Consider the following 57671-nt stretch of genomic DNA (forward strand, 5'->3'; position numbering starts at 1 on the left):
GCCGGAGCCGTCACGTCCGGACGTCCGGGCACGACGGGGATCTGGGTCGGCCGCAGTTCCCCCGGGGGTGTGGCGACGGTCGGCGGCAGGGTCGGGGCGTCCTGACCGGCCCCGGGCACGACGGCGGCGCCACGGGCCCTGGGCTGGACCCGGGCCCGCCCCTGTACCTCGGCCGTCACCGTCTGCTCTGCCGTCACCTTTGACTGTTCGGTCGCCGGGCCGGGCTCGGCAAGCCTCGCGGCCCCGGCAATCCCTCGCGGTTCGACCGCCGGCCCCTTGTCGGCCGCCTTCGGGTCCGGGGTAACCGGGGCCGTCGTGGGAGGCGGCCCTGTCGTGGGCGCCGGGCCGGCCGTGGGGACCCGGGCTGTTCCGATCGGTGCGGGCGGCTTGACTGCTGGTGCTGGTGCTGGTGCTGGTGCTGGTGCTGGTGCTGGTGCTGGTGCTGGTGCTGGTGCTGGTGCTGCCGCCTGGGCCGGTGCCGTCTGTGCGGGCGCTTGGGCCGCCGGGGACTGGGCGCCAGGGGGGGCTGCCGCAGCTGGTGCGCGAGGCGGGGCCGGTTCGGGGCGCGGGCCCGGGACGACAGGCGGGCTGACCGGGGCGGGCCGGGGCGCGGCGGCCGCCGACTGTGCATCGGCCACCGGCGCGGCCCCGGCGGCGGTTGCCCCGGCGGCTGGTGCCTCAGCGGCGGGTAGCTCAGCGGCGGGTGGCTCGGCGGCGGGTGCCTCAGCGGTGGTTGGCTCGGCGGCGGGTGCCTCGGCGGCGGGTGGCTCGGCGGCGGGTGGCTCGGCGGCGGGTGGCTCGGCGGCGGGTGGCTCGGCGGCACCCGGCGTACCCGGGGCCGGGGTCGGCTTGCGCGCCGGGAAGCCGGGTGTGCCCAGGGCGAGGCCCGGTGGTGCCGGGATCGGGGTCTTCGGCACCCCCGTCGTGGTCTGGATGTCCGCCCCCGCGGAACCGACCTGGACCCGTGCGGTGCCTCGAGCGCGTTCCGGCTGCACCTGAGCGGTACCTCGGGCGACGTCGGGTTTGTCGTTCTCGCCCTCGTCGGTCCGTTCTGCCGAGCGCTGGTCGGCCGCGCGCTGGGCCTCCGCGTCTTCGGGGGACTCGAACTGTTGGATGGACTGCATCACGCCGGTCGGGCGCTCCTTCGCCTGGTCGTTGCCGGGTTCCGGCCCGTCGCCGGGTGCGACGGCATGGTGCGGGGAGGTGCCGCCTTCGGTCGGCGGCTCGGGCGGGCGCGATATCGGCATGCGGTTATCCCCGTGAGGCGTGGACCGGACGGCAAGGTGTCGGGCCGCGGGGCCCGACACCCTATGGTCCACGATCCGGCCGGAAGCACCTCGCCCCGGCCGCGCCCATGAGCTGATGGGAGGCCATTAGCGTCGTATGATTCCGCGCTGCCGGGAATGCCCCTTATCGGGGGAACTTCCCGGCGAACGGAGGAGTCACGCGCTCAGCGGGCCGCCTGCCGGTTCTTCGCCTTGGCCGCGCGGCGACCCCTGAAGTACGCCCGGGGCCCGGCGATCATGCCGCGCCGGTTCGCCTTGAGCAGCTCCCGTGGGAAGTCGTCCTGCAGCGTGGACACCCGCAGGCTGTCGCTGCCGGTGAGGTCGCGCAGTGCGCTCGGCACCAGCTTGAGCAGCGGCCACAGCAGGCCGGGCCGGTGCAGCAGCAGGCTGGTGTACGCGGCGGTGAGCCCCGCGCCGTACCCGACCATCTGCTTCTCCAGGCCCGCGAGGTCCCGCCGGTGGTAGTGGTGGGTGACCGCGGTGGGCTGGTAGACGATCGTGCCGCCGCCGACCAGGACCTGCGTGAAGGCCAGGGTGTCCTCCGAGCCCATCGCCGGGGTGCCCGCGCCCAGCGCGGTGTCGAACCCGCCGATCCGCTCGATGACGCCCGCCCGGAACGTCATGTTCGCACCCGTGCCGAACGGGGGCAGCGGGTACAACGGGCTCTGCCGGTGCGCGGTGGCCGGGCTGAACACGTCCGGCGTGAAGCCACGGCCCTTGCTGTGCCCGCCGAACTGCTCGAACCACAGCTGCGCCTGGGTCTCCAGCTCGGCCGGGACGATCACGCCGGAGACGACGTCCGCGTCGGGGTGATCGGCCAGCGCCCGGGCCACCTCGGCCAGCCAGTTGGGGTCGGCGTACTCGTCGTCGTCGATCCAGGCGAGGATCTCGCCCGGCGCGACGGCGACCGCCGCGTTGCGGGCGAACGACAGCCCGGCCTTCGGCTCGACCAGGTAGTCGACCGGGCCGCGGCGGGCCGCGGAGCGGACCACCTCGGCGGTCGCGTCGGTCTCCGGCGCGTTGTCGACCACGAGCACCCGGAACTGCGGGTAGTTCTGGGCCAGCAGGCTGTCCAGGCAGCGGGCGAGCGCGCCCGGGCGTTCCCGGGTGCAGATCACCACGGTGATCGGCGGGGCCTCGGCCAGCACCTGGCGGCGGCGCGCCAGGAAGGCGGGCTCGGTTTCCGGGGTGATCCCGTCGACCGGCAGTGCCTCCAGGCCGAACTCGGCCAGCCGCGGCCGCAGGCTCGCGCCCAGCTCGGCGTCGATCGCGGCGGCCAGGTCGCCGGGACGCAGGCCCGCTTCGGGTACGTCGAGCAGCAGCGTCCCGATCGGCTCGGTGAACAGCCGGACCAGGAACCACGCCTTGACGGCGCGCCGCCCGTCCTCACCCACGGCGCCCACGGTGGGCAGCGGGTCGGACAGGTCGACGTCGTGGACGGCAGCGGGGAGCACGTCACCAGTGTGCGCGATCACGGGCGGGGCCAGGGCCTCGTCGGCGCGCGCCGCGGGTACCCGTACCTTGCCGTTCAGTCCGGCGGTCACTGGGCCGCCCCGGCGGCGACCGCGGCCGGGCGTCGCGCGGCGCGGCGGCGGGCGACGGTCTCCACCGCACCGCCCCAGCCCGCGGCGGCCACCCCAGCGACCACGCTGCCGGCCTGCATCGCGTGGCCGACGCCCCGGCCCCGAGTGGCGGCGGCGAGGTTACGGACCACCGACTTGGGCAGCGACCACAGGTAGTCACGCTCGGCGCCGAGGCTCTCCGAGCCGTCGAGCAGGCCCGCCATCTGCACCTTGCCGCGTCCCTCGGCGTAGCAGCGGCGCAGGAAGAAGCTGAACGTGGACCGGTCGGCGGGGACCTCGTGCCGGATCACCGCGTCCGGGACGTACATCCAGTGGCCGCCGGCGTGTGCGCTCATCCGCAGGCACAGCTCGGTGTCCTCGGGACGGTTCTCGCCGCCCAGCTTGCCGAAGCCGGTACGGAAGCCGCCGACGGCCATGAACGTCTCGCGGCGGACCACCATGCTGGCCGACCAGACGTTGCGGATGGGCGCCGTGGTGGTCGGCATGCCGGTGTACGAGCCACCGATGGCCCAGAGGAACTCGTCCGGCATCCACCGGGGCCGGTCGATCTCCCAGGCCGGGGTGATCCCGCCGCCCGCGCCGACCACGGCCGGGTCGGTGAAGGGCGCCACGAGGTTACGCAGCCAGTCGGGCTCGGCGACCGTGTCGTCGTCGAGGAACGCGATCAGCTCCGTGTCGGTGTGGAACGCACCGGTGTTCCGGTTGCCCGAAACGCCCTGGGTGTACAGGTTCTCCAGAACGGTCACGCCGGGCAGTTCGCGCTGGGCCCGGCGGAACATCTCCGGGTTGTGGTCGACGACGACGACGACCTCGGCGGACGGGTAGTCCTGCGATCTGGCGGACGCGACGGTCCGGACGAGCATCGACCAGCGCTTTTCGCTGTGGGTCGGGATGACGATGCTGACGGCAGGGCGGAACGTGGGGTTCTCCACGCAGAAGCTCCTCGACAGGTGGCGGGACCGGGGGGCAGGGGCGCGGTGAGGGATCAGTCCTCGAGCGTCGCGCGGGCGCGGCGGGCGTTGATGTCGTCGGTACGGCGGGTGCCGACCTCACGGGTGCCACGGTTGATGCGCGCGACGTGCGGGCGGCTCTCCGACCGGCTGCGGCCCGGGGTCGCAGGCCGGTTCACGATCTGCTCCAGGCTGGTCTGCGCCGGGATGCGGGCGGTCGTGGTCTCGGTCGCAGCCGCGGTGTCGCTCGGCACCGGCTGGGCCGGGACCTGGGCGGCGGTGCCGCGGTGGCGGGCCTTGCGCTGGCCGCGGGCACGGCCGTACTCGCTGAAGATGGTCCGCAGCACCCGGAAACCGTCGCGGAAGGTGTTCAGGTTGGTCTCGCCGTGGATGCGCTCGTGCTCGATGCTGCCGACCTCGCCGACCTTCATGCCGTCCACCGCGGCCCGGATGTTGATCATCGTCTCGATCTCGAAGCCGTCACCCCACAGCTTGCTGCCGTCGGCCGGGCGGGGCAGGGAGACGTCCGGCAGGTCCAGCACCGGGACGACCCGGCGCCAGAAGGCGTTGTAGCCGTAGCACAAGTCGGTAAATTTCGTTCCGAATAGGACATTCACCACGAGGTTGAGGCCGTCGTTGCCCAGCTTGCGCAGCCGGGTGATGTCGTGGCTGTGGCCACCCTTGGAGAAGCGCGAACCCTTCACGAATTCGGCGCCGTTGACCAGCTCGGCCACGAAGAGTGGGATCTCGGCCGGGTCGGTCGAGCCGTCCGCATCGATCATCACGATGATGTCGCCCGTGCAGGCGGCGAAGCCACAGGCGAGCGCGTTGCCCTTGCCGGTACGGGTCTGCTGGACCACCACGACGTCCGAGCGCAGCTCCCGGGCCACCTCGACGGTGCGGTCCACGGATCCGCCATCGACCACGATCACCTCGTCCACGCCCTCCGGCAACTTCCCGAAGACGTGCGGCAGGTTCCGTTCCTCGTTGAGGGTAGGAATGACGACGCTTACCTTCGGTGATGGGTCTCCGTTACGAGGCGTGTTGCCCGAGCTGGAGGAAAGCTGCATGTCGGTCCCTTTCCGGGGCGGCAGATGCGGTCGAATCGGGCGCTTTCGGGTGGTGAAAACGCAGGCGACTTGTCACTGCTGCCAAATCTAGCAACCCGCTACGTAGCGTCAACTAACCAAAGGGACAGCGTGGCCCCATCGGCGCGGGATGCTGCCGCCAACCGGATGAGCAGGGGGTATGCTCTCGGGCAACAATGGTGTCCATAAGCCCTCATCCGTCACATCCAGTAGCGGATTCCGGATACCACGAAGGCATCGCATGGGGCAATTCGGATAAAACCGATATTGCCGCACGGACGCGGCCGTGGAAAGACAAAAAAATAATGTCGGATTCCTCCCTGTGAAACCCATCACGCAGGGCAATCATTACAGAACGTGTTGCTTCGGGTGCAGGTTGGTTGCAGGGGCCGCCGACGCCCGTCACCTACGGAGAGATGGACGGGTTGATCCGGTGACCCATTGGCCCGCCTGGAGTCTGAGAGTGTGCGAACCACCACTGTGGGTAATCCGATGAACCGGCAGGACGCGCTCTGTGTCTGCGGCCATCAGCGCCGCGCTCACGAGCATCACCGCAAGGGAACCGACTGCACCTTCTGTGGGGCCGACCGGTGTCCCCGCTTCCGCATCCCCCGGTGGTGGCGGCGCCGCACCGCATGATCAGGATCACCCCCCGGCGGGCCGCGCGGCGCCGCGCCGGCCGGCTGGCCTAGCGTCGCCCCACACACTCCGGTTCCCGGCGCCCGCCGTCATCCCCGGCCGGGCAACAGCCGCGGTGCCATCCATGGCGGGGTCCGTCCCACGAGGACTGGCTCCGTCATGCCCAGCACGCTCGTCATGCCCGGCACGCCGGATCCGCCGCGCATCGCTCCCCGGCGCTGTCCCGGCGGGACCGGTCTCGCCGGGAAGCCGCATTCGTTGTCCGTCGCCCGTACCCGAATGGGCGGCAGCCTGCGGACTACATCGGCGCCGTTGTACCGTGATCGCACGGGGCAGGTCGCCAGGGCGGAGGTCGCAATGGGCGAGGCCGTGATGACGACACGCCGGCAGGCCGACGGGGCGATCGTCGTCGACGTCCGAGGCTCCGTGGATGCCGCCACAGTCGACGCGTTGCGGGCCACCCTGATCTCCACGCTGCACGGCGAACGCCCGGTCAGCATGATCGTCGACCTGACGTTCGTCACGTTCATGGACTCGATGGGGGTCGGCGCACTGGTCTCCGGCGCGAACGCGGCACGCGAGGTGGGCGCCCGCTTCACGCTGCGCAACCCCAGCGAATTCGTCCACCGCCAGCTGCGGGTCACCGGGCTGGCGGAGATGTTCGGCCTGCCCGGAACGCCTTGGGCGTCGCAGGCTCACCCCGGCTGACGGCGGCGCGCGGACCGGTGTGGACGGTCGCGCCCGAACTCACCGCGGCGCGCCGAACCGGGCCAGGTAGTGCCAGACCTTCTTGAGGTGCTGGGCGTCGTAGCGGCCGGTGCGTGCGGCATCGCCGATCACCCGCGGGGTCAGCCGGCCGGCGACCGCGATCTCGGCGCTCAGCTCGACATACTCCGGGCCCCGGTATCCGGGATGCCGCCGCAGCTGCGCCACGGTGAGCCGGAAGCCGCGATGCCACTCCAGGGGGCAGGGCAGCAGCGCGGCCGCGGCCTCGACGTCGGTACCCCGGTAGCTCGGATCCAGCACCAGCGCCTCGACGTCAGCGTCGAGCCGGACCGGTCCGTGTACCTGTGCCTCGATGTAGTCGTCCAACCGGTCCGGCCGGTCGGCGGTGGCCAGCTCGATCAGCGACATGCGGTCCGCCACCGCGAACGCCGTCGGCTCCTGATGACTGTCGGGGTAGCAGAAGGTGGCCCGCCCCAGTGCCGCCCCGGTCAGGCGCAGGTGCGCCGAGCCGAAGCGGGGTGCGGCGCCCACCGTGCTGCGGCGGAAGTTCAAGGCGCCGTACACGGGCCGCAGGCGCGCGGGGGCGGTGTCGTAGGCGCCGCCGAAGATGCGGCTCTCCCAGCGCCACCGGTCGCCGCCCGGATGCGCCGTCAGACCGCCGTTGCTGGTGCCGGTGACGAACTGGGAGACGTACACGCCGTCGGCGGTGAGCGCCGTGAGCATCGCGGTGCCGCCGACGCCGCGGTCGGGGTGGAAGTTGAGCGTGATCCGCAGCGCCGGATCCACCGGCGAACCGTGGGACCGGGCCGCGACGTGGCGCAGCGCCAAATGCCACGGCTCCTCGGTGCCCGGTCCTGACTCCACCGGGAAAGTCTGTCCTACGACGGCGATCGGTTCCCGGTCACGCCTGGAGTTCGGCTGAACACATCTGTACCGTTGTGAACATGAGTGTTCGCGTGGCGCGGCGGCGCTCCGCCGTACGGCTGGCCACCGCGGCCGCTCTGCTCGACGTCGCCGTCGAGGTCCTCGTCGCCGACCCCGCCGCGTCACTGGCCGAGGTCGCCGAGGCGGCCGGCATCGGCCGCACCACCCTGCACAAGCACTACGCCACCCGCGACGACCTGCTGCGTGCGGTCGGCCACCGGGCCATCGACCTGTGGGAGCAGCGGATCGGTACGGCCGTGCGCGCCACCGACGCGCCCGACGGTGGCATCCGGGCCCTCGCCGAGGCGATGATCGCGGTCGGCCCGCACCTCGCGTTCCTCTGGCGCAACCCGATCTTCGACCATGCCGAGGACATCGGCCGCCGGTGGAAGAGCGTCGAACCGCAGGCCCTCACGGTCCTCCAGCGGGCCCGCGACCGTGGCCTGCTGCGTGCCGAGGTCGCCGACCACTGGCTGCTGCAGACCTTCTACTCCCTCGTGTACGTCGCCGCCGAATCCGTCTACTCCGGACACCTCGCCCCCCGCTCCGCACCCGACCTCGTCGTGGACACCTACACCCGAGGGTTGGGCGCATCCTGACGAAAGGCCCCGCACATGGCCGATCTGCGTCGCACCGCCGCCTTCGCCGCCGCTCTCTACCGCCGCCGCCTCGACTGGGCGTACCACGGGTACGTCCGCCGTGACCCGGTGGCGCTGCTGCACCTGCGCGCCGGGCGGGAGAACCCGTACGCGGTCTACGACGGCATGCGCGCAGCCGGGCCGCTCGCCCCGACCCGGCTGGGCAACTGGGTCACCACCAGCCACCGGGTGTGCAGCGCGGTGCTGCGGGACCGGCGCTTCGGCGTGAATGCCACCGAGCTGACCGTGCCCGTACCCGACGACGAGTTCGACATGTCGTTCCTCGACCGGGACCCGCCCGACCACACCCGGCTGCGCCGCCTCGCCCAGCCCGCGTTCAGCCCCCGGCAGATGGCCGGCTACCGCCCACGCATCGAGGCCCGCGTCGACGAACTGCTCGACCGGGCCGGAGCCGACTTCGACCTGGTGTCCGCGTACGCGGCCCCGCTGCCGATCGCGGTCATCACCGACCTGCTCGGTGTGCCCGACGCGGACGCGGACCGGTTCACCCGGTACGGCGCCGTCATCGGCAGCGCCCTCGAGGGCATCCACTCGCTGCGTCACGCCGCCCGCCTCAAGGCCGCCAACGACGAACTGCGCGAACTGTTCGAGAGCCTGTTCGCGCTGCGCCGCCGGGAGCCCGCCGACGACGTGATCAGCCGGATCGTCGCCGCCGAGGGCGACCAGATCCAGCCCGCCGAGATGCTGCCGATGTGCTCGCTGCTGCTGGTGGCGGGCTTCGAGACCACGGTCAACCTGATCGGCAACGCGGTGCACGCGCTGCTGGCGCACCCCGCGCAGTGGGCCGACCTGTGCGCCGACCCGGCGGGGCTGGCCGCCGCGGCGATCGAGGAGACGCTGCGCTGGGACCCGCCCGTGCAGCGCACGGCCCGGTGCGCCCAGGAGGACGTCGAGCTGGAAGGGCGCACGGTCGCGCGGGGCAAGTTCGTGGTGACGCTGCTCGGCGCCGCGAACCGCGATCCCGAGGTGTGGCCTGACCCGGACCGGTTCGACATCCACCGCCCGCAGACCGTCGAGCACCTCGCGTTCTCCAGCGGCATCCACTACTGCGTGGGCGCGCCGCTGGCGCGGCTGGAGGCGACCATCGCGCTACAGCGGCTCGCCGAACGCCTGCCCGGCCTGCGCCGCAACGGCCCGTTGCGCCGCCGCGCCTCCAGCGTCATCCGCGGCCCCCTGCACCTGCCGGTCCAGGCCCCGGCCCGCGCCCGCGCCGATCACGGGCTCACCGCCTGAACTGCGGTCTCTGGCCCGTCCTGGTCGAGGGCGGGCACGCCGCGAGTTTGGCCCGCGCGTCGGGCGGGGTCAGGACTGTCGGAGGTGGTGCCTAGAGTCGGGGAGTGCTTGTCCGGATCGAGGGGGTCGACCTGCCCGGCCGCGGCGGCGGTGCCGAGGCGGCCGCCCTGCGCCTGGGCAACGTGCACGTCGGCATCCAGCGGCGCGCGGAGGTGGTGGGTCGCATCCGCGCCGACGCTTCCTCGGCGACGTGGGAGCTGGACGTCACCACCCGCGAGGTCGACGGCCTGCTCGACGTCTCCGGGCCGTACGTCCACGGGCGGCCCGGTGCCCGCTTCCTGTATGTGAGCTGGGGTGGGGTCGACGGCGACGAGTTCGCGATGTTCCGCCGCGCCAAGCTGATGTTCGGCGACATCCCTGGCGCGCTGCTGCGTGCCGCGCACGCCGGTGAGGGAGTGCTGACCGGGCGTTTGGGCCTCACCGACCCGGCGGGTGGGCCCCGCTGCGCCCGGGTCCGGCCGCCCGACATCGCCTGGCGGCTGGCCGAGCCGTGACAGATCCGAGAGTGAAGCGCCCGGATCCGGCACCGATCCCGCCGCCGGACTCGGTGCGGGTGGCACACGGCTTCGTCGCCCGCGACGGCAGCCTCGGCGTGTGGACCGAGGCCGACACCGCCGCGCGGCCACCCGCCGACGACCGGCCGCCCCGATCCGGCTCCGTGCCCCCGGGCCAGCGCCGGCAGGCCCGGGGCGCCGCCCGGCCGCACCCGTTCGCCGTGGAGCCGGGCCCGATGCCCGGCGCGGTGGCACGGCCGGCGACCCTGCTGCTGCCCTCGACCGGGGCCGGGCCGCTGCCGTCGCCGCAGCTCGGCCTGCCAGCGCGACGGGGGATCCCGCGGCTGCGCCCCTGGGCCGTGCCCGCCGTGACCGTGCCCGCCGTGCCGGACGACCTCGCGGACGCGCTCGACGCCCGGCCCGCCCCGTCGCTGACCTGGCTTGCCGAGCTGAGTGCGTTCGCCACCGAGCTGGTGACCCGGGGGCGGGTCCTGCCCGCCGTGCTCGCCGACGGCCCCCGCCCGCGCGCCCGCTGGCGGCCGGTGCTGACCGGTGCCGACGCGGCCCGGCACGCCGAACTGCTGCGCCGGATGCCACCCGCCTGCCGCGCCGAGCGCGCCCGGCCCGGCGACGTCGCCGGGCTGCCGGCCGCGGACACGGTGCACGCCGCGCTGGGACGCCTCGTCGACGCCGACGTCCGGCGGCGGCTGGCCGGGCGCGGACCCGCCGGTGCCCCGTGGCTGGCCGCCCTGACCGGTGCCCCCGAGTTCGACGCGCCACCCGACGAACTCGACAAGCTCACCGCGGCCCTGGACGGCTGGCACGTCCAGGCCACCACGGGCGCCGCGGTGCGGGTCTGCTTCCGGCTGTCGCACCTGCCCGACCCGGACACCGCGGGCACGGACCGCTGGCTGCTGGAGTTCCTGCTGCAGGCCCGCGACGAGCCGAGCGCACTCGTCCCCGCCGCCGACGTGTGGCGTGACCGCACCGCACCGCTGCGCCGCTGGACGCACCACCCCCAGGAACGCCTACTCACCGGCCTGGGCCGGGCGGCCCGGCTGCTGCCCGAACTCGACCCGGCCCTCGACGCGGCCCGGCCCGCCGAGCTGATCCTCGACACGCAGGGGGCGTACCGATTCCTCTCCGGTGCGCCCGTGCTGGAGCAGGCCGGGTTCGGGGTGCTCGTGCCCGCCTGGTGGCGGGAACCGCACGGCCTCGGCCTGTCGCTGCAGGTGCGCCCACCCGACCAGATCAGCCCGGTGCTGCGCGACGATGCGGTCGACCTCGCGTCCATCGTCGAGTACCGGTGGGGGCTGGCGCTCGGCGGCCGCACCCTCACGGAGGACGAGCTGGCGGACCTCGCCCGGGCCAAGGTTCCCCTGGTGCGGCTGCGCGGCCGCTGGGTCCACCTCGACGCGCAGCACCTGCGGGCCGGGCTGAGCTTCCTGCGCCGCGGCGGCGGCACCATGACCGCCGGGGACGCGCTGCGCCTGGTGCGGCTGCTGCCGCCCGAGGAACTACCCCTGCCGGTCACCGCCACCGGCGGCACGGGATGGCTGGCCGACCTGCTCGGCGGGGGACTGGAGCGGCGGCTCGAACTCCTCGAGCCGCCCGCCGGACTGGCCGGTGAGCTGCGGCCGTACCAGCGGCGGGGGTTGTCCTGGCTGGCGTTCCTCGACCGGCTGGGTCTGGGCGCCTGCCTCGCCGACGACATGGGCCTCGGCAAGACCGTCCAGCTGCTGGCCCTGCTGCTGCACGCCCAGAGCGGCCCCACCCTGCTGGTCTGCCCGCTGTCCGTGTTGGGCAACTGGCAGCGCGAGGCCGCCCGGTTCGCCCCCGGGCTGGTCGTCCGGGTGCTGCACGGTGCCGACCGGCCCGACCCGGCGCACCTGGCGGACGGGTGTGATGTGGTGCTGACCACGTATTCCACCGCCACCCGCGACGCCGCCGCCCTCGCCGCCGTGGCCTGGGACCGGATCGTGCTGGACGAGGCGCAGCACATCAAGAACAGCGCCAGCGCGGTCGCCCGGTCGGTGCGGCGCATCCCGGCCCGGTCCCGGATCGCGCTCACCGGCACCCCGGTGGAGAACCGGCTGGCCGAACTGTGGTCCATTCTGGACTTCCTCAACCCCGGGATGCTCGGCCCGGCACACACCTTCCGGGCCCGGTACGCGGTGCCGGTCGAGCGGTACGCCGACGACGACGCCGCCGACCGGCTGCGCCAGGCCACCCGGCCGTTCCTGCTGCGCCGGGTCAAGGCCGACCCGGCCGTCCTCACCGACCTGCCCGACAAGCGGCACGTCCGGCACCTGTGCGGGCTCACCGCCGAGCAGGCCACCCTGTACCAGGCCGTCCTGGACGAGCTGCTGGGCCGCCTCGCCGAGGCGCACGACAAGCGCCGCAAGGGCATCGTGCTGGCCGCCATGACCAAGCTCAAGCAGGTCTGCAACCATCCCGCTCACCTGCTGGGCGACGGCTCGCCGCTGCCCGGCCGGTCCGGCAAGCTGGAGCGCCTGGAGGAGATCCTCGACCGGGTGCTCGCCGAGGGCGAACGGGCCCTGTGCTTCACCCAGTACGCCCGCTTCGGTGCCATGCTCGCGCCCCATCTCGCCGCCCGCTTCGGCGTGCCGGTCCGCTACCTGCACGGTGGCACCCCGCGGGCCGCCCGCGACGAGCTGGTCGCCCAGTTCCAGGCGGACCAGCGGCCCGGGATCTTCGTGCTCTCCCTCAAGGCGGGCGGCACCGGCCTCAATCTCACCGCTGCCAACCACGTCGTGCATGTCGACCGCTGGTGGAATCCGGCCACCGAGGCGCAGGCGACCGACCGGGCGTTCCGCATCGGACAGCAGCGCGACGTCCAGGTGCACACGCTCGTCTGCCTCGGCACGCTGGAGGAGCGCATCGACCGGCTCCTCGCCGACAAGGGCACCCTCGCCCAGCGGGTCGTCGGCACGGGGGAGGGGTGGCTCACCACGCTGTCCACCGCGGAACTGCGCGACCTGCTGGCCCTGGATTCGGAGGCGATCGGTGACTGATCGCCGCCAACGTTTCGCCGCTCCGTTCCTCGCGATGGTGGAGGCGCTGCGGATGGGGCCGACGTTCGCCCGTGGGCGCCGCGACGCCCGCGCCGGGCACGTGCGCAGCCTCACCATCTCCGGCAGCCTCGTGGTGGCACAGGTCCGCGCGGGTGACGAGCCCACCGCGCATCGGGCCCGGATCGCGGTGCGGGCGTTCGGCGCCGCCGAATGGGCCCGCGTCGAGGACGACCTGGCGGCCCGGACGCGCTCCGTCGCGGACCTGTTCGCCGGGCGTATGCCGGACGACATCGCGGCGGTCTTCGCCCGGGCCGGGCTGAGCCTGTTGCCACTGGCGCTGGACGAGGTGGCGATGGACTGTACGTGCGAGCGGTGGCCGATGCCGTGTGTCCACCTCGCCGCGACGTGCTACGCGCTGGCGGACTCGCTGGACACGGATCCGTTCGGCGCCTTCGCGTGGCGCGGGCGGGGCCGCGACGAGTTGCTGGAGCGGCTGCGGCAGTTGCGCGGTGCCGCCGCCCACGGGGATCCGGAGCCGGTCGCCGCGCCGCCGGACGACGGTGACCTCGGCGACCTCGCGGACTTCTGGGGCGCCGCCGCCAGCTCGGCCACCGCCGTGTCACCCGCCCGCCTGGGATGGGAGGACACCGGATCGATATGGCTGGGATCGGCGACGCTGCCGGGCGGGCGGCCGGACGCGTTGCTCGACGAGTTCGACAGCCCCGCGCTCGGATACGGCGGCCGCACCCTGGCCGAGCTGCTCCGCGACGCGTACCGGGCGTTGGACAACCCGGTGGACCAGTGATGGTCCGGTCCGGCTCGATTCGCCGTCCGCCATGTCGGTGTGTGGGCGTGTGACCTGTCCGTGATGGGTCGTCCCGGAGCATGCGCGCATCGCCCACAGTGGAAGCGGCGCTCTGGCACACCTCGAGGGTTCGGATCCTGCCGGACGGGTAGTTGACGGATACGGCGCATTCATCGACGTGTGAGGAGACCGTGATGCAACCGTTCACGTTCAACCCTTGGAACTGGCGCGATCCCGCGCTGGTCGGCGGCTATTCCGACACCGGCGACCGCAGCCCCGACGCCGATTCGACCAGCGATCTGCGCGCGGACGGGCAGGCCGCGGTGGACCTCGTCGGCTACCACGTCGAGGCCCTCGACGGCCGGATCGGCTCGATCGACGAGGCCACGTACGACGTGGGTGGCGCCCTGCTGGTCGTGGACACCGGCCCGTGGATCTTCGGCCGGAAGGTGATGCTGCCCGCCGGCACGGTGCAACGGGTCGCCCACGAGGACCGCAAGGTCTATGTCGACCGCACGAAGGACCAGATCAAGAGCTCTCCCGAGTACGACAAGGACACGTTCAGCACCCCGGAATACCGGGAGCGGGTCGGCGACTACTACACCGGCAGCTACCGCGACGCACCGCCGATGTGAGGGCGGGCAGGCAGGCGCCGCCGACCGTCCTCAGGGGCCGGTCGGCGGCGCCTTACGGCCCGGCGGCGGCTCGATGGGCTCTGGGCCACCCACGCCCGCCTCGGCCGGGTCATGGGCGGCGCCGGGGCATGGGCGGCACCGGGTCATGGGCGGCAGGAGTCGTCGCCGGCAAGTGGGCCGATCTCGAAGGCCGGTCCCGCCGGGGTGAAGGCGCCGTACACGCAGGCGCTTCCGGTCGACGCGGCGAAGGCCGGCCCGGGGCGGACCACGATCCTCAGCAGCCCGGCCGACCGCAGCGCCGCGTCGACCGCCCGCCGGTCGGGCACGGTCCGGGCCCCGGCGGCCAGCAGGGTGAACCGCATCGTCAGCGCTCGGATGCATGCCTCGGCGCCGGGCACGGCGGCCTCCGCCAGCCCCCCACGCCGCGGGGTCGGAGGGTACTGCTGCGCGAGGGCGTGCCGGGCCCGTTGCTGCGGGTCGTTGATGTCGAAGGATGCGGAGGGGTCCACCGACGGCGTCGGGGTTGCGCCCTGAGCACAGGATGCCACGCCGGGTCGGGGTGGGGCGGGATCCCCAGGGGCGGGCACCGGGACCGGTGGCCCCGTCCCGGTCGCCTGGACGTCGACGGCGATCCTGGTGGGTGCCGGCTCCGGGGCGGCGCCCGTGCCCGGACGGGCACAACCGGCGAGCAGCGCCGCCGCGGTGACGGCAATCGACCAACGCATGCGCGGCATGCCCGACACGCTAGCGGATATCGACGTCACTCGTTGCGGACGGATCAACCGGCGCGTCGGCGGCGCGGACCGTGCGGAGCAGGAAGCCGCGCAGCAGCAACTCCCGGCCGGGCAACTCGGCGGCCACGTCGATCGGGGTGACCGCCGTGTCGACCCACCGCGGCACGGGGAAGCTCGCCCGCAGGAACTCCTCGGTCACACCCCACCCCTGGCCCGCCTCCCACGACACCGCCAGGACGAAGACCCGCGCGTGCGGCGCGGCCAGCCCCGGCAGCAGCGCGAGGTAGTCGGCGGCCTCGCCGCCGCCGCGCCGGTGCAGGGTGTGCAGCAGACCCGAGTCGAACACGGAGTCGAACGGCGCCGACGGCAGGGACAGGCGCGTGGCGTCCTGGACCTCGAAGCGGACCCGTACCCCCGCCCGGGCGGCCTTGGCGCGGGCCTGGTCGATCGCCACGTGGGAGAGGTCGACCGCCGTCACCTCGTGGCCGCGGCGGGCCAGCGCGATCGCCAGATCGCCGGTGCCGCAGCCGACGTCGAGCACCGTCGGGCCCCTCACCTGGTCCAGCACGCGCGCCAGAGCGGGCTGCGGCCCGCCGATGTCCCAGGGCGGTCCACCCGAGCCGGCGGCGTCGAGTAGAGCTGGTCGTAGTCCAGGTCGTACGGGCTGTCGGTCACGGGCTGTCGCGCCGGGCCTGCCGCCGAGCGTCCGCGGCGGCGCTGGCCGCCTGCCGCTTACGGGCGGCCTGACCCGCCGCCGGGGCGGCCCGCTTCGGGCTCGCCGCACGCTTGGCGGGCCGGCCCGGGCGGGTGGTGGCCGGGCGCCGCGACGCGGTCGGCGGTGTCGTGTTGCGCGCCTGCCGGACCGCGGCCAGGCGTTCGCTGCGCAGCAGCTGCGCGCTGCGCCGGGCGGCGACCGCCAGTTGCCGGCTGACCCGGGCGAGGGCGTCCTCGAAAACCTCGGCCTTCTCCGCGTTGCGCGTGTTCTTCGGCCGTGCCTTGCCCCGTCCCCCGTACTCGGCGACCCGGGCGCCGGCCTCGCGGCGGTACAGACCCACGTACTTGTTCCTGGCCCGGCGGATCCGCTCGTGCAACTGCACCAGGGCGTCCTCGTCGGCGTTGATGATCTGCTCGCGCTCGGTTTCACGGACCAGCGCCAGCTCAGCCTCGGTCAGGGAGTTCAGAAGCGCCTTCATATCCCGGACCTTATGGCCGCGATCCGCTCCGTTTCCACGGAATGCCGGTCAACGACAGAAATCCTCAAAGGGTACGTACCAGGGCGGCGACCCGCTGCCTGAGCTGCGGCAGCCGCGCGTACAGCTGGTCGCCCGGGCACAGGGTCGATCCGGCCGCCGGGTTGGCGGTGTGCCAGTCCTGATGGCCGGAGATCGTCGCGATCGTGGCCGCGGCACCGGACACCGGGTTGACGTAGCGGGTCGTGCCGAGCGGGTCGAGCCCGGTCGCCGAGGCCAGCAGCGCCAGCACCACCGTCAGCGACCGCAGGGACGCGGCCGGCGGCGGCGCGACCATGTAGTTGCCGAGCAGGCAGATCCCGATGTTGCCCGCGTTGAACCCGCCCACGTGGGCGCCGTTGACCATCAGCGGCCGGCCGTCCGCGCCGCGCTGCGGCCCGAAGACCGGAACCCGGTCGGGGTCGGAGTACGTGCCCTCGTACACCCGGCCCTCGGCGTCGATGAGCAGCTGGTAGCCGATGTCGCCCCAGTCCATGGCGACGGCCTGGTTGTAGTAGATCCCCCGGATGTGCGCGATTGGGTCCGGCTCCGGATTGTCCTCGCCGCTGTGATGCACCGTCAGGGTCTGCACACCGTAGAACGCGGGCGGGGTGTCCAGCGTGCCGTCCGGGTTGAACCGGTACGACTCGTCGGCGCCCCAGGCGGCGCGGCTCAGGTAGCGCGGGCGCCACGGACAGTCCGTGGCGCCGGACAGTGGCATCGCGGCGGCCACCGGGGCCGCCGCGGCACGGACCGGGCCCGCCACGGTGTTCAGCTCCGTGACCTCGACCGGGACGCCGTCGGCGCGGCGTACCTGATATTCCACGATGCCCGCGGCCGGGACCAGCGCGCTGAGGCCGGCGACCGGGTGGTCGGGTCCGCCCGGGCAGCCGGAGGCCGGGCGCCACGGTTGCCAGCCTTCGGCGGTGCGCAGCCGGACCTGTGCCGGCGCCGACACGACGAGGTGGGTGGGTGTCAGCTCGGGGGTGATCACCTGGGCGCCGTCGAGCGGGCCGCGCGCGGCTTGCACCGTGGCCGCCACGGTGCCCTCGGCCGCCGCAGGGGGCGCCGTGTCCGCGGCGGTCGCGGGAGCGGCCGGACCGGCATCGGCGCGGGCCGCCGGTGCGGCGGACAACGGCAGCGCGGCGGCCAGACCGCCCGCGCCGCGCAGCAGAGATCGACGCGAAACCATGCCGGTCAATCTACCGGCGTGTCCCACAGCGCCCCGACCGGGCCTTGCCTACGGATGCCGGGCAGGCCGAACAGCGCGCTACGGGGTGGCGGCGCCGGGTAAGGGCAGGCCGAACGGCACTGCGGGGTGGCGGCCCTGCGGTAGAACCGTCGCATGCGTACGCCGTTGCCCGGACTCCAGCTCACCGTCCCCCTCATCGCCGCCCCGATGGCCGGTGGTGCCTCCACCACCGCGCTGGTGACCGCGGCGGCCCACGCGGGCGGTGTCGGATTCGTCCCCGCCGGGTACCGCAGCCCCGCCGACCTCGCCAAGCAGATCGCCGAGGTACGCGAGACCGGTGTGCCGTTCGGGGTCAACGTGTTCGCGCCCTCGCCGGTGCCGGTCGACCCGGACGCCTTCCGGCGGTACGCCGACCAGCTCGAACCGGAGGCCGAGACGTTCGGCCTCAGCCTGCGGGCTGCCGCCCCGGTCGAGGACGACGACGGTTGGCGGGACAAGGTGGACCTGCTGATCGCGGACCCCGTACCCGTGGTGAGCTTCACGTTCGGGATCCCCGACCGGCGCACGGTCACCGCCCTGCGCCGGGCCGGGACGCTCACCTGGCAGACCGTGACGGATCCGGCGGAGGCGCAGGCGGCGGCGGACGCCGGGGTCGACGCGCTGATCGTGCAGGCCGCCGCGGCGGGCGGCCACTCCGGCACCCTCAGCCCGCACCGGCCGCTGCCGGAGCTGCGGCTCACCGACCTGCTGGCCGCGGTCCGCGCCCGTACGGGGCTGCCGATGCTCGCGGCGGGGGGCATCGGCACGGCCACGGACGTGGCCGCCGCCGGACGCGCCGGTGCCGCCGCCGTGGTGGTCGGGACCGTGCTCGTACGCACCCGCGAGAGCGGCGCGTCGGCGACGTACCAGGCGGCGCTGGCCGAGGGGCGGCGCGACACCGTGCTCACCCGGGCGTTCACCGGGCGCCCGGCGCGCGGGCTGCGCAACGACTTCATCGACCGCAACACCGCCCGCGCGCCGCTCGGCTACCCGGCGATCCACCACCTGACCGCGCCGGTGCGCCGCGCCGCCGCGGCCGCCGGGGACCCGGAACGCCTGCACCTGTGGGCGGGCACCGGCTACCGGCACGCCCGCGCGGAGCCCCTCGCGGACACGTTCGGGCGGCTCTACCAGTCGGCGGGCCGGTAGTCCTTCAGGAAGCAGCCGTACAGATCCTCGCCGCGTTCGCCGCGCACGATCGGGTCGTACACCCGGGCGGCGCCGTCGACCAGGTCGAGCGGGGCGCGGAAGCCCTCGTCGGCCAGCCGCATCTTGGTGGGGTGCGGCCGTTCGTCGGTGATCCAGCCGGTGTCCACACTGGTCATCAGGATGCCGTCGGTGAACAGGTCGGCCGCGCTGGTGCGGGTCAGCATGTTCAGCGACGCCTTGGCCATGTTGGTGTGCGGGTGTCCCGCGCCCTTGTAGCCGCGGCTGAACACGCCCTCCATCGCGGACACGTTCACCACGTACCGGCGGGGGAACGGCGAGGCGGTCATCGCCGCGCGCAGCCTGCTGACCAGGACGAACGGCGCAGTGACGTTGCACAGCTGCACTTCCAGCAGCTCCATCGGGTTCACCTCGTGCACCCGGTCACTCCAGCTGTTCCTGGCGGTCAGGTCGGGGACCAGCCCGCCCGCGTCGATCGCGGTCGACCCGGCGGTCAGCGCCAGCGCGGTCACCGCCTCCGGGGTGATGGGCACCGGGGTGCCCGGCGCGCCGTCGGCCGGCGCCGGACCGGCCAGCGCGCTGGCGGGGGACCGGCCGCCGAGGAACTCCAGCTCCGGCAGCGCGCCCGCGGGCAGCGGCGCCGACTCGGCCGCCACCAGGGCGGAGTAGGCGCCGGGGGAGCGTCGTACCGTCTGGGCTGCGTTGTTGATCAGGATGTCCAGCGGTCCGCGGGCCGCGACGGAGTCGGCCAGCGCCACCACCTGGGCCGGGTCCCGCAGGTCGATGCCGACCACCCGCAGCCGGTGCAGCCAGTCCGCGCTGTCCGGCATCGCCGCGAAACGGCGGACCGCGTCGTTCGGGAAGCGGGTGGTGATGGTGGTGTGGGCGCCGTCGCGCAGCAGCCGCAACGCGATGTACATGCCGATCTTGGCCCGGCCGCCGGTGAGTAGCGCCCGCCGCCCGGTCAGATCGGTACGGGCGTCGCGCCGCTCGTGATGGCGCGCCGCGCACTCCGGGCACAGGTTGTGGTAGAACGCGTCCACTTCCCGGTACCGCTGCTTGCAGATGTAACAGCTGCGGGCGCGGTGCAGCGTGCCGGCGCTGAGTCCCGCGGTGCTGGTGCGCAGCGGCAGCCCGGCCGTCTCGTCGTCGATGCGCCCGGGCGCGGCCGTCGCGGTGGCCGCGTCGACCGCCCGGTCGGCGCTGCGGATCGCGTCGCGCCGCTCCTCGCGGCGGCGCTGCTTGACCATCTTGAAGATCCCGGCGGTGGCCCGCCGGACGGCGACCGCGTCCGGGTGCTCCACCGGCAGCTTCTGCACCTCGGCCAGGACGTCCAGGCACAGCGCGAGGCGGTCCGGGTCCACCCCGGCCACGCCGGGATCAGCGGCGGTCGTCATCGGCTTTCCTTCCGTGGCCACGCGGGGCCGGGCGCGACCCGGCTCAGCGCAGCGTGGCCGCCTCCAGGGCGACCCCACCGCAGTCGTCGTTGAACGACTCCTCGGTGAGCCAGGTCAGCTTCAGTGTGCCGTCCTTCGGGGCCCGGTACGTCACCGTGAACACCGCGGTGGCGAGATCACCGTCGCGCTGCTCGAACGTGGCCGCCCCACTGGCCGCGCCCGTGGTCAGCTTCGCGGTGAGACGACCGCGGGCGGCGACCGCGCCAATGTACAGCCGCAGGGTGCGGCTGGTGCGGGTGGCCGGAGCGGAGATGGTGAAGCCGTTGCCCTTGTCACAGGTGCGGATGCCGGTAGGGGTGCCGTCGGAGTTGCTGACCGGTGAGCCGTCCGTCCAGGTGAACCGCTGTGGGCTCAGGGCGTGCCGGAAGCGCGGGGCGGTCGGCGCCCCCTCCAGGATCTGGAAGTCGCCGTCGCGGTCGCGCTCCAGGGAGAAGGTGCCCCCCTCGCCCCAGTGCACCCAGTCCCGGGAGCCCTCGTCGGACAGGTCGACCACGTCCGAGACCCCGGACCGGTTGATCGCCACGGAGCCACGGTCGGGCGGCGGAGAGGTCCGGGTGGGGCTCTTGCTGGGCGGCGGGGTCGGCGAGCTCGACGGGCTGGGCGACCCGCTGGGCAGCGGGATGGTCTGCTCCGGGGTGGGGTCCAGCGGTACCCCGTTCAGCGCGGGCGGCTGCGGCCCGGTGAGCGCCGGGTCGTCGTGGTCGCGCTGCATGCCGCTGATGATGAAGCCGAACGCCACCACCAGCAGCACGCCCGCGAGGATCACCGCGGCGGGCATCAGGAATTCGCTGAGGCGGCGCTGCGAGCGACCGTCGTTGAGCAGGATCGACGGTACGGCCGAGCCGCGCCGCCCCGCGCTGCGGTAGCCGTAGCTGGTCCGGCGGCCGGTGCCTGCGGCACCGTACGGTCCCTGCCCGCGTCCCGATGGGTGCGGCCGGCGTACCGGCCCGCGGTCGTCGTCGTCGGGCAACCGACCCTCCTCGGTCGTCCGTGGCTGGCCGCTGTGGCCGTGGTGCGGCCGCGCGGGCAGCCGGTGTGCTGATGTTCTGGCTGGTCGGCGGTGTGGTGGCCGCCACCCGTGGTCTGGGGGCTACACGATCTCATTTCGATCGGTGGCGAACCAGAGCGGATTCGGTTACCGACCCAACGGTTGATCTTGGGATTCGGCGGTTCGGACGACCGGTGATGTCCGCCGTGCCCCGGTCCAGGCTCGATGACCGGAAAGTCGCGGCCTACACCTCGGTGACGACCAGGTCGAGGCGGCGGGGACGGTCCGCGGCCGCGGGCGCCTCCTCGACGGTGTGCCCGAGGTCGCGCAGCGCGGCGATCAGCTCGTCCACGGTGCGCGGCGCCGCACCCGAGGTGGCCAGGCTGCGCACCACCCGGCCCTTGGTGGCCTTGTTGAAGTGGCTCACCACGCTGCGCCGGGTGACCCCGTCGACGGTGCGCTCGTGCAGCACCCGGACCGTGGCGGTGCGGGCCGCGACCGGCCCGGCGGGCGCCCACATCCCGGCGTACGTGCCTGAGCGCAGATCCAGCACCGGGCCCTCGCCCGCGGCCCGGTCCAGCGCCGGGCCCAGGGCCTTGCGCCAGTACGCGGCCAGCCCCCCGACGGCCGGCAGGCTCACCCCGACCGAGCACCGGTACGCCGGGATCCGGTCGCCGGGCCGCACCACGCCCCACAGCCCCGAGAAGACCACCGCCCGGGCGTCCGTCCACGCCCGCGCGGCGGGGTCCAGGCCGGTGAGGTCGAGCGCCTCGTAGAGCACCCCGGTGTAGATCTCGGCGGCCGGGGCGGCGGCCGCCTGCGCCAGGCCCGCGTTGCGGGTCACCTCGGCGCGCTGCCCGGCGCTGAGCCCGAGCGTGGCGAGGGAGTCGGCGATCCCGCGGGCACTGCTGCGCCGGCACAGGGCGACCAGCCGGTTCAGCACCCGGCGGCGGGCCGGGGCGAGCTCGGGCAGCCACAGGGTGGACACGTCGACGGGGTCGCCGGCGGCCGGGGCGGTCTTGCCCTCCGACGGGGGCAGCAGGATCAGCACGCGGCAGAGGCTAACCGTTCAGGCGGGTGGCGCCTCCCCCGGCACGGTGATCGTGGTGGTGACGGTGCTCTGGTCGATGTCGGAGACCCGCACGGTGAACTTCACCTCGTACGTGCCCGGCAGCGGGAAGGTCAGCGCCCCGACCGCGTGGTGGCGCGGCACCAGCGGCAGCATCGGGGTGCGCACCGGCTCGATGTCCGTCCCGGTCAGCCGGGTCGTGATCGTCCACTCCTCGGCGGGCAGCGGTGCCCCGGCCGGCGTGTAGACGAACGCGTGCACGGTGTTGTCCTCACCGACCTCGACGGGATACACGTTGAACTGCAGCGTGAACAGGGGGCAGCTCAACGTCTGCGACACCCCCGAGTCCGACGCGGCGGCCCGTTCGGCAGCGACGCTGCGTCCCGGGGTGACCTGCACCAGTACCGCGCTGAGCCCGAGCACCACGCAGGTGGCCGCGGCCTCCACCGCGACTGCGCGGCGCAGCCGGGACAGCCCGGCGGCGGGGTCGCGGTGGACCAGCCGCCGCGCGTACGCCGCGGCGCCCAGCGTGAGCGCGAGCACCGCGACCTTCGCCAGCAGCAGCCGCCCGTGCGCCGAGCCCCACAGCGCGGGCACCGATCCGACCTGCACGACGGCCTGCACCACGCCGCCGCCGACCAGCCACACCACCGCCAGGGCGGCCCACCGCGACCAGGCCGGCAGCAGCACCGCCAGCACCCGGGGATGGGCGCGCCGCAGCAGGAACACCGCCAGGGTCGCCAGGCCACCCAGCCACACCGCCATGGCGGCCAGGTGCACCACGTCCGCGGCGACGACCACGCCGGACAGCGGGGCCGCCACCGCGTGCCCGGTCAGCGGCCAGGTGACCAGCGCCGCCAGCGTCAGCCCGGTCACGGCCAGCGCGCGGCCCCGCCCGGCCGTGCCGCGCAGCACCGGGGGCAGCAGCGCCGCCACCACGACCAGCAGGGCCAGCCGGGCGGCCAGCGCGAGGCCGTACGGGCTGGCCAGGACCTCGCCCAGCTCGCCCGGCGACACCTGCCACAGCGGGGCGCCGCTGGAGTGGGGGGCCTGCACCCAGAGCCCGGCCAGGGTGCCGGCGGCCAGCAGGCCCAGACCCGTGCGGGCCAGCCGGATCGGGCCGCGCCGCGACAACCGGCGGGGCCACAACAGCGCCAGCAGCAGCGCGGGGCCCACGGCCAGGCTCAGCCCCGCGTACCCGAGCAAGCGCACGGCCGGGACCGCGACCGCGACGGACGGATGCACCCCGGCCTCGGGCGGCTCGGCCGGGCGCGCCGACGGTGCGCCCACCGAGAAGGTCAGCGCGCCGCCGACCGGGTGGCTGTCCGCGGAGATCACCCGGTAGCTGACCAGGTACGTGCCGAGCGGGCGGTCGGCGCGGCGCACCGGGATGCGCAGCACGGTGCCCTCCGCCTCGGCGGCGCCGCTGATCCGGGTGCCGTCCGGGGCGAGCACCTGCACCCGGCCGGGCACGGGCGTGACCGGCTCGCTGAACACCACCGTCACCTCGGTGGGTGAGGCACCGACGATGCTGCCCGCCGCGGGGGCCGCGGCGACCATCGCGGCGTGCGCGTACGCCGGGGCGGTCGGCAGCAGCAGCGCGGCCGCGCCCGCCAGCACCGCCACGACCCAGGCAGGCAGGACCCGGGCGCGCGCGGCTCGGGTGGTCGGCGGCCCCCCGGCCGCGTCGGCACCAGTCACGACCGGTAGTTCGCACCGCACGGCGGAAAGGTTCAACGCGCGCGGCGAACCGTGGGTATGCGTATCGGCGACGATACGATCCGCGAAGGTCCATGACACAGGAGGTCATCGATGTCCGTGCACCCCCGCGCCGGCCGCCCCGCCGAGGCGACCGACGCCATCGACGTGCCCCGGGTGGTCCTGAACTACTACACCGAGCACCCCGACCCGTCCGTCGCGGAGCAGCGGGTCGCGTTCGGCACGTCGGGGCACCGGGGCTCCAGCCTGAAGGTCGCCTTCAACTCCGACCACATCGTGGCGACCAGCCAGGCCATCGTCGAGTACCGCAGGGCCCAGGGCACCGACGGGCCGCTGTTCCTCGGCCGGGACACCCACGCGCTCAGCGAACCGGCCATGGTCAGCGCCCTGGAGGTGTTCGCGGCCAACGACGTGACCGTGCTCGTGGACAGCCGCGACGGATACACCCCGACCCCGGCGCTGTCGCACGCCATCCTCACCCACAACCGGGGCCGCACGACCGGGCTGGCCGACGGGGTGGTGGTCACGCCGTCGCACAACCCGCCCGACGACGGCGGCTTCAAGTACAACCCACCGCACGGCGGCCCGGCCGACACCGACGCCACCACCTGGATCCAGGACCGGGCGAACGCGCTGATCGCGGACGGGCTCAAGGAGGTACGCCGGATCCCGGCGGCCCGGGCCCGCACGGCGCCCACGGTGTCGGGCTACGACTTCCTGTCGGCCTACGTCGACGACCTGGGCTCGGTCATCGACCTCGAGGCGATCCGGACGGCCGGGGTGCGCATCGGCGCCGACCCGCTGGGCGGAGCCAGCGTCGCCTACTGGGGTGAGATCGCCACCCGGTACGGGCTGGACCTGACCGTGGTCAACCCGGAGGTGGACCCGACGTTCCGGTTCATGACCCTGGACTGGGACGGCAAGATCCGGATGGACTGCTCCTCGCCGTACGCGATGGCATCGCTGATCGCCCAGAAGGACCGGTTCCAGCTGGCCACGGGCAACGACGCCGACGCCGACCGGCACGGCATCGTCACCCCGGACGGGGGACTGATGAACCCGAACCACTACCTGGCCGTCGCGATCTCGTACCTGTTCCGGGCGCGTACGGACTGGCCCGCCGACGCGGCCGTGGGCAAGACCCTGGTCTCCTCGTCGATGATCGACCGGGTGGCCGCGGACCTGGGCCGGAGCCTCGAGGAGGTGCCGGTGGGCTTCAAGTGGTTCGTGCCGGGGCTGCTCGACGGCTCGGTCGGCTTCGGCGGCGAGGAGAGCGCCGGGGCGTCGTTCCTGCGCCGCGACGGCAGCCCGTGGAGCACCGACAAGGACGGCATCCTGCTCGACCTGCTGGCCGCCGAGATCGTCGCGACCACCGGGCGTACCCCGAGCGAGCACTACCGGGACCTGACCGCCCGCTTCGGCGAGCCCGCGTACGCCCGCATCGACGCGCCCGCCACCCGCGCGGAGAAGGCGATCCTGGCGAAGCTGTCGCCGCAGCAGGTCACCGCGACCGAGCTGGCCGGAGAGCCGATAACGGCGGTGCTCACCACCGCACCGGGCAACGGCGCGGCGATCGGTGGGCTCAAGGTCGCGACCGAGTCGGGCTGGTTCGCCGCCCGCCCGTCCGGCACCGAGGACGTGTACAAGATCTACGCCGAGTCGTTCCGCGGCCCGGACCACCTGGCCACCATCCAGCAGGAGGCCCGCGCGGTCGTCGCCGCCGCCCTGAAGGGCTGATACCCACCCCGACCGACCGGCGCCCGCCCGTCCCTCTCAGTTTCGTCCCAGCCAGGCCGACTGGACAGCCAAGGACGCCGACAGGGGAGCCGGGCGAGGGATGGTCGCAGCCAATAAGCGGGAACGGGGCAGCCAGGTGGTGGCCCCTGCGCACCGTGGCCTGCTGTCACTGCTGTCACTGCTGGCCGCAGCCGCCACGCTCGCGGGCGCGGTTGCCTGGCTGTTGCTGCGCGACCCCGCGGCCTCCCAGATTCCCGGTTTCGCGGCGGCCCCGGTCGCGATGGCCGCGGCGGCGTTCGCCTGCCACCGCATCGGCGCGATGATCGTGCTGCCCCGGCCGGTCCGCGGCTTCTGGCGGCGGCAGTCGCACGCCTGCGCGTGCATGGGCTTCGCCACCGCGGTCGGCCTGCCGAACGCCAGTGACAGCCCCGGACTGTCGCCACTGGTCGCCGCGCTGATGGTGCCGGCGCTCGCCATGGCCGTGCTCAGCTTCCTGCACCTGCCCCGGGGCTCGGTGTCCGCGCTGCGCCGGGCCCAGCTCGCGCTGGACGGGGCCACGATCGCGGCGGCCGGTGGCCTGATCTTCTGGTTCGTGGTCGCCGATTTCGCGCCGCCCGGCACGCCCGGCCACACCCAGGCCGCCGCTGCCCTGGTCGGGGTCGGCGGGCTGCTGGCCCTGGTGGTCATCGGGCGGGCCACGACCCGGGCGGACATCCACGTTCATCCCGCGTCCCTGCGCACCCTGGCGGTGGTGCCGCTGACCGGGGTCGTCGCGTCCGTCGTGCTGCTGGTCGGCGACAGCACCAGCCGGCTCGTGCTGTCCGTGCTGTGCGTGCCGCTCATGGGCGCCGCCGTGTGCACGGCCGCCTACCTGCAACTGCGTGCCCTGGGCCGGCCGGCCAGCCCGCGCCCCCCATGGGCCGCCCACAAGATCCTCGGTGCGCTGCCCGTGCTGGCCGTCGGGGCCACCACCGCACTGGTCATCACGGTCTCGGCGCGGCAGATGACCTGGAACCAGCGCGCCCTGATCGTCGGTGCGGTGCTGACCGCGTCGTTCGTGGTGGCCCGGCAGCTGCTCGGGCTGCGCGAGCACGCCCGGCTGCTGCGCGGGGTACAGCACCAGCAGGCCGAGCTCGAGCATCTGGCGATGCGCGATCCGCTGACCGGTCTGGCCAACCGGGCCCGGTTCAGCGCGGCGCTGGCCGAGCGGCTGGACGCGCACCTGCCCGCGAGCGTGCTGCTGATCGACCTGGACGACTTCAAGATGGTCAACGACACGATGGGACACGCCGTCGGCGACCAACTGCTCTACGAGGTGGCGCAGCGGCTGCTGCGCGACAGCGGGGCGGGCTTCCTGCCCGCCCGGCTGGGTGGCGACGAGTTCGCGGTGCTGCTCGACGTCGACGAGCCGGAGGCCGCCGAGCGGGCCGCCGGGCGGATCGTCGCGGCGCTGGCGGTGCCGTTCCGGGTCGGGGAGCACCACCTGCTGGTACATGCCAGCGTGGGTGTCACCCCGGCCGAGCCGGGCGAACGCGCCGACGAGGTGCTGCGCAACGCCGACATCGCGATGTACGCCGCGAAGGACGCCGGCAAGGCGTCCTGGGCGCGGTTCGAGCCGCGGATGCGCGCCGAGGTGGTCAACCACGCCCGGCTGGGCTCCGAGCTGCACAACGCGCTCGTCCGGCGCGAGCTGTACCTGCTGTACCAACCCGTCTACGACATCGTCACGGGACGGCTGGCCGGCGCCGAGGCGCTGGTGCGCTGGGAGCACCCGCAGCGCGGCAACATCCCGCCGGGCGACTTCATCGGGGTGGCCGAGCGGTCCGGGCTGATCGTGCCGATGGGCTCCTGGGTCCTGCGTACGGCGTGCCGGCAGCTGTCCCGCTGGCAGGCCGAGTACGGCCACGCCGCCATCGGGCGGATCAACGTCAATGTGGCGGCCCGCCAGCTGCGCGAGGCCAGTTTCGTCGACGAGGTCACCGCGGTGCTGCACGACACCGGGCTGACGCCGGGCAACCTGGTGCTCGAGGTCACGGAGTCGTCCGTGCTCGACGGTCCGCACGTGCTCCAGACCCTGGAGGCCCTGCACGAGCTGGGGGTCCGCCTGGCGCTGGACGACTTCGGCACCGGGCAGTCGTCGCTGAGCCTGCTGCGGTCGGTGCCGGTGGACGTGCTGAAGCTGGACAAGTCGTTCGTCGACGGCATCAGCGAGGGCGCGGACCGGGGCCGGCTGGCGGTCGCCGCGGCGGTCGCGCAGCTCGCCGAGCATCTGCAGCTCTCCGCGGTCGCCGAGGGCATCGAGAGCGCCGATCAGATGGACCGGCTGCGGGAGATGGGCTACCAGCTCGGCCAGGGTTTCCACCTGGGCCGCCCGCTGCCCGCCGAGGAGGTTGGCGCGATCATGGCGCGCGCGATGACCGAGGACACGACCGACGGCACGGCCCCGGTCGTCCGGGCGGCCTGACCGCCGCCCGGCCCGCCCGGCAAGGGGCGGGCCCGGCGTCCGGGGATCAGGCCGGAACCTCGTTGCGGTCGCCCGCCCACAGCGTGTGGAACGCGCCCGGCTTGTCGACGCGGTGGTACGTGTGCGCGCCGAAGAAGTCGCGCTGGCCCTGGATCAGCGCCGCGGGCAGCCGGGACGCGCGCAGCCCGTCGTAGTACGCCAGCGCCGACGCGAAGCCGGGGGCCGGAATGCCCTGCTGGGCGGCCGTGGCGACCACCCGCCGCCAGGCGTCCTGGGCGCCCGCGACGGCGTCCAGGAAGTAGTCGTCGACCAGCAGCGTGGCCAGCTGCGGCTGCTTGTCGTACGCCTGACGGATGAAGTCCAGGAACTTGGCGCGGATGATGCAGCCGTCGCGCCAGATCTTCGCCATGGCGCCCGGGTCGATGTCCCAGCCGTACTCGGTGCTGGCGGCCTGGATCTGCTGGAAGCCCTGTGCGTACGCGACGATCTTGGAGGCGAACAGCGCCTGCTCCACGTCGGCCTGCAGGTCGGCGCCGCCGGCCCCGGCCGTCGCGGACGGGCCGGGCAGCCCGGCCGCCGCCTGGCGCACCGCCGGGTCACCGGACAGGGCACGGGCGAACACCGCCTCGGCGATGCCGCTGACCGGCACGCCCAGGTCCAGTGCGGCCTGCACGGTCCACCGGCCGGTGCCCTTCTGCTCGGCCTGGTCGACCACCACGTCGACGAACGGCTTGCCGGTCTCGGCGTCGGTCTGGCTGAGCACCTCGGCGGTGATCTCGATCAGGTACGACCCGAGCCGCCCGGCGTTCCAGCCCCGGAAGATCTCCGCGATGTCGGCCGGCGTATGCCCGCCCGCCCGGCGGAGCAGGTCGTACGCCTCGGCGATGAGCTGCATGTCGGCGTACTCGATGCCGTTGTGCACCATCTTGACGAAATGGCCCGCGCCGTCCGGGCCGACGTGCACGCAGCACGGCTCGCCGTCGACCTTGGCGGCGATGTCCTCCAGGAGCGGGCCCAGCGCCGCGTACGACTCGGGTGAGCCGCCGGGCATGATGCTCGGGCCGTGCAGCGCGCCCTCCTCGCCGCCGGACACGCCGGTGCCGACGAAGTGCAGCCCGCGTTCCTTCAGCGCGGCCTCCCGGCGGCGCGTGTCCGCGAAGTGCGCGTTGCCCGCGTCGATGATCATGTCGCCGGGCTCCAGCAGCGGCGCGAACTCGTCGATGACCGCGTCGGTCGGCTTGCCCGCCTTCACCATGATGACCACGCGCCGGGGGCGCTCCAGGCTCGCCACGAACTCCTCGGCAGTCTCCGCGGGCAGGAAGCTGCCCTCGTGGCCGAACTCCTCGACGAGTTCCTTCGTCCGGCCGTAGCTGCGGTTGTGCACGGCGACCGTGTGGCCGTGGCGGGCGAAGTTGCGGGCCAGGTTGCGCCCCATCACCGCCAGGCCGGTTACGCCGATCTGAGCCTTCTCCGTCATGAACGTCCTTCCTCCGCGCGAGCGCCGGGACACAGACGTTGAATCCTGGCTGCTCGCAGGCCACTCGACGCCGGTGCGTCGGGACACGCCCATTCTTACGTGTCCGCCCCGCCCAGAGTTCGAGTCTGCCCGTCAGGTGGACCGCCGCACCCGGCCCGAGCAGCGCGACGGGGCCGGGCCGGGATGCCGGCCCGGCCCCGCCACCCGGCGCGGGGGCTGGTTCAGCCGCCGGGGCCCGCGCCCACCCGGCGTGGGTGCTCGGCACTGCCGAACGTGAGGCTGCCCAGCGGGGCCACCGCCCCCGGCTGGGGCGGACCCAGCTCGGTCAGCGCCGCCACGTAGTAGCGGACCAGGCCCCGGCTCGTGCCCGGCTCGCGCGGGACGCCCGCGTCGAGCCGCGCCCGGGCGGCCTCCGGGTCGGCCACCGCCAGGTCGGCGGCGAACAGGTCGCCCCAGATCCGGGGCGGCCCGCCCACCGCCGCCCGCAGCTCCCGGTCGCGGGCCGCGGCGGCTGCGGGCGACGCGCGGTACAGCGAGCCGAACGTCAGCGGCAGCAGCTGGATGCCCAGCACCGACTCGGGCCTAGGGTCGAACCACGTCGCGTAGTCCACCTTCGCGTCCCAGACGATGCCCGCCGTGGTGTGCGCGTACCCGGCCGGGCGCGCCAGGCCCTCGCCGAGCCAGTACTGCCGCGCGGTGGCCGCCTCCATGGCGTAGTGGGTGGCGCCGAACTCGGTCAGCGCCGCGTCGCCGCGGACCTGACCCCAGCGGGTCACCGCCTCCCACGCGGCCACCGCCTCGCTGGACGACTCCTGGTTGTTGCCGTCCGCGAACGGCGCGAAGCCGGATGCGGCCGAACTGCCGAGGTAGGCGTTGAACGAGCGGAACGGCGGGAAGCCGCCCCCCGCCTTGGGCACCGCCCGGCTGCCCGCGAAGTCGCGGACGACCAGGTCGACGACCCCGCCGTAGTCGCGGGCGAAGCCCGGGTCGGCCGCGGCCAGCACGGCGGCGGCGCGGACCAGGTAGCCGTACTGGAAGTGGTGGTCGTTGTAGTCCTGGCTGCCGAACTCGGCGGGCACCGCGATCAGCCCGCCCCAGCCGCGGTCGTAGCCGAAGTATCGGGGGTCGGCCGGGCCCGAATAGGTCAGCCAGTCGACGAGCTCGGGCTTGAGCCGCGCCAGCGCGGCGCGCTGCTGGCCGGTCGCGCCGATCGCCTGGGCCACCTCCGCGACCGAGGCCAGCCGCCCCAGCTCCTTGAGCCCGAAGTAGCTGCCGCCCGTCCCGGGTTTGTCGGCCAGGTCGCGGTCGAGGTCGGCGAGGACGGCGCGGCGTTGCTGCGCACCGATGTCCACCCGGGGTACGCCGGTGAGCAGCCCGGGCAGCGGCACCCGGACCCGCACCCGGTCCGTCTCGACCAGCGAGAGGGTGCCCCGGGCGTCGGGATACGTGCCGGCCAGTGGTACGGGGCCGGGCACCAGGCCCGCCCGCTGGTGCGGTAGCAGCGCCCACAGTCCGGCCCGGCCGGACGCGCGGGTCGCCGTGAGGGTCTGGGTGACCGTCCCGGACCCGGCGTCATACGCCATCGCCGCGGTCGTGTTCACCACCGGGTCGGCGGCGGCCATGACGGCCTTCTCCCAGCTTGCCGGGTCCGCGCCGTCGGGCACGCGGGCCACCGCGAGCTGGGGGTCCTTGGCGGTGACCGTGCCGCCCGACAGGGTGACGCCCGATCCGGCGACGTCCCAGCGCTGCCCGGCGATGTCCAGCCGGGCCAGCCCGCCGCTGCTGCCCAGGTCGCGTACGGCGCCACCGGCGGTGAGCCGGGCGGCGGCGCCCCGGAACCGCAGCCAGGCGACCGGACTGCCGGACACCACGGTCAGCTCCACCGTGCCGCCGCCGGACAGCGCGACGCGCAGTACGACGTGGAACGCCCCGTAGCCCACGACGCTGGTGGTGCCGGCGGCGTCCGTGCCCAGCGCGGGGACGAACGGTGTGGTGATCGCGTTCGCGCTGGCCGTGACCGGGGCGCTGCTGAACTGAGCCCCGGCCCCGGTCACCCGCACGGCCAGCGGGTGGGCCCACATCGGCTGGGTCCCCGGGCCGGTCAGCGCGGAGCTCCACCACTGGTTCGTCGGCAGGGACTGCCCGTGCAGGTCGCCCGCCTGGGCCGGACCCTTGCCCGGCGTCGCGGCGCCCGGCAGCGTCGCGGCCACGCTGCCGCGACCGGTGCCGCCGGGCACCGCGACGAGGGTGTCGGCGGCCGCCTCGGTGACCGGCCCGGCGGCCGCCGCGCCCGGCGAGGGGCCGCGGGGCGCGGAGCCATGATCGGCGGTGCAGGCGGCCAGCAGGCCGACCGCAAGGATCGCAGTGAGCAGGCGGCGGGTCACGCGCTGTTCACCGCCGGGGTGTGACCGACCGCGGTGGTGGTGTCCACGACCACGTCGAAGCGCAGGCCCGGGACCAGGGTCCGGACCGTGTCCAGGTCGCCTTGCGCGGGTTTGAGCACCACCGTGATCAGGCCGGAGGTGTCGGTGGATACGGCCGCGGCGGTCACCTTGGGTTCCACCCGGTCCAGGGTGGTGGTGATCCGGCCGGGCAGTCCCGGACCGTCCACGTAGGCGGTCATGCCCAGCCGCAGCCGCCGCAGGACCTGCGCGGGCACGTCGACGACGAACGCCATCGCGGCCGGGTCGTACAGCGTGACCACCGGCTCCCCGCCGCGCGCCACCTGGCCCTGGGCCACGTTGATCTCACTCACCAGTCCGGTGACCGGCGCGCGCAGCTGCTCGATGCGGGGCGGGCTGCCCGGAGTGGTGGTGATGGCGAGGCTGGCCAGCCGCGCGCCGCCCGCGACGGCGGAGCCGTCCTGCACGTACACCTGCTCGACGACGCCCGCGGCTGCGGAGCCGACCGGGATGGGATCGGCGGTCAGTACGGCCGTGCCCGCGTCGACGTATGCCCGGTCGGCCAGGCGCTGCCGGACCAGGTAGGTGCCGCCCACCGCGGCGGCGGCCAGCAGGGCCAGCACCACGACCGTGGTGCGGACGATCCGCACGGCGCGCCACAGGCGTGGATGCCCTGGACCGGTCCGTGTCGGCGTTTCGGTCTTGCTCGGTTCGGCGTTCCCGGTGACGGCGTCTTCGGCGACGGGGGTCTGGTCCAGTCCGGTGTCGCTGATGATCGTGCTCATGACAACGTCCTTCTTGGCCGGACGAGCCGCCCGGCCGGGTGTCGAGGGGAACGGTGGCCCGCAGGTGCCGTTCTGGGGAGGGGGTGGGACCCCGGGTGGCGGCGCTGCCGCCCGGGGCGTCTCAGGCGGCGCTCACGGCGGCCGGCACCGGCGTGGTGTTCGCGCTGGTCACACCGGTCTGCCGGGGAATGGCGGGAGCCGCGGGCGGCGGGGCGTGCCGGATGCGGCCGCCGGTCACCGATTCGATGATCATGCGGCCGAGAATCAGGACGATCATCGTGGCCCATCCCACGGAGAGCCACGTCGGTGGCGGGTCGGCCATCACGATCAGGCCGACCGCGATCGCGGTGACGTTGAGTACGAGCAGCGCGACGTGCGGCATGACCGCCCACAGTGAACGGGTACCGGCTCCGGCCGAGTTCGTCACCTTCCACGTCGCGGGCTTGTTGCGCAGCACCGCCCACAGTGCCCGCAGATGCACCGGTGCCGCGCCGATGCTGGCCACGATCGCCGAGGGCTTGAACCCGCCGGACTGCAGCCAGGTCACCAGCAACACCGCGGCCTGAAAGGGCAGATAGTGGGTGGCCCACGTGACACCGTCCGCGCGGATCGGGCTCAGCGCGAACAGCAGATACAACGCGGGGAACAGCATGAACGTCATCATCGCCACGGACAGCAGGTAGTGCGTGCCGCAGAACAGGTACTGCAGCCGCTGATCCAGGGTCAGTCCGGAGCCCCGCTTGAACAACCGTCCGCGCAGCAGGATCTCGAATCCGCCGCTGGCCCAGCGCAACTGCTGCTTGAGGTACGACGACACGTCGAACGGCGCCAGCCCACGGGCCAGCACCTGCGGCACGTAGATCGATTTCCAGCCGCGCTTGTGCAGCTCGATCGAGGTCCAGATGTCCTCGGAGTTGCTGCCGGTCCAGATGCCGCCGATCTCGTCGAGGGCCGCGCGCCGGAACATGACGTTGGTGCCGACGCAGAAGGCCGCGTTGAACCGGTTCTTGCCGGGGCAGACCAGCTCGTAGAAGATGCGCTGCGCCTCGGCGGAGCCGGTGGCCACGAGATTCACGGGGTTGGTGTACGACTGGGGCGACTGCACGAACGCCACGTCCGGGTCGACGAAGTGCGGCAGCACGCTGAGCAGGAACCCCGGCTCGGGCACGTGGTCGGCGTCGAAGATGACCGCGAACTCGCCGCTGGTCCGGGCCAGTCCCGCGTTGACGTTGCCCGCCTTGGCGTGCTGCCCGCCGGGGCGGCGGAAGTAGCCCGCGCCCTCGGCGGCGGCGATGTCGCGCAGCTCATCGCTGTCGCCGTCGTCGAGCAGGAACGTCTCGTGCGGCAGGTCCATGTCCAGTGCCGCGCGTACGGTGCGCCGCACCATCTCCGGCTCCTCGCCGTACGCGGTGATGAAGACGTCGATCGGGGGCACCTCGGCGCCCGCGCGCAGCCGGTTGCGCCAGACCGTGACGTCGACGGGCTCGTTGTGATCGTCGTGGGCGAGGATCGTCCACCACGTGCCGACCAGGTGCAGCGCCGTGAGTCCCTCGGCGGTCAGCATCGCCAGCCACAGCCAGGTGGGCCCGCGGTAGGCCGGGTTCAGCAGGAACAGCTGATAGAAGACCGTGGCGACCAGCGCGCCGATGATCGCCACCCGGGTCGAGCGCTGCAGTGGCCGCCAGGCCAGTGCGGCGCCGGGGCGGCTCGGAGGTGCTGAGGGGGGCGGCATGTCGAAGCTCCTGGGACATCGGGAGGGGCGCCCGGGGTTCGTGCGCCACCAACCAGCGAACAGGAATCTGCGGGCATTCGCGAGCGCTGCGACACACATTTCTTCCAGGTGACATTGATCGATTTATTCGGCGGGTTTTCGAGCGCGTGAACAATGGCATGGCCGAGTTCGTACCGTCCATCCCCGACTGGTCCGCCAGCAGCGCATTCTCCCGTGACATCGACGTTAAGGTGCACCGGCGAGTAACAAATTTTCGCGACGTGCCGGTGTGTGCCCAGTGAGGCAGCTAACAGGAGGGTCGGGGTCGCCCGGAACACAATTTCCGCGTACTCGAAACATGCCCTTAATCGAATGTCCGTCGGCGTGTGGTGGGCCCGCCGCGGCGCGGCGGGGGGCGGGCCCGCGCGGCCGAAGATCTGCCCGGCGGTACGCTCACCGGCATGGCCGCCGGGACTGTGCCGCGATGAAGCGTGGCGAGATCTGGACCATCGGCAACCGCACCGATCTGCGCTACCGCGTCCTCGTCCTGTCCGCCGACAGCTACAACGAACGCGCCAACGCCTCGCCGTTCTGCGCCCCCATCGTGCGCCAGCGGGGCACCACGGAGCTGCCGCCGTATGCGGTGGCCCTCACGGAACAGGACCCGATCACCGGCGTGGTCGTGGTCAACCGGATGCGCCGGCTGCCGGCCGCCGTCGGCGCGGAGCGTATCGGCATGGTGACCGGAGCGAGCATGGCCCGGCTCGCCGAGGCCATGCGCGAGCTGTTCGAGCTCTGAGCGACGGATTCGGCCCCCCCGGAATCTGACCGCCCGGCCGATCCGGCTGCCCGACCTGTCGCCCGGCCGAGTGATCGGCGCCGAGGACCCACCACAGGTCGCCCCTCGTTGCGTGAAAGGGGGATGTCGGCGGGGTCCGCGGAGGCGTATGCAATAAGCCGATACCAGCGAGGCGGGAGGGGCATGAGAGGCGCTCACACGTACGCCGGACCGGCGGACACCCGGCCGGCAGGGTGGCCCCCGGCCCCCGAGCCGCCCCGGGCGGGTGTCGACCGGGCCGCCGTCGGCATCGCCGCGGTGCGTCGCCGGGAACCGTGGCTGGCCACCGTCCAGCAGGTCCTCGACGCCATCCCGGGCGCCGCCGCGTTCCTCACGCCGGTACGCGACCGCTCCGGCCGTCTGCGGGACCTGGTCGTCGCCGCGGTCACCCCGGAGGCGGTGAGCCCGGGCGGGCGCCACGGCCCCCACCTCGTCGGCAGCCGCGTCACCCTGTCCTCACCGCACACCCTGGCCAGCGACCGGTGGCTGGTCTACCAGCAGGTCCTCGACAGTGGTGAGCCGGCCACGGTCGGCCCGTTCGACCACACCGGCGGCCGCTACTCGGTGCGGGTGCACCGCCTCGGCGACGGGCTGCTGATGACCTGGCTGCGGCACGACGAGCCGGTCCCGCCGGACGGGTCCGCCACCGCCGAGCTGCGCTTGGCCCAGGTGGAGCGCGAGCTCGCCGAGCACCGCCGCGACCTCGCCGCCGAACACGAGATGGCCGCCCGGCTGCAGCAGATCATCCTGCCCATCCCGGACGGCCCGATCGAGCTGCCCGGCCTGCGGGTCGCGGTGCGTTATCTGCCGGCGGGCCAGCAGAGCCGGGTCGGCGGCGACTGGTACCACGCGGCGGCGCTGCCCGACGGGTCGGTGCTGCTGGCGGTCGGCGACGTCGCCGGGCACGGCACCCCGGCGGCCACGTTCATGGCCCAGCTGCGGCACGCGCTGCGCGCCCTGGCGGTGGCCACCACGGACCCGGCGCAGCTGCTCGCCCACCTGAACCGGCTCACCTGCGACCTGGAGCGGGAGAACCCGGAGATCTCCGCGACCGCGGTCATCGCCCGCTACGAGCCGCAGCGACGGCTGCTCACCTGGGCGCAGGCCGGGCACCCGCCGCCGGTGTTCAGCCACGCCAAGCGGGCCGCGGCGCTGGAACGCCCGCCCGGCCCGGTGCTCGGAGTGGTCGAGGACGCCCGCTACGTCAACGCCACGCTCGAACTGGACTTCGGCGACATGCTGCTGTTCTACACCGACGGGCTGATCGAGGACCGGCACCGCAGCCTCGACGAGGGGCTGCAGGCGGTCATCGCCACGGTGGAGGAGGCCTCGGCGGCGTCCTCCACCCATCCGCTGATCCAGCTGTTCGACCGGTTCCGCCGGCCCAACCCGGAGGACGACACCTGCATCCTGGCCATCCGGCCGCTCACCGGCCTCACCCGCGACCTGCGGCGATTCGCCGCGCCGCACCGCATGCCGGGGCCGGGCCAGTAGTATCCGCCGGTGTGGGGCATGACCTGGCTCGATTCACCGACGCCCAGCGCGATGTGTACGCCGACGCGCTGACCGAGCTGCGCGCCGGCAGCAAACGCAGCCACTGGATGTGGTTCGTCTTCCCGCAACTGGCCGGGCTGGGACACAGCCCCACCGCCCAGCGGTACGCGATCGCCTCGCTCGACGAGGCCCGCGCGTACCTGGCCGATCCCGTGCTGGGCCCCCGGCTGACCGAATGCGCCCGCGCCCTGCTGGCCGTCGAGGGCCGCACCGCCACCCAGATCCTGGGAAGTCCCGACGATCTGAAGCTGCGTTCCTCGATGACGCTGTTCGCGCAGGCGGCCGACGATCCACGACCGTTCCAGGCGGTGCTGGACCGCTTCTACGAGGGCGCGCCGGACCAGCGCACCCTGGACCTGCTCGGCCGCGCCGGTTAGGGCCTCGGCCAGGGTGAACGCCGGGGGTGGATGTGCTCTGGGAGCTCGTTTCCCTGACGCGCAGTCTGTTCCGCCGGGCGGCAACCGCGACTGAGCCGGGTACTCAACACGGTTGCGTACCCGGGACCGGGATACGGCAGAGTGGGCGGATGGCGGACGTCATCGTGCTGGGCGGCGGCATCATCGGGCTGACGGCCGCGGTGCGGCTGCGCGAACGCGGCGCCACGGTCGCCCTGTGGTCACCCGACGATCCCGCGGCCACCACCTCGGCGATCGCCGCGGCCGTCTGGTATCCGGCCGGCATCGACGGCGGCTCGCGGGTGCTCGCCTGGGCCACGGCCACGTACGCGGAATTCCGCCGGCAGGCCGTCGCGGGGGTACCCGGGGTGATGCTGCGCGCCACCCGCAACCTGGAGCACGGCCCGGACACCGCGCCCCCTTGGTGGGCGCCCGCCGCAGGGGCGGTGACCTACGCTGCGGCACGGCCACCGTGGACGCGGGAGATCCGGTTCGTGGCACCGCTGGCCGACATGGGCAGCTACCTGCCGTGGCTGCGGCAGCGCTTCGTGGCCGCGGGTGGCCGGGTCGTCCGGCGTGCTGTCCGGCACCTCGACGAGGCCCTGGTCGAGGCGCCGGTCGTGGTCAACGCGACGGGCCTGGGTGCCGCCCGCCTGTGCGGCGACCCGGCCCTGCATCCGGCACGCGGGCAGGTCGTCCTGGTCGCCAACCCGGGTCTGGACACGTCGGTGCGCGCCGCGGGCGACCCCGGCACCTACGTGCACCCGCGCGCCGACGACGTGGTCCTCGGCGGCACCTGGGACGTCGACGAGTGGGACACCCGGCCCGACCCCGCGGTCAGCGAGTCGATCCTGGCCCGGTGCGTCGCGCTGGTGCCGCAGCTGGCGGGCGCGCCGGTGGTGGGGGAGCGGGTCGGGTTGCGACCGGCCCGGCGGGGCGGCCCGCGGGTGACGGCGCAGCAGTATCCACTGGGGACGGTGGTGCATGCGTACGGCCACGGGGGTGCCGGGATGACCCTGTCGTGGGGCTGCGCCGATGAGGTCGCCGCGCTCGCGCTGCCTGCCTGACCGAGGTCACCGTCGCCGTGCCGGAAGGCGCCCCGGCAGCCGGGCGCGCCACCATGCAATTCACGGCGAGCCCCACCTTCTGCTGGATCCAGGCCGGTGTGCGCGACGGCTCACCAGGGTTCGGTTTCGTCCTCGGCGTCCTCGGCGGGCTCGGCTCCGGCGGCTGCGCCGTGGACGGCGGCGACCGCACCGGCCTCCGCGAGGGCCGTCTCTCCACCGGGGGTCCGCAGCACGGCGAACGTCACCGGGGTGCGCAGCGTGAAGCCGAGCTTCTCGTACAGGCGGATCGCGTTCGTGTTGTCCGCGGCGGCATGCAGGAACGCGGTGTCGCCGCGCTGGCGGATCCCGGCCGCGACCGCCCGTACCAGCCGCGCCGCGATGCCCTGACCGCGGTGCTCCAGGTCGGTGCAGACCGCGGTGATCTCCGTCCAGCCGGGCGGGCGCAGCCGTTCACCGGCCATGGCGATGAGCGCCCCGTCGCGGCGCAGCCCCACGAACCGCCCCATCTCGATGGAGCGGGGCCGGAACGGCCCGGGCTGGGTGCGGGCGGCCAGGTCGAGCATGTCTGGAACGTCGGCGGCGCTCAGCTCCACGATCTCGGGATCGTCGTCGGCCGCCGTCCCGGCGTCGACCAGTTGCACTCCCGGCAGCGTGAACGTGCTCGCCCAGTCCGGCGGCGGGGCCAGCCCGGGGCCCGCGACGAACACCTCCACGCCCGGCCCGGCCAGCCGCGCGAGGTCGGCCCAGGCCGCGGGGTCGGCCAGGTCGGCGGTCCCGTGGAACGGCGCCACGTCCGCCGGGTAGCGGCCGGCGCGGCCCGCCACCTCGGCGAGGTGGGCCTGTGGTCCGCGCAGCGCCGCCCACACCGGGTTGTCCAGTACGGCGTCGTCGATCCGGGTCTGCGTCACGACGCGACTCTACGGAGCCCGCCACGCCCGTTTCCCGCGAATTACGCCGGTCCGGGCCCGGCGTGCCGGTCTGCGCGGCGGCGGGACCTCCGCTTGCCGGACCGTGAGCGAATTCGCGGGAACTTTCCGGCGCCGGGTGCCGACTGTGTGATCGGTGGTTCCGGCCTGGGGCCGCCGACATCTCAGGAAGGCGGTCTCGGTGCGCAGCGGGTTCCGGTTGATGACGGTTTGTGCCATGGCGGGCGTTGCTGTGCTGGGGGTGGCCGGTCCGGCTCTCGCCCACGTGGAGGTCAGCGCCGACAAGAAGCAGGCCGGCGCCACCGACGTGACCCTCACCTTCTCCGGTGAGGCGGAGTCGAGCAAGGCCGGGATCATCAGCGAGCGGGTGGTGCTGCCCCAGGGCATCGCGCCGGCCGACGTGTCGCTGGTCAAGGCGCCGAGCGGGTGGACGTACAAGGCGACTGCGGACGGATTCACCGTCGGTGGCAAGGCGCTGCCGGTGGGCAAGGACGCCGAGTGGAAGGTCAAGATCGCCAAGCTGCCGGACGGCGAGACGCGGCTGTCGTTCAGGACCCTGGAGAGCTACAGCGACGGCAGCGTCGACCGGTGGATCGAGATCCAGGAGCCCGGCGAGGAGGAGCCGGAGCACCCGGCCCCGCTGGTGACTCTGCAGCCCGCGCCGAAGTCGGCCACCAGCAGCGCGGCGCCGAGCCCGGCCGGCTCCGGCCCCGCCTCGGCGACGCCCGGCGCCCCGGCTGCCAGCGCCCCGGCTGCCAGCGCCCCGGTCGCCAGCGCCCCGGCGTCGGCGGGGGTCTCGAGCGCCCCGGCCGAGGCTTCCCCGGCCGGGCGCAGCAACTCGACCTGGTGGATCTGGCCCGCCCTGTTCGTCGCGGTCCTCGTCGCGGCGGGCGCGGTCTTCGCGTACCGGCGGCGCGGCGACGCCAGCTGACACGCCGGCAAGAGATAGATGTACATCTATTGTTAACCTGGCGTATAGACAACTGTAACTCTTTGTTCAGGCTGGCGTAGGGGGCGCCGCCCACGCTGCGCGCATGTCAGTACAGCGAATCGGGGCCGCGATCGCGGCCGCCGTACTCGTCGGCATCGGCCTGAGCGCCGCGTCCCCGCAGGCCCGGGCGGCCACCGCCGTCCCGGTCTTCGACCACATCGTGCTGGTGATGTTCGAGAACAAGTCGGCGTCCCAGATCACCGGGTCCAGTGCCCCCTACTTCGCCGCGCTCGCCGCCCAGGGCGCCACGTTCACCCAGTCGTACGCGATCACCCACCCCAGCCAGCCCAACTACATCGCCCTGTTCTCCGGCTCCACCCAGGGCGTCAGCAGCGACGACTGTCCGAAGTCGTTCACCGGCGCGAATCTGGGCGCCCAGCTGATCGGCGCGGGACTGAGCTTCACCGGATACTCCGAGGCGATGCCGTCCGAGGGCTACACCGGCTGCTCCAGCGGCACGTACCGGCGCAAGCACAACAGCTGGGTGGACTTCACGAACGTCCCGGCCTCCGCCAACCGTACGTTCGCGGCCTTCCCCGCCGACTACGGTGCGTTGCCGACGGTGGCGTTCGTGACGCCGGACATGTGCAACGACATGCACGACTGCTCGATCGCCACCGGCGACGGGTGGCTGCGGCGCAACCTCGACGGGTACGCCCAGTGGGCCAAGACCCACAACAGCCTGCTCATCGTCACGTTCGACGAGGACAACTACCTGGCGCTGAACCGCATCCACACCACGTTCGTCGGCGCCCACGTCAACCCCGGCTCGTACGCCACCAAGATCACCCACTACTCGGTGCTGCGGACCATCGAGACCGCGTACGGGCTCCCCGCGCTCGGCGGCGCCGCCGGGGTAGCACCGGTCACCGACATCTGGACCTGACGTGTACCTCGCCACGGTCGATCGCCCCACCGGGGTGGTCGACCGGACCAGACGCGTCGCGCCCACCGTGCTGGCCCTCGGGGCGGTCAGCCTCGTCACGGACGTCTCCAGCGAGATGGTGACCGCGGTCCTGCCGCTGTACCTCGTGGCCGTCCTGCACCTGAGCCCCGCCGGGTACGGCCTGATCGACGGCCTCTACACCGGCGCGACCGCGCTGCTGCGCCCGGTCGGCGGCTACCTCGCGGACCGGGCACGCCGCCGCAAACTGCTCGCCACGCTCGGGTACGGCCTCTCCGCGGTCGCCAGACTGGGCCTGCTGGCCGCCGGGCCCTCCCTGGCCGGCCTCGGCGCCGCGACCGTCGCGGACCGGGCCGGCAAGGGCCTGCGCACCGCACCCCGCGACGCTCTGATCACACTCGCCACCCCCGCGCCCGGCCTCGGCCGGGCGTTCGGCGTGCACCGGGCCATGGACAGCGCCGGCGCGTTCGCGGGGCCGCTGGTCGCGTTGGGCGTGCTGGCCGCGTCCGGTCAGGCGTTCGACGCGGTGTTCGTGGTCAGCGCCTGCTTCGCCGCGGTCGGTGTCGTGCTGCTGGTCCTGCTGGTGCGCGAGCACCGGGGCCCGCGCCCCAGCCCCGCCGCGGTCCACCCCCGCACGGCCGCCGCGCTGGTGCGCCGGGGGCCGCTGCGGCCGGTGCTGCTCGGTGCCACCCTGCTCGGGCTCAGCACGATCGGCGACGGCTTCGTCTACCTGCTGCTCCAGCGGCGCGAGTCGCTGGCCGTCGGCTGGTTCCCGCTGCTGGCCGTCGGCACCAGCCTCGCGTACCTGCTGCTGGCCGCGCCGCTCGGCGTGCTTGCCGACCGCATCGGGCGACGGCCGGTCCTGCTGGCCGGGTACGCCGCGCTGCTGGCCGTGTACCTGCTGCTGGCCGCGCCCTGGGCGGGCCTGCCGGGGCTCGTGCTGGTCCTCGGCCTCTACGGCGCCTTCTACGCGGCCACCGACGGCGTGCTCATGGCGCTGGCCGGTCCGCTGCTGCCGGCGGAGTTGCGCACCACCGGGATCGCGCTGGTGCAGACCGGTCAGGCGCTGGCCTACCTTGCCTCCTCAGTGGCGTTCGGGCTGGCCTGGCAGTGCTGGGGCGCGACCGGCGCCGTCCGGGTGACCGCCGCGGCGGCCGTGGTCACGCTCACCGCGTCCGCCGCCCTGCTGTTCTCCCGCCGAGCCCGCCCGTGACCGCGATCCCGGACCGGCGGCGGATGCCGGCCGCGGTGGGGCTGTCCGTGGCGCTGCTGGCGGGTGCGGCCGGGTACACGATCGTCGCGGGACGGCACGCCCCCGTGCCCGGCGCCACCGGGGCGGCGGTGGACGCCGGGCCTGGGGACCGGCTGCTGGTGCGCAGCACGGCCGCCGCCAGTCACGGCCGGGTCGCGACGGTCGAGCGTGCCGACCCGGGCGGTCCGCGCCGGGTCTCCGGGGTCTCCTGCGACCGGGTGTACGCGGCGGCGGGCACGGTGGCCTGCCTGCGCCCGGACGGGCCGCTGCACACCTACCAGCTCGCGGTGCTCGACTCCCGGCTCCGCGTACGGTCGGAATATCCGCTGGTCGGGGTGCCGAACCGGGCCCGCGTCGCGGGCAGCGGGCACCTGCTGGCGTGGACCGTCTTCGTGGCCGGCGACGGGTACAACGGCGGCCGGTTCTCGACCCGGGTCGGCATGCTGGACACGGTCAGCGGCGCCACAGTGGACACACTCGAGGACTTCGCGGTCGTCCGGGACGGCCGGGCGTACCGGGCGGCGGATCTGAACTTCTGGGGGGTCACGTTCGCCGACGACGGCCACTTCTACGCCACCATGTCCACCGCCGGGCGGCGCTACCTGGTCGCCGGTGACCTGTCCACCCGTACGGTGCGCACGATCGCCGCGAATGTGGAGTGCCCGTCGCTGTCGCCGGACGGCAAACGGCTGGTGTTCAAGGCGGCCCGCGGCGGCGACCCGGCCCGGGGGTGGCGGCTGACCGTGCTCGACCTGGCGACGCTGTCGCGTGTCCCGCTGGCGGAACCGCGCAGCGTCGACGACCAGGCCGCCTGGCTCGACGACCACACCGTCATGTACGCGGTCCGCCGCGGCACCCGCGCCGCGGACGTGTGGTCGGTGCCGGCCGACGGGAGCGGGCACCCGTCCGTGCTGGTACCCGACGCCGAGTCCCCGTCCGCGCTGTGGCCGTGACGCCGGACCGTCAATGGACGGCATGGCCCGTGGCCGTGACGCCGGACCGTCACGGGCAGGCGCGGCCCGTGCAGGTGCGCTGGGTCGCCAGTGCGGCCGCCAGTGGGGCGATCGCGGGATCGTTGCGCGGGTTGCCGTCGCGGAACAGGTTGGTGAGCTGCCACGGGTCGGCCGCGAGGTTGTAGTACTCCCGGTCGAGCACGGAGCCGTCGTCGCGGTAGAGCTCGGTGTACTGGTAACGCCCGGCCACATAGGTCGCCGCCCAGGTGGGGATGCCCGCGCCGTTGGCCGCGTCGCGCCAGTACTCGAACAGCACCCGGTCGCGTCCGCCGGAGGCCAGCAGGTTGCGCCCGTCGTACGTGTAGCTGGGGGTGAGCCCGGCGGCGGCCAGCGCCGTCGGGGTCAGGTCGACGTTGGCGGCCAGCCGGTTGTCCTGCGTCGCCGGCAGGTGCCCGGGCCAGCGCATGAAGAACGGCACCTGCTCGGCCTGCAGGTACGGCATGAACTTCTCCAGCAGCTTGTGCTCGCTGAAGAACTTGCCGTTGTCGGAAAGCAGGAACACCAGGGTGTTGCTCTCGCCGAGGGCGTCGAGATGCTGGTGGATCGCGTCCACGGCGTCGTCGACCGAGCGCAGCGTGCGCAGCATCGCCTGGCGAGTCGCCGCGCCCTGCGCCAGCGTCTGGTTGAAGTTGCGCACGTACGCGGGCTTGTCGGAGCGGTCCGTCTCGGCGACCGCCGGGTTGCCGGACCACGGGTACGACAGGGATGCGTACTTCGGTTCGGGGGTGAACGGCGCGTGCGGCGCGGTGAATCCGGCGTAGACGAACCACGGTGTCGCGTCGGTCTTCTCGTACGCGTCCAGGTACCGGTTGACCTGCTGGCCGATGAACGTGGTGCCGTACGGGGCCCGGGTGTCCTTGCCGTCGACGACGAACTGGGCGTCGTTGTAGCCCGCGCCCAGCGCGAAGTTGTCGAAGTACGGCGGCCGGGTGTGGATGTTCCACTCGTTGAAGATCTTGCCGACCGCGGCGGTGCGGTATCCGGCCGACTTGAGGTCGTGCTCCAGCGTCTTGCGGTGGTCATAGTTGCCGATGCCGGACTGCTGGGTGACCCGGGTGTTGTGCGCGTACCGGCCGGACAGGATCGAGGATCGGCTCGGGCAGCAGGAGGGTGTGGTCACCACCGCGGCGGGGAAGTAGGTGCCGCCGTTGGTCATCCATGCGGTGGCCTTGGGCATCACCCAGGTCATGCCGGTGCGTGCGTCGTCCATGAGCAGGATCAGGACGTTCGGCCGGGTGTTCGGCGCCTGCGCGGTGCTCGCGCCGGCCGGTGGGGGACCAGTCAGGGCCGCGGCGCACACGGCGGCGGCGCACCCTGCCGCGATGCGGCGAGCGAAGCGAATTGCATTCCCGTTTTGGATTGAATGCACCATATGTACCATTGTTGCACCTCTGGTGCGAGCAGGACCGCGACGCGGCGGGAGCTGTGCGCGCCGACGACCGTTGCCGGCCACGTAGACAGCTCCGGCGTCCCGGCTCCAGTCTGCTCCCCGACGATGCGCCCTGCGTGCGTTTCGCGGGCCCAACGGACCGGTCGCGGACCTTTGCGCAGGTGTTTATGGGCGCCTGAGGTCGCATTGAGTTTGACGGCCGACCGTCTATGGCATGACCACCACCGTTGCGAACCTTATCGCCGCCCCGCCCGTCGTCGTCCCGGCCACCGGCCCCAGCGCGGTCGACTTCACCGTGATCATCCCGTTCCACCGCCCGGGCGTCGCGCTGCGCCAGACCGTGCAGCGGCTGACCGAGGTGCTGCACGCCCAGAACATCACGTTCGAGGTCATCGCGGTCTCCGCCGGCTGCATCGACGGCACCGTCGCCACCCTCGAGCAGCTGCCGCACACCCGGCTGATCGCGAGCCGCGACATCCAGGACAAGGGCGCCGCGCTGCACGCCGGCTTCACCGCCTCGACCGGCGCGTGGATCGGCATCGTCGACGTCGACGGCGACACCGAGATCGACCCGTACGAGGTCGTCGAGAGCCTGCACCTCGCCCGGGAGCGGCACGACCTCGCGTCCCGCGGGCCCGCGCTGGTCTGCCGGGAACTCGTCAACGTCTGATCCAGGTCGGGCCACGTCCGACCGGGATCCGGGGTCGCCGTCTGATCCAGGTCCCGGACCGCTCAGCCGTGACCGGCGAGCGCGTCCACCAGGCGGCGGGCCGAGCCGGCCAGATTCCACCGCTGGGCCAGCGCCAGCAGGGCCTCCGGTGCGTCCGGGGCGGCCGGCAGGGCCGGGTCGAAGTCGGGCAGCTTGACGTCGCGAGCCACCCGGCACACCGGTAGCGCGGCCGTCAGGTAGTCGCGGGCGCCGACCAGCTTCGTCCGCAGGCCGGGGGCGAACCCGGCCGCGGGGTCGTCCAGGGCGGCGAGGATCTCCGGCACCCCGCCGTAGCGGGTGACGAGCCGGGCCGCGGTCTTCTCCCCGACGCCCGGCACGCCGGGCAGGCCGTCACTGGGATCACCACGCAGGGCCGCGAAGTCGGCATACCACCGGGCGGGGACGCCGTACTTGGCGGTGACCGCGGCGTCGTCGCTGTCCTCGAGCTTGGCGACGCCACGGCCGCAGTAGAGCAGCCGGACCCCGCGGGCGTCGTCGACCAGCTGGAACAGATCCCGGTCGCCGGAGACGACCTCGACCGGGGCGGGCTGGGTGGCGGCGAGCGTGCCCAGCACGTCGTCGGCCTCGTAGCCGGGCACCCCGAACGCCGGGATGCCGACCGCCTCGAGCACCTCCAGCAGCACCGGAATCTGCCGCTCCAGCGCCGCCGGCACCTCCTCCACGTCGCCGTGCGCCACCCGGTGCCGCTTGTACGACGGGACGAGCGCGACCCGCCACGCCGGGCGCCAGTCGGCGTCGAGCGCGCACACCACCCGCCCCGGCCGCCGGGTGCGCACCAGCTGGGCCAGCATGTCGAGGAACCCGCGGATCGCGTTGACGGGCTCACCCGCCGCGGTGCGCGCGGCGGACTCCGGAATGCCGTGGAAGGCGCGGAAATACAGGCTGGGCGCGTCGACGGCGAGCAACGGTCGGTCGGTCACCGCATCACCCTGGCACAGCGGTACGACATCGCCCACCCGCAGCGCGCCGAACTCACCGCCCCGACGTGCAGATCAATCCGACCCAGCGGCCACGTGTGCTGCGGGGACCGATACACAGCGAACGCACAGCCGCCACCTAACCCCGCGACAAGGGCGCCGTCGACAGCGGCCAGGTGACTGCGACAGCCGTACCCATGACCGCACCGCCGTCGACCGTGCGCGGCCCGGCGCCGACCCCGCGATGGTGGGCCGACCTGGGCGGGCTCGGCGCCGGGCTGAGCCTGCTGGTGGTGACCGCGCTGTGGGTCGGCAACGGCGGCGTCCAGCAGGTCGGCGGCGGCGGCTGGGAAGCCGTGGCCGCGCTGGGCCGGTTGGCCGGGCTGTGGGCCGCCGACCTGATGTTGCTGCAGGTCCTGCTGCTGGCGCGGATCCCGCTGGTGGAGCGCGCGTTCGGGCAGGACCGGCTGGCGCGCTGGCACCGGTGGACCGGGTTCACCTCGTTCCACCTGATGCTCGCTCACCTCGTGCTGATCACCCTCGGGTACGCGGGCCCGGTGCATGCCAACGCGTTCGCCCAGTTCTGGGACCTGCTGGTGACGTACCCGGGGATGCTGCTGGCAGGTGCCGGGACCGGACTGCTGATCATGGTCGTGGTGACCTCGGTGCGCGCCGCGCGGCGCCGCCTGCGCTACGAGTCCTGGCACCTGCTGCACCTGTACGCCTACCTGGGAGTGGGCCTCGCCCTGCCGCACCAGCTGTGGACCGGCGCCGACTTCGTCGGCTCGGCGCCCGCCCGCGCCTACTGGTGGACCCTGTACGCGCTGTGCGCCGGCGCGGTCCTGGTCTACCGGCTCGGCCTGCCCGCCTGGCGCAGCTGGCGGCACCGGATCGAGGTCAGCCACGTGATCCCCGAGGGTCCCGGCCTCACGTCGGTGTACCTGCGCGGGCGCCACCTCGACCGGCTGCCGGTGCGGGCCGGGCAGTTCTTCCAGTGGCGCTTCCTGGACGGGCCGGGCTGGTCGCGGGCGCACCCGTACTCGCTGTCCGCCCCGCCGCGGCCGGACACCCTGCGGATCACGGTCAAGGATCTCGGCGACGGCAGCGCCCGGGTGGCCGCCCTGCGCCCCGGCGTCCGGGTGCTCGTCGAGGGACCGTACGGGAAGCTGACCGGCCAGGCGTACCCCGGTGGGCCGGTGACGATGCTCGCCTGCGGCGTCGGGATCACCCCGCTGCTGGCGCTGCTGTGGGAACTGCCGTACCGGCCCGGCGAGGCCACCCTTGTCTACCGCGCCCGCGACGAGGCCGACCTGGCGTTCCGTACCGAGCTGGAGTGGCTGGCCGCGCACCGCGGGGTGCGGCTGGTGTTCCTGCTCGGGGCGCGCGCCGCGCGGCCCTCCTGGCTGCCCGCCCGATACGCCGACCACACCGACGTCGCGGCCCTGCGGCAGATCGCCGCCGACATCGCCCGGCACCACCTGTACGTCTGCGGGCCCGACCCGTGGGCCGACGCCGTGCGCGCCGCGGCCCGCTCCGCGGATGTCCCCGCCGACCGCATCCACACCGAACAATTCGCCTGGTGAACCGGAGGACTCGACCGATGCGACGCATCACCCTGTGGCTCTTCTCGACCGTCGCCGCGCTCGTGCTGCTGTTCAGCTACCGCACCAGCACCATGGGCGCCGGCGCCGGGACCGCCCTCGTGGCGGCGGCCCCGGAAACCGGCGGCGCGGACGGCGCCACCAGCGGGGACGCCACCGGCGGCGCCACCCCGAAGGAAACCGCGACCTCCGGCGACAAGACCTACCCGGGTTCGGTGCTGCAGACCCGGTGGGGTCCGATCCAGGTCACCATCTCGGTGTCCGGCGGCAGGATCACCGACGTGGCGGTGCCGACCTACCCGAACGGCAACCACCGCGACGCGGAGATCAACGCGTACGCCCTGCCCGCGCTGCGCCAGGCGACCCTGGCCGCGCAGAGCGCCGACATCGACAGCATCTCCGGGGCCACGGTGACCAGCGACGGCTACCGCCAGTCGCTGCAGTCCGCGCTGGACGCCGCCCACCTCTGACGCCAGCGGCCACCATCGCGCAGACCCGGGCGACCCGGATCCGCAGCCGGCCTGACCCGGGTCGTCCCGCTGCGCTCAGCGGGCCGTCGATAGCACACTCGCCGGATTGAGCAGCCCGGCCTGGACGACGGTACGGCTCAGCGGCCGGGTCAGCTCCGCCAGCCGGGCGCAGCCCGCTTCGCCCAGCCCCGCGTACGCGGGAGCGGCCAGCCGGTCCGTGCTCGCCTCCACCTCGGCGCGCAGTGCCCGGCCCGGCTCGCTGAGCACCGGAGCCGCGCCGGGTTCGCCCTCGGGTGCCAGCAGGCCCCGCCCGCGCAGGGCGGCGACCGCCCCGGCCCACTCGTCGCGACTCCAGCCCCGGCTGATCCGCAGGAAGCGTTCCTCGATCTCACCCGACGCGGCGTGCAGCACCAGCGCCTCCAGCCCGGAGATCCCGGCCACCAGCAACGCGGCGACATGCCCGTCACCGCGGAACTCGCGCAGCAGCATCTGCGCGTGCCACAGCACCGTGTGCGGTGCCTCGGGCCAGGGCAGCTCGGCGTGGGCCGCGTACAACGCCCGGCCACCGGCGTGCGCCGCGGCGTCCTCGGCGGCCCGCCGGGCCAGCTGCGCCGCCTCGGCGACCTCGGGGCCGTGGATCGCCTCGCCCAGCCCGCGGGTCAGGGCGGCGTCGGCGGCCGCCAGCCGCGCCGCCGCCACGGCCGCCGGGGTGGTGCGCGACCAGGCCGTCGGCAGGGCGCGGGCGATCAGGGCCGGGTTGAAGTTGTAGAACGTCGCCGCCACGGGGCCGGGGCCCACCGCGCCGAGGGCGGCGGCCCGCGACGCGAAGTAGCCCATCGGCTCGGGAATGCCCAGGGCCGCGTACCGCTCGTGTGCCTCGGGCGCGAAGTAGATCAGGCCGTGCAGGGGCTCGGTTGCGCGCCAGGCGAGCCGGGCGGCGGCCGGGTCGAGCCCGGTGGACTGTTCTGCTGCCATGCGGGCCATGCTGTCACGCCGGCGCGTACGGGGCGACAGTGAGTGCGGACACCCCGGCCACGGCGTCCACATCGATCCGGTCGACCGCGTCCTGCCAGCCGTCCACGGTGAACAGGGCACCCGCGGCAACCCCGGTGTGCGCCTGCCCGGCCAGCACCACCTGGCCCGCGCCCGCGCCGACGCGGACCCGCAGGGGCACCCGGGCCGCGGTGTGCACGTCGAAGCGGCTCACCCCGCCGGTCATCCGTACGGTCAGGGTGCCGTCCGGCCGCGGCAGCGTCAGGTCGACCTGGCTGGCGCCGCCCGCCAGATCCACCGTGCCGAGCCGGCCGTCGCGCAGGTCCAGGACGCTGAGCGAGGTCCCACCGGCCACCCGCAGGTCCCAGCGCACACGTGCGCTCAACGCGACGTCCACCTCGGCCGGACCACCCCCCGCGGTGCGGTCCAGCGCGAGCCGGACCCGGCCGCCGTCGTCGGTGACCCGGGGCAGCGCACCGGCGCCGGGCGGGGTGCTCACCCGGTACAGGTCATCGCCGAGGTCGGCGGTGCGCAGCCGGATCGCGGTGGCCGCGTCCACCAGGTCCAGTCCGGCCGTGGTGCGCCCGTCGAGCGGCGCTGTCGCGGCGCCCCGGGCGGCACCGGGCGGGCCGCCGCCCCACCGCCCGGCCGGGGCGGCCGTCCCGGCCGGTGACCGGGGCTCGTCCGCCCGCCTCATCGCCACCGTCGCGCCGCCGACCAGCGACAGCGCGACGATTCCCAGCGCGATGCGGGCCGTCCACCGGCCCGGACCGGTGCGGGGCGTCAGGACCGGCAGTTCGGCGGTGGGCTCGTCCAGCGGACCAGCCTGCGGTGGGGTCCCGACCCGGCCGATGGGATCGCCTGCCGCGACACCGCCCGTGCCGTGCGGCGGGGCCGGGCGGGCGGGTGGCCCGTCGGCGTCCTCCATGGCAGGTGTTCCGTCGGCGGCATCAGCGGCAGGCGGTCGCTCGGCGGCCTCAGCTGCGGCTGTGGTGGGGCGGTCCTCGATCGGTTCGGTGGGCTCGTCGTCGGCTGGTCGCGAGGGGGTAGGCGCGTCGTGGGTCCAGTCCGGCGCTTCGGCGTGATGGATGCCGGGCCGTGCGGACTCGTGCATGGCGTGCCCTCCGATCGTCGCGCGCGCCCGATCGGGCGCCACCGATGGATACGGACGCGCCGGGGCGGAACGCTCAATGCCGGGGCGGGCCGAGCAGTCGTTCCAGCAGGGCCGGTTCGCCCGGCCACGCCGCCAGCAGCACCTCGCGCGGCACCTGGCGGCCGGCGTACCGCAACGCCAGCGCCACCACCACGATGTCGTCCAGGGGGCCGATGACCGGCAGGAACTCGGGGATGAGGTCGATGGGGCTGGCCACCCACAGCCCGGCCAGCACGATCGCGATCTTGGCCCGGCGGGGCACCCGGGGGTCGCGGCGCAGCCGCCGGACGGTGGTCACGCAGGCCGGGATGAAACCGGCCAGGTCCCGCAGGATCCCGGGCGGCAGGCGCCGGGCGAGCAGCACGAGCACCGCCCAGCTCAGCACCAGCAGCACTGCGCCGACGGCGAGACCGATCAGCCAGGAACGCATTGTTACACCACGCCGTCAGCGGCCATGCCCGAATCGTAGGCACCTGGGGGGCTCTGCCCGCACCCTCCGCCCCGGATCTTGGTGCCTCACCGCAGAACTGTGGTCCCGGTGACAAGCGGTTTGCATGTTGGTAACACGTACTACTCCGGCGGGTAACGACCGCTGGAGAGCCTGTTGCCCATGGACGAGCCCGATGGTACGGCCCCGCTGGCAGGCTTCACGGTGGCGGTGACGGCCGAGCGTCGGCGCGACGAACTGGCCGCGCTGCTGGAACGCCGGGGTGCGCGGGTGGTGCAGGCACCCGCCATCACGATCGTGCCCCTGCAGGACGACGAGGCGCTGCTTGCCGCGACCGCCGCCTGCGTCGGGCTTGCGCCCGACATCGTCATCGCCACCACCGGCATCGGCTTCCGGGGCTGGCTGGAGGCCGCCGAGGGCTGGGGGATGGGCGACTCGTTGCGCGCCGCGCTGGGCCGGGCGCGGCTGGTCGCCCGTGGCGCCAAGCCGTGCGGGGCGATCCGGGCCGCCGACCTCACCGAGGAGTGGACCGCCGCCTCGGAATCCTCCGAGGAGATCCTCGAGTGGCTGCTGGCGCAGGGCATCGCCGGTCGGCGCATCGCGGTGCAGCTGCACGGCGGCCCGCAGGCGGAGTTCATCTCGGCGTTGCGGGCCGGCGGGGCGGCCGTGGTGGAGGTGCCCGTCTACCGTTCGGCCCTGCCGCCCGACCTGGCCCCGGTACGCCGCCTCATCGGTCAGCTCACCGCCGGCCTGGTGGACGCGGTGACGTTCACCAGCGCCCCCGCGGTGCTGGCGCTGATGGAGGTCGCGGGCACGGCCGCACCCGAGCTCATGGACGTCTTCCGGGTCCGGACCATGGCGGCCTGCGTCGGCCCGGTCACCGCCGCGCCGCTGGTCAGACTCGGTGTGCCGGTGTCCACGCCGCACCGGTCCCGGCTCGGGGCCCTGGTCAAGATGGTCACGGACGAGTTGCCCCAGCGCGCCGCCCGGATCCGGGTCTCCGGCAGCCTGCTGGAGGTGCGCGGCCACGCCGTCCTCATCGACGGGCGCCTGCAGCCGCTCGCGCCCGCGGCCATGGCCATGCTGTCCGCGCTGGCCGCCCGTCCCGGCGCGGTCGTGTCGCGGGCCCGGCTGGCCGCGGCGCTGCCGCGCGGCGACGACGGCCACGCGGTCGACATGGCGGTCGCCCGGCTGCGCGCCGCGCTCGGCGCCGGAAAGCACGTCGAGACCGTCATCAAACGCGGCTACCGCCTTCGCGTTGACGAGGTTTCCGCCTGAGGGACGGCGTGGCCGACGAGTGTCGAGTGTTCGCGCGACCGACGAGGTTCCCGCGTGAGAGAGGGGCAGATCATGACCCGTCCCGTTCTGCTGGGTGTCGCCCATGGCACCCGCTCGCCTGCCGGGCAGGACCAGATCCGGCGCCTGGCGGCCGACGTCGCGCTGCGCCGGCCCGGCCTCGACGTGCGGCTGGCGTATGTGGACGTGCAGGAGCCCCACGTGGCCGACGCCGTCGCGGAGCTGGGCGGGGCGCCCGCCGTGGTCGTGCCGCTGCTGCTGTCCACCGGCTACCACGTGCGCGTCGACATCGGCGCCGCCGTCCGGGGCAGCGCCGCGGTCGTCACCGCCCCCCTCGGCCCCGACCCGGTGCTGGCGGAGCTGCTGGCCCGCCGGTTGGCAGCCGCCGGCCCGGCGGACGCCGTGGTGCTGGCCGCGGCCGGGTCCGCGGAGGCCCGCTCGCGCGCGGACGTGGCCGCGGTGGCCCGGGCACTGCCCGGGCCCCCCGCGATCGGGTACGCCTCCGGCAGCGGCCCCCGGGTGGCCGAGGTCGTCGCCGGGTTGCGCGCCGCCGGCGCCCGCCGGATCGCGGTCGCCACGTATCTGCTGGTCGACGGGCTGTTCCACCGGGCGTTGCACCGGGCGGGCGCGGACGTGGTGACCGCGCCGCTGGCGACCTCACCCGGCGTCGCCGATCTCGTGCTGCGCCGCTACGACGAAGCCGTCGCGGCCACCACCGGCCCGGAGTTCTCACAATCGACGTTGTGCGGTTGACGGAAGATCTGTACGGCCGCGAAATGACCGGAGACCAGGGCAGAAACAGCGCCGGTCGAGCATTTCCGGTGTGAGCACAGTACGCACCGTCGAGACGCACTGCCCGTACTGCGCGTTGCAGTGTGGCATCGCGCTGAGCCCCCGGCTCGGCGGGGTCGAGCTGCGGCCCGCGGACTTCCCGGTCAACCGGGGCGGCCTGTGCGCCAAGGGCTGGACCGCGGCGGACCTGCTCGACCACCCGGACCGGTTGCTCACCCCGCTGGTCCGCAAGGACCCCTCGGACCGCACCAGCCCGCTGCGTGAGGCCACCTGGGACGAGGCCCTCGAGCGCATCGTCGCCGGGATCCGCCGCGCCCAGCACACGTACGGCCCGGACGCGGTCGGCGCGTTCGGCGGCGGCGGCCTCACCAACGAGAAGGCGTACGCGCTGGGCAAGTTCGTCCGGGTGGCGCTGCGTTCCGCGTCGATCGACTACAACGGCCGGTTCTGCATGTCCTCGGCGGCCACCGCGGCCAACCGTTCCTTCGGCATCGACCGGGGCCTGCCGTTCCCCCTCGCCGACCTGGCCGAGGCGCGCACGGTGCTGCTGGTCGGGGCGAACCCGGCCGACGCGATGCCGCCGTCCATGCAGTACCTGGACGCGGGCCGGGCCGCGGGCGCGAAGCACATCGTGGTGGATCCGCGCCGCACGCCGACCGCGGCGGGCGCCCACCTGCACCTGCAGCCGTTGCCCGGCACGGATCTGGCGCTGGCCAACGGCATGCTGCACATCGCGATCCGCGAGGGCCTGGTCGACGAGGAGTATGTCCGCGACCGCACCACCGGTTTCGACTCCGTCCGTGCCGCGGTGGCCGCGTACTGGCCGGACCGGGTGGAGCGGATGACCGGGGTCAGCGCGGCGGACCTGCGGGCCACGGTCCACGCGCTGGCCGAGGCCGAGTCCGCGACGATCCTCACCGCGCGCGGCGCGGAGCAGCACAGCAACGGCACGGACACCGCGCAGGCGTTCCTGAACCTGGCGCTCGCGTTGGGTCTGCCGGGCCGGCCGAACTCCGGGTACGGCACGATCACCGGTCAGGGCAACGGGCAGGGCGGCCGCGAGCACGGCCAGAAGGCCGACCAGCTGCCCGGCTACCGCAAGCTGGACGACCCGGCCGCGCGGGCGCACGTCGCCCGGGTGTGGGGCATCGACCCGGACGAACTGCCCGCCCCGGGCCGTTCCGCGTACGAAATGATCGACCGTCTCGGCACCGACGGCGGCGTGCGCGTCCTGCTCGTGCTGGCCAGCAACATCGCGGTCTCCGCCCCGCACACCAACCGGGTCCTGGAGCGGCTGCGCGCCCTCGATCTGCTCGTCGTCTCCGACATCTTCCTCTCCGAGACCGCCGCACTGGCCGACGTCGTGCTGCCGACCGCCCAGTGGGCGGAGGAGGAGGGCACGATGACCAATCTGGAGGGACGGGTGCTGCGCCGCCGCCGCGCCCTGCCCCCGCCCCCGGAGGTCCGCACCGACCTGCAGGTGATGGCGGAGCTGGCCGAGCGGCTGGGCCGCGGCCGGTACTTCACCGCCGACGAGCGTGCGGTCTTCGACGAGCTGCGCCGGGCCAGCGCGGGCGGCATCGCCGACTACGCCGGGATCACCTGGGAGCGCATCGACGCCGAGCAGGGTGTGTTCTGGCCGTGCCCGTCCGAGGACCATCCGGGTACGCCGCGACTGTTCGCCGAGTCGTTCCCGACCGCGGACGGGCGCGCCCGGTTCCACCGCGTGGAGCACCGCGACCCGGCGGAGCTGCCCGACCGCGACTACCCGTACGTGCTGACCACCGGCCGGACGATGCAGCACTACCAGTCCGGCAACCAGACCCGCCGGGTGCGCGCGCTGACCACCGCGCTGCCGGACCCGCGCGCCGAGCTGCACCCGGACCTGGCCCGGCGGCACGGCCTCGGGGCGGGCGACGTCGTCGAGTTGCGCACCCGCCGGGGCCGGGCGTTCTTCCGGGTCAAGCTCAACGACGGCATCCGGCCCGACACCGTGTTCGCGCCGTTCCACTGGGGCGGCAGCTCCGCCGCGAACGGCCTCACCGACCCCGCGCTGGACCCGCATTCGCGGATGCCCGCCTTCAAAGCCTGCGCCGTGGCGATCGCCCGCGCGGGCGGGCCGGACGACACCGGCCTGCTCACCACGGACGCACCTCGCCTGCCCGACAACGAAAGGGACCGTTGAAGTGCATACCTCACAGCCACCCGAGCGTGAGCGCCTCGTCGTCGTCGGCAACGGCATGGCCGGGGCCCGCACGGTCGAGGAGATCCTGCAGCGGGACCCCGACCGGTACGCCATCACGATGTTCGGCGAGGAGCCGCACGGCAACTACAACCGGATCATGCTCTCCAACGTCCTCGCGGGCGTGGAGGACGAGGCGGGCATCTTCCTCAACGATCTGCAGTGGTACGCCGACAACGGCATCACCCTGCATGCGGGCTGCAAGATCGACAGGATCGACCGCAAGCGCAAGCTGGTGCATGCCGACGACGGCACGCAGACCCCGTACGACAAGCTGATCATCGCGACCGGCAGCACGGCGTTCGTGCCGCCGATCACCGGCGTGCACCGCCCGGGGCGCGGCTACCACCAGGGCGTCTTCGCGTTCCGCACGCTGGATGACACCCGCAACATGATCCGCTACGCGCGGGACCACGAGCGGGCGGTCGTCATCGGCGGCGGCCTGCTCGGCCTGGAGGCGGCCCGCGGCCTGCAGCAGCACGTCGGCCACGTGACCCTGATCCACGCCATGGGCCACCTGATGAACACCCAGCTCGACGAGCAGGCCGGAAAGACGCTGCAGGCAAGCGTCGAGAAGCTCGGCATCGAGGTGATCTGCGACGGGCTCACCACGGAGATCCTCGGCAAGCACGCGGTCACCGGGGTCAAGCTGAAGAACGGCCGGGTCATCGACTGCGACGTCGTGGTGCTGGCCGCGGGCATCCGCGCCAACGCGGAACTCGCCGCCACCAGCGGGCTCTCGGTCGAGCAGGGCGTCGTCGTGGACGACCAGATGCGGGTGGCGGGCGAGACCGACATCTACGCGGTGGGGGAGTGCGCCCAGCACCGCGGCGTCACGTACGGGCTGGTCGCGCCGCTGTGGGACCAGGCCCGGGTGCTGGCCGACCACATCACGGAGAAGAACCCGGCCGCGGCGTACCACGGCTCACAGGTGGCCACGAAGCTCAAGGTGGCCGGGGTGGACGTCGCCGCGATGGGCCTCAAGGAGCCCGAACTCGACACCGACGAGACCGTGGTGTTCGCCGAACCGCGCCGCGGCGTCTACCAGAGCCTCATCATCCGCGACGACCGCCTCGTCGGCGCCACCCTCGTCGGCGACGTGCGCAAGGTCGCGTTCCTCATGCAGGCGTTCGACCGGGGCCTGGCGCTGCCCGAGGAGCGCGCCCAGCTGCTCTTCGACATCGGTACGGGCCCGGCTGAGGTCAGCGCCGCCGACATGGCCGACGACGCCCAGGTCTGCAACTGCAACGGCGTCACCAAGGGCACCCTCGTCGAGACGGTGCAGTGCGGCATCAAGTCGGTCAACGGCGTCATGGACAAGACCCGGGCCGGCAAGGGCTGCGGCTCCTGCAAGAGCCTGGTGCAGCAGATCGTCGAGTGGGCCGCGGGCGACGACGTCGAAGTGGACCCGTCGGCCGGCTGGTACGTCCCCGGCGTGCCGATGCCCAAGCCGGAGCTGATGGAGGCCATCCGCACCCACGGCCTCAAGAGCGTCTCGTCGGTGTTCGCGCTGCTCGCCCCCGGCGGCGAAGAGGACGCGAAGAGCAAGATGGGCCTCGCGTCGCTGCTGAAGATGATGTGGGGCGCCGAATACGACGACGAGCGCGACGCCCGCTTCATCAACGACCGGGTGCACGCCAACATCCAGCGCGACGGCACGTTCTCCGTGGTGCCGCAGATGAAGGGCGGGGTCACTACCCCGGCGCAGCTCAAGCGGATCGCCGAGGTCGCCGAGAAGCACGACGTACCCATGGTGAAGCTGACCGGTGGGCAGCGCATCGACCTGCTCGGGGTGCCGAAGGAGAACCTGCCGCAGATCTGGGCCGACCTCGACATGCCCTCGGGCTGGGCGTACGGCAAGAGCTTCCGCACCGTGAAGACCTGCGTCGGCTCGGATTACTGCCGCTTCGGGGTGGGCGACTCCACCGCCCTGGGCATCGCCATCGAGGAGCGCTACCAGGGCCTGGAAGGCCCGGGCAAGATGAAGCTGGCCGTCACGGGCTGCCCGCGCAACTGCGCCGAGGCGTACGTGAAGGACGTCGGCGTCGTCGCGATCGACGGCGGCAAGTGGGAGATCTACGTCGGCGGTGCCGCGGGGGCCCACGTGCGCAAGGGCGACCTGCTGGCCACCGTGGACTCCGCCGACGAGGTGCTCACCCTGACCGGCCGGTTCCTGCAGTACTACCGGGAGAACGCGAACTGGCTGGAGCGCACGTACGCGTTCGTACCCCGCATCGGCATCGACGCCGTCCGGGCGATCGTCGTGGACGACGCGGACGGCATCGCGGAACGGCTCGACGCCGCCGTCGAGGCCCACGTGGCGACCTACCGCGACCCGTGGCAGGAACGCGCCACGCCGGTCACCCCCGGACAGTTCCGCACCTCCCTGCCCCTGACCGTGCTGCCCCAGGT

General features: G+C 73.9%; 49 protein-coding genes (2 of these 49 running past the window's edge). 26 read left to right on the plus strand and 23 right to left on the minus strand.

What is annotated here, in order from left to right:
* Window positions 1-197, minus strand: the 5' end (the start) of a protein-coding gene (locus ACMCNO_RS16590) for a hypothetical protein (protein WP_412750343.1). 1882 nt of this gene lie to the left of the window's left edge; 197 of the gene's 2079 nt are visible here — the first part of the coding sequence; it begins with the start codon at window positions 195-197; its stop codon lies off the left edge, out of view.
* Window positions 198-397: 200 nt separating this feature from the next.
* Here ACMCNO_RS16590 and ACMCNO_RS16595 point away from each other — a divergent pair, with 200 nt between their 5' ends.
* Window positions 398-592: a hypothetical protein gene (locus ACMCNO_RS16595; RefSeq protein WP_412750344.1), complete on the plus strand. Its 195-nt coding sequence runs from the start codon at window positions 398-400 to the stop codon at window positions 590-592.
* Window positions 593-1450: 858 nt separating this feature from the next.
* On the opposite strand, the gene ACMCNO_RS16600 is transcribed toward ACMCNO_RS16595, so the two are convergent.
* The 3 genes from ACMCNO_RS16600 to ACMCNO_RS16610 are packed head-to-tail and all read right to left on the minus strand — an operon-like array spanning window position 1451 to window position 4889.
* Entirely contained in the window at window positions 1451-2830 is a 1380-nt protein-coding gene (locus ACMCNO_RS16600) for a glycosyltransferase (protein ID WP_412750345.1), read from the minus strand.
* Window positions 2827-3801, minus strand: coding sequence for a glycosyltransferase (locus ACMCNO_RS16605; protein WP_412750346.1), 975 nt, complete (start codon window positions 3799-3801; stop codon window positions 2827-2829). Before ACMCNO_RS16605 ends, ACMCNO_RS16600 begins: the two co-directional genes overlap by 4 nt.
* Before the next feature lie 53 nt (window positions 3802-3854).
* Complete coding sequence (locus ACMCNO_RS16610; protein WP_412750347.1) at window positions 3855-4889, minus strand: glycosyltransferase family 2 protein; 1035 nt, start codon at window positions 4887-4889, stop codon at window positions 3855-3857.
* A 1029-nt stretch (window positions 4890-5918) separates the two neighbouring features.
* Here ACMCNO_RS16610 and ACMCNO_RS16615 point away from each other — a divergent pair.
* Window positions 5919-6254 (plus strand): STAS domain-containing protein, encoded by a 336-nt coding sequence (locus ACMCNO_RS16615; protein ID WP_412750348.1) that lies wholly within the window; start codon window positions 5919-5921, stop codon window positions 6252-6254.
* A gap of 39 nt (window positions 6255-6293) precedes the next feature.
* Here the strand turns inward: ACMCNO_RS16615 and ACMCNO_RS16620 are convergent, their stop codons facing one another.
* Complete coding sequence (locus tag ACMCNO_RS16620) at window positions 6294-6995, minus strand: DUF3626 domain-containing protein (protein WP_412753720.1); 702 nt, start codon at window positions 6993-6995, stop codon at window positions 6294-6296.
* A gap of 221 nt (window positions 6996-7216) precedes the next feature.
* Here ACMCNO_RS16620 and ACMCNO_RS16625 point away from each other — a divergent pair, with 221 nt between their 5' ends.
* The 6 genes from ACMCNO_RS16625 to ACMCNO_RS16650 all read left to right on the plus strand — a co-directional run bounded on the left by ACMCNO_RS16625 (window position 7217) and on the right by ACMCNO_RS16650 (window position 14117).
* Complete coding sequence (locus ACMCNO_RS16625; RefSeq protein ID WP_412750349.1) at window positions 7217-7795, plus strand: TetR/AcrR family transcriptional regulator; 579 nt, start codon at window positions 7217-7219, stop codon at window positions 7793-7795.
* 15 nt (window positions 7796-7810) lie between these two features.
* A complete protein-coding gene (locus ACMCNO_RS16630; RefSeq protein WP_412750350.1) occupies window positions 7811-9088 on the plus strand; it encodes a cytochrome P450 in 1278 nt (425 codons plus the stop codon).
* Window positions 9089-9192: 104 nt separating this feature from the next.
* Window positions 9193-9642 carry a DUF5990 family protein gene (locus tag ACMCNO_RS16635; RefSeq protein ID WP_412750351.1) on the plus strand — a complete coding sequence of 150 codons (450 nt, stop codon included), beginning with the start codon at window positions 9193-9195 and terminating at the stop codon, window positions 9640-9642.
* Between the two features lie 11 nt (window positions 9643-9653).
* The gene (locus tag ACMCNO_RS16640) at window positions 9654-12677 is read left to right on the plus strand and encodes an SNF2-related protein (RefSeq protein ID WP_412750352.1); all 3024 of its coding nucleotides are present in this window, start codon (window positions 9654-9656) and stop codon (window positions 12675-12677) included.
* Complete coding sequence (locus ACMCNO_RS16645; RefSeq protein ID WP_412750353.1) at window positions 12670-13482, plus strand: hypothetical protein; 813 nt, start codon at window positions 12670-12672, stop codon at window positions 13480-13482. The genes ACMCNO_RS16640 and ACMCNO_RS16645 overlap by 8 nt, the downstream gene beginning before the upstream one ends.
* 194 nt (window positions 13483-13676) lie before the next feature.
* Entirely contained in the window at window positions 13677-14117 is a 441-nt protein-coding gene (locus ACMCNO_RS16650) for a PRC-barrel domain containing protein (RefSeq protein ID WP_412750354.1), read from the plus strand.
* 143 nt (window positions 14118-14260) lie between these two features.
* On the opposite strand, the gene ACMCNO_RS16655 is transcribed toward ACMCNO_RS16650, so the two are convergent.
* The 4 genes from ACMCNO_RS16655 to ACMCNO_RS16670 all read right to left on the minus strand — a co-directional run bounded on the left by ACMCNO_RS16655 (window position 14261) and on the right by ACMCNO_RS16670 (window position 17272).
* Window positions 14261-14851, minus strand: a complete 591-nt coding sequence (locus tag ACMCNO_RS16655; RefSeq protein ID WP_412750355.1) for a hypothetical protein — start codon at window positions 14849-14851, stop codon at window positions 14261-14263.
* Between the two features lie 10 nt (window positions 14852-14861).
* Entirely contained in the window at window positions 14862-15407 is a 546-nt protein-coding gene (locus ACMCNO_RS16660) for a class I SAM-dependent methyltransferase (protein WP_412750356.1), read from the minus strand.
* A 115-nt stretch (window positions 15408-15522) separates the two neighbouring features.
* Window positions 15523-16044: a hypothetical protein gene (locus ACMCNO_RS16665; protein WP_412750357.1), complete on the minus strand. Its 522-nt coding sequence runs from the start codon at window positions 16042-16044 to the stop codon at window positions 15523-15525.
* Between the two features lie 64 nt (window positions 16045-16108).
* Window positions 16109-17272, minus strand: a complete 1164-nt coding sequence (locus tag ACMCNO_RS16670) for a peptidoglycan recognition family protein (protein ID WP_412750358.1) — start codon at window positions 17270-17272, stop codon at window positions 16109-16111.
* A gap of 153 nt (window positions 17273-17425) precedes the next feature.
* Between ACMCNO_RS16670 and ACMCNO_RS16675 the strand changes: the two genes are divergently transcribed.
* Window positions 17426-18460 carry a nitronate monooxygenase gene (locus tag ACMCNO_RS16675; protein ID WP_412750359.1) on the plus strand — a complete coding sequence of 345 codons (1035 nt, stop codon included), beginning with the start codon at window positions 17426-17428 and terminating at the stop codon, window positions 18458-18460.
* On the opposite strand, the gene ACMCNO_RS16680 is transcribed toward ACMCNO_RS16675, so the two are convergent.
* From ACMCNO_RS16680 to ACMCNO_RS16695, 4 genes are all read right to left on the minus strand, one after another.
* The gene (locus ACMCNO_RS16680) at window positions 18439-19875 is read right to left on the minus strand and encodes an SDR family NAD(P)-dependent oxidoreductase (protein WP_412750360.1); all 1437 of its coding nucleotides are present in this window, start codon (window positions 19873-19875) and stop codon (window positions 18439-18441) included. The two genes, ACMCNO_RS16675 and ACMCNO_RS16680, sit on opposite strands and share 22 nt — an antisense overlap.
* A gap of 43 nt (window positions 19876-19918) precedes the next feature.
* Window positions 19919-20905, minus strand: coding sequence for a hypothetical protein (locus ACMCNO_RS16685; protein WP_412750361.1), 987 nt, complete (start codon window positions 20903-20905; stop codon window positions 19919-19921).
* A 262-nt stretch (window positions 20906-21167) separates the two neighbouring features.
* Window positions 21168-21974: a peroxide stress protein YaaA gene (gene yaaA, locus ACMCNO_RS16690; RefSeq protein ID WP_412750362.1), complete on the minus strand. Its 807-nt coding sequence runs from the start codon at window positions 21972-21974 to the stop codon at window positions 21168-21170.
* A gap of 18 nt (window positions 21975-21992) precedes the next feature.
* Window positions 21993-23693 (minus strand): copper resistance protein CopC, encoded by a 1701-nt coding sequence (locus ACMCNO_RS16695; RefSeq protein ID WP_412750363.1) that lies wholly within the window; start codon window positions 23691-23693, stop codon window positions 21993-21995.
* A 111-nt stretch (window positions 23694-23804) separates the two neighbouring features.
* On the opposite strand from ACMCNO_RS16695, the gene pgm reads away from it, so the two are divergent.
* Together pgm and ACMCNO_RS16705 are read left to right on the plus strand one after the other, a co-directional pair.
* Window positions 23805-25448 (plus strand): phosphoglucomutase (alpha-D-glucose-1,6-bisphosphate-dependent), encoded by a 1644-nt coding sequence (pgm, locus tag ACMCNO_RS16700; protein ID WP_412750364.1) that lies wholly within the window; start codon window positions 23805-23807, stop codon window positions 25446-25448.
* 100 nt (window positions 25449-25548) lie between these two features.
* Window positions 25549-27912, plus strand: coding sequence for a putative bifunctional diguanylate cyclase/phosphodiesterase (locus ACMCNO_RS16705; RefSeq protein WP_412750365.1), 2364 nt, complete (start codon window positions 25549-25551; stop codon window positions 27910-27912).
* Between the two features lie 46 nt (window positions 27913-27958).
* Here the strand turns inward: ACMCNO_RS16705 and gndA are convergent, their stop codons facing one another.
* The 4 genes from gndA to ACMCNO_RS16725 all read right to left on the minus strand — a co-directional run bounded on the left by gndA (window position 27959) and on the right by ACMCNO_RS16725 (window position 34308).
* Window positions 27959-29389, minus strand: a complete 1431-nt coding sequence (gene gndA / locus ACMCNO_RS16710; RefSeq protein WP_412750366.1) for an NADP-dependent phosphogluconate dehydrogenase — start codon at window positions 29387-29389, stop codon at window positions 27959-27961.
* Between the two features lie 221 nt (window positions 29390-29610).
* A complete protein-coding gene (locus tag ACMCNO_RS16715; protein WP_412750367.1) occupies window positions 29611-31773 on the minus strand; it encodes a glycosyl hydrolase in 2163 nt (720 codons plus the stop codon).
* Window positions 31770-32576: an HlyD family efflux transporter periplasmic adaptor subunit gene (locus tag ACMCNO_RS16720; protein ID WP_412750368.1), complete on the minus strand. Its 807-nt coding sequence runs from the start codon at window positions 32574-32576 to the stop codon at window positions 31770-31772. Before ACMCNO_RS16720 ends, ACMCNO_RS16715 begins: the two co-directional genes overlap by 4 nt.
* 121 nt (window positions 32577-32697) lie before the next feature.
* Entirely contained in the window at window positions 32698-34308 is a 1611-nt protein-coding gene (locus ACMCNO_RS16725; protein WP_412750369.1) for a glycosyltransferase, read from the minus strand.
* Between the two features lie 463 nt (window positions 34309-34771).
* Between ACMCNO_RS16725 and ACMCNO_RS16730 the strand changes: the two genes are divergently transcribed.
* The 4 genes from ACMCNO_RS16730 to ACMCNO_RS16745 all read left to right on the plus strand — a co-directional run bounded on the left by ACMCNO_RS16730 (window position 34772) and on the right by ACMCNO_RS16745 (window position 38141).
* Window positions 34772-35086: a type II toxin-antitoxin system PemK/MazF family toxin gene (locus tag ACMCNO_RS16730; protein WP_412750370.1), complete on the plus strand. Its 315-nt coding sequence runs from the start codon at window positions 34772-34774 to the stop codon at window positions 35084-35086.
* 183 nt (window positions 35087-35269) lie between these two features.
* A complete protein-coding gene (locus ACMCNO_RS16735) occupies window positions 35270-36619 on the plus strand; it encodes a PP2C family protein-serine/threonine phosphatase (protein ID WP_412750371.1) in 1350 nt (449 codons plus the stop codon).
* Between the two features lie 11 nt (window positions 36620-36630).
* Window positions 36631-37056, plus strand: a complete 426-nt coding sequence (locus tag ACMCNO_RS16740) for a DUF1810 domain-containing protein (RefSeq protein ID WP_412750372.1) — start codon at window positions 36631-36633, stop codon at window positions 37054-37056.
* A 149-nt stretch (window positions 37057-37205) separates the two neighbouring features.
* Complete coding sequence (locus ACMCNO_RS16745) at window positions 37206-38141, plus strand: FAD-dependent oxidoreductase (RefSeq protein WP_412750373.1); 936 nt, start codon at window positions 37206-37208, stop codon at window positions 38139-38141.
* A gap of 110 nt (window positions 38142-38251) precedes the next feature.
* On the opposite strand, the gene ACMCNO_RS16750 is transcribed toward ACMCNO_RS16745, so the two are convergent.
* Window positions 38252-39049 carry a GNAT family N-acetyltransferase gene (locus ACMCNO_RS16750; protein ID WP_412750374.1) on the minus strand — a complete coding sequence of 266 codons (798 nt, stop codon included), beginning with the start codon at window positions 39047-39049 and terminating at the stop codon, window positions 38252-38254.
* Window positions 39050-39284: 235 nt separating this feature from the next.
* Here ACMCNO_RS16750 and ACMCNO_RS16755 point away from each other — a divergent pair, with 235 nt between their 5' ends.
* The 4 genes from ACMCNO_RS16755 (at window position 39285) to ACMCNO_RS16770 (ending at window position 43167) form a co-directional block, all read left to right on the plus strand.
* Window positions 39285-39998: a DUF1775 domain-containing protein gene (locus ACMCNO_RS16755; RefSeq protein ID WP_412750375.1), complete on the plus strand. Its 714-nt coding sequence runs from the start codon at window positions 39285-39287 to the stop codon at window positions 39996-39998.
* Window positions 39999-40101: 103 nt separating this feature from the next.
* Entirely contained in the window at window positions 40102-40944 is an 843-nt protein-coding gene (locus tag ACMCNO_RS16760; RefSeq protein WP_412750376.1) for an alkaline phosphatase family protein, read from the plus strand.
* A gap of 1 nt (window position 40945) precedes the next feature.
* Window positions 40946-42175 (plus strand): MFS transporter, encoded by a 1230-nt coding sequence (locus ACMCNO_RS16765; protein WP_412750377.1) that lies wholly within the window; start codon window positions 40946-40948, stop codon window positions 42173-42175.
* Window positions 42172-43167, plus strand: a complete 996-nt coding sequence (locus tag ACMCNO_RS16770) for a TolB family protein (protein WP_412750378.1) — start codon at window positions 42172-42174, stop codon at window positions 43165-43167. Before ACMCNO_RS16765 ends, ACMCNO_RS16770 begins: the two co-directional genes overlap by 4 nt.
* 49 nt (window positions 43168-43216) lie before the next feature.
* Here the strand turns inward: ACMCNO_RS16770 and ACMCNO_RS16775 are convergent, their stop codons facing one another.
* Window positions 43217-44527, minus strand: a complete 1311-nt coding sequence (locus ACMCNO_RS16775) for a sulfatase-like hydrolase/transferase (protein WP_412750379.1) — start codon at window positions 44525-44527, stop codon at window positions 43217-43219.
* Between the two features lie 304 nt (window positions 44528-44831).
* On the opposite strand from ACMCNO_RS16775, the gene ACMCNO_RS16780 reads away from it, so the two are divergent.
* The gene (locus ACMCNO_RS16780) at window positions 44832-45287 is read left to right on the plus strand and encodes a glycosyltransferase (protein ID WP_412750380.1); all 456 of its coding nucleotides are present in this window, start codon (window positions 44832-44834) and stop codon (window positions 45285-45287) included.
* 62 nt (window positions 45288-45349) lie between these two features.
* On the opposite strand, the gene ACMCNO_RS16785 is transcribed toward ACMCNO_RS16780, so the two are convergent.
* Complete coding sequence (locus ACMCNO_RS16785; protein ID WP_412750381.1) at window positions 45350-46267, minus strand: 5'-3' exonuclease; 918 nt, start codon at window positions 46265-46267, stop codon at window positions 45350-45352.
* Between the two features lie 194 nt (window positions 46268-46461).
* On the opposite strand from ACMCNO_RS16785, the gene ACMCNO_RS16790 reads away from it, so the two are divergent.
* Complete coding sequence (locus ACMCNO_RS16790) at window positions 46462-47847, plus strand: ferric reductase-like transmembrane domain-containing protein (protein WP_412750382.1); 1386 nt, start codon at window positions 46462-46464, stop codon at window positions 47845-47847.
* A gap of 17 nt (window positions 47848-47864) precedes the next feature.
* Window positions 47865-48335 (plus strand): FMN-binding protein, encoded by a 471-nt coding sequence (locus ACMCNO_RS16795; RefSeq protein ID WP_412750383.1) that lies wholly within the window; start codon window positions 47865-47867, stop codon window positions 48333-48335.
* Between the two features lie 75 nt (window positions 48336-48410).
* On the opposite strand, the gene ACMCNO_RS16800 is transcribed toward ACMCNO_RS16795, so the two are convergent.
* The 3 genes from ACMCNO_RS16800 to ACMCNO_RS16810 form a co-directional block, all read right to left on the minus strand.
* On the minus strand, window positions 48411-49310 hold the full coding sequence (locus ACMCNO_RS16800) for an SCO6745 family protein (protein WP_412750384.1): 900 nt from the start codon (window positions 49308-49310) through the stop codon (window positions 48411-48413).
* Window positions 49311-49323: 13 nt separating this feature from the next.
* The gene (locus ACMCNO_RS16805) at window positions 49324-50442 is read right to left on the minus strand and encodes a hypothetical protein (protein ID WP_412750385.1); all 1119 of its coding nucleotides are present in this window, start codon (window positions 50440-50442) and stop codon (window positions 49324-49326) included.
* A 73-nt stretch (window positions 50443-50515) separates the two neighbouring features.
* Entirely contained in the window at window positions 50516-50911 is a 396-nt protein-coding gene (locus ACMCNO_RS16810) for a YkvA family protein (protein ID WP_412750386.1), read from the minus strand.
* 180 nt (window positions 50912-51091) lie between these two features.
* On the opposite strand from ACMCNO_RS16810, the gene ACMCNO_RS16815 reads away from it, so the two are divergent.
* From ACMCNO_RS16815 to nirB, 4 genes are all read left to right on the plus strand, one after another.
* Window positions 51092-52207, plus strand: a complete 1116-nt coding sequence (locus ACMCNO_RS16815; protein ID WP_412750387.1) for a uroporphyrinogen-III synthase — start codon at window positions 51092-51094, stop codon at window positions 52205-52207.
* 72 nt (window positions 52208-52279) lie between these two features.
* Window positions 52280-52978: a sirohydrochlorin chelatase gene (locus ACMCNO_RS16820; RefSeq protein ID WP_412750388.1), complete on the plus strand. Its 699-nt coding sequence runs from the start codon at window positions 52280-52282 to the stop codon at window positions 52976-52978.
* Between the two features lie 61 nt (window positions 52979-53039).
* A complete protein-coding gene (locus ACMCNO_RS16825; protein WP_412753721.1) occupies window positions 53040-55202 on the plus strand; it encodes a molybdopterin oxidoreductase family protein in 2163 nt (720 codons plus the stop codon).
* A 1-nt stretch (window position 55203) separates the two neighbouring features.
* On the plus strand, window positions 55204-57671 hold the 5' portion of the coding sequence (gene nirB, locus ACMCNO_RS16830) for a nitrite reductase large subunit NirB (protein WP_412750389.1). It continues 49 nt past the right edge of the window; 2468 of the gene's 2517 nt are visible here — the first part of the coding sequence; its start codon is at window positions 55204-55206; its stop codon lies off the right edge, out of view.

It is taken from the genome of Krasilnikovia sp. M28-CT-15, from assembly GCF_047159595.1.
Taxonomy (GTDB): domain Bacteria; phylum Actinomycetota; class Actinomycetes; order Mycobacteriales; family Micromonosporaceae; genus Actinoplanes.

Excerpts from the sequence above, each read along its gene's own strand:
- ACMCNO_RS16655 (WP_412750355.1), bottom strand. The coding sequence starts at position 14,851 with ATGCCGCGCATGCGTTGGTCGATTGCCGTCACCGCGGCGGCGCTGCTC.
- ACMCNO_RS16665 (WP_412750357.1), bottom strand. The coding sequence starts at position 16,044 with ATGAAGGCGCTTCTGAACTCCCTGACCGAGGCTGAGCTGGCGCTGGTC.
- ACMCNO_RS16810 (WP_412750386.1), bottom strand. The coding sequence starts at position 50,911 with ATGCGTTCCTGGCTGATCGGTCTCGCCGTCGGCGCAGTGCTGCTGGTG.
- ACMCNO_RS16615 (WP_412750348.1), top strand. The coding sequence starts at position 5,919 with ATGACGACACGCCGGCAGGCCGACGGGGCGATCGTCGTCGACGTCCGA.
- ACMCNO_RS16730 (WP_412750370.1), top strand. The coding sequence starts at position 34,772 with ATGAAGCGTGGCGAGATCTGGACCATCGGCAACCGCACCGATCTGCGC.
- ACMCNO_RS16815 (WP_412750387.1), top strand. The coding sequence starts at position 51,092 with ATGGACGAGCCCGATGGTACGGCCCCGCTGGCAGGCTTCACGGTGGCG.
- gndA (WP_412750366.1), bottom strand. The coding sequence starts at position 29,389 with ATGACGGAGAAGGCTCAGATCGGCGTAACCGGCCTGGCGGTGATGGGG.
- ACMCNO_RS16680 (WP_412750360.1), bottom strand. The coding sequence starts at position 19,875 with ATGACGACCGCCGCTGATCCCGGCGTGGCCGGGGTGGACCCGGACCGC.
- ACMCNO_RS16720 (WP_412750368.1), bottom strand. The coding sequence starts at position 32,576 with ATGAGCACGATCATCAGCGACACCGGACTGGACCAGACCCCCGTCGCC.
- ACMCNO_RS16625 (WP_412750349.1), top strand. The coding sequence starts at position 7,217 with ATGAGTGTTCGCGTGGCGCGGCGGCGCTCCGCCGTACGGCTGGCCACC.
- ACMCNO_RS16805 (WP_412750385.1), bottom strand. The coding sequence starts at position 50,442 with ATGCACGAGTCCGCACGGCCCGGCATCCATCACGCCGAAGCGCCGGAC.
- ACMCNO_RS16760 (WP_412750376.1), top strand. The coding sequence starts at position 40,102 with ATGTCAGTACAGCGAATCGGGGCCGCGATCGCGGCCGCCGTACTCGTC.
- ACMCNO_RS16820 (WP_412750388.1), top strand. The coding sequence starts at position 52,280 with ATGACCCGTCCCGTTCTGCTGGGTGTCGCCCATGGCACCCGCTCGCCT.
- ACMCNO_RS16790 (WP_412750382.1), top strand. The coding sequence starts at position 46,462 with ATGACCGCACCGCCGTCGACCGTGCGCGGCCCGGCGCCGACCCCGCGA.
- ACMCNO_RS16620 (WP_412753720.1), bottom strand. The coding sequence starts at position 6,995 with ATGCTCACGGCGCTCACCGCCGACGGCGTGTACGTCTCCCAGTTCGTC.
- ACMCNO_RS16745 (WP_412750373.1), top strand. The coding sequence starts at position 37,206 with ATGGCGGACGTCATCGTGCTGGGCGGCGGCATCATCGGGCTGACGGCC.
- ACMCNO_RS16650 (WP_412750354.1), top strand. The coding sequence starts at position 13,677 with ATGCAACCGTTCACGTTCAACCCTTGGAACTGGCGCGATCCCGCGCTG.
- pgm (WP_412750364.1), top strand. The coding sequence starts at position 23,805 with ATGTCCGTGCACCCCCGCGCCGGCCGCCCCGCCGAGGCGACCGACGCC.
- ACMCNO_RS16800 (WP_412750384.1), bottom strand. The coding sequence starts at position 49,310 with ATGGCAGCAGAACAGTCCACCGGGCTCGACCCGGCCGCCGCCCGGCTC.
- ACMCNO_RS16755 (WP_412750375.1), top strand. The coding sequence starts at position 39,285 with ATGGCGGGCGTTGCTGTGCTGGGGGTGGCCGGTCCGGCTCTCGCCCAC.
- ACMCNO_RS16705 (WP_412750365.1), top strand. The coding sequence starts at position 25,549 with ATGGTCGCAGCCAATAAGCGGGAACGGGGCAGCCAGGTGGTGGCCCCT.
- ACMCNO_RS16630 (WP_412750350.1), top strand. The coding sequence starts at position 7,811 with ATGGCCGATCTGCGTCGCACCGCCGCCTTCGCCGCCGCTCTCTACCGC.
- ACMCNO_RS16735 (WP_412750371.1), top strand. The coding sequence starts at position 35,270 with ATGAGAGGCGCTCACACGTACGCCGGACCGGCGGACACCCGGCCGGCA.
- ACMCNO_RS16725 (WP_412750369.1), bottom strand. The coding sequence starts at position 34,308 with ATGCCGCCCCCCTCAGCACCTCCGAGCCGCCCCGGCGCCGCACTGGCC.
- ACMCNO_RS16675 (WP_412750359.1), top strand. The coding sequence starts at position 17,426 with ATGCGTACGCCGTTGCCCGGACTCCAGCTCACCGTCCCCCTCATCGCC.
- ACMCNO_RS16795 (WP_412750383.1), top strand. The coding sequence starts at position 47,865 with ATGCGACGCATCACCCTGTGGCTCTTCTCGACCGTCGCCGCGCTCGTG.
- ACMCNO_RS16610 (WP_412750347.1), bottom strand. The coding sequence starts at position 4,889 with ATGCAGCTTTCCTCCAGCTCGGGCAACACGCCTCGTAACGGAGACCCA.
- ACMCNO_RS16670 (WP_412750358.1), bottom strand. The coding sequence starts at position 17,272 with ATGGTTTCGCGTCGATCTCTGCTGCGCGGCGCGGGCGGTCTGGCCGCC.
- ACMCNO_RS16780 (WP_412750380.1), top strand. The coding sequence starts at position 44,832 with ATGACCACCACCGTTGCGAACCTTATCGCCGCCCCGCCCGTCGTCGTC.